General features: G+C 71.5%; 38 protein-coding genes (1 of these 38 cut by a window edge). 9 read left to right on the forward strand and 29 right to left on the reverse strand.

Features of this window, described 5'->3' with window-relative positions:
• From ACZYRU_RS26065 to ACZYRU_RS26075, 3 genes are all read left to right on the forward strand, one after another.
• Positions 1 to 524: the end of a ParB-like protein gene (locus ACZYRU_RS26065; RefSeq protein WP_488960020.1), read on the forward strand. The gene continues 544 nt to the left of window position 1, outside the view; 524 of the gene's 1,068 nt are visible here — the last part of the coding sequence; the start codon falls outside the window, past its left edge; the stop codon is at positions 522 to 524.
• 68 nt (positions 525 to 592) lie between these two features.
• A complete protein-coding gene (locus ACZYRU_RS26070; RefSeq protein WP_488960021.1) occupies positions 593 to 1,183 on the forward strand; it encodes a TetR/AcrR family transcriptional regulator in 591 nt (196 codons plus the stop codon).
• Between the two features lie 54 nt (positions 1,184 to 1,237).
• On the forward strand, positions 1,238 to 2,287 hold the full coding sequence (locus ACZYRU_RS26075; protein ID WP_488960022.1) for a zinc-binding dehydrogenase: 1,050 nt from the start codon (positions 1,238 to 1,240) through the stop codon (positions 2,285 to 2,287).
• Between the two features lie 93 nt (positions 2,288 to 2,380).
• Here the strand turns inward: ACZYRU_RS26075 and ACZYRU_RS26080 are convergent, their stop codons facing one another.
• Positions 2,381 to 4,336, reverse strand: a complete 1,956-nt coding sequence (locus ACZYRU_RS26080) for an LPXTG cell wall anchor domain-containing protein (RefSeq protein WP_488960023.1) — start codon at positions 4,334 to 4,336, stop codon at positions 2,381 to 2,383.
• A gap of 414 nt (positions 4,337 to 4,750) precedes the next feature.
• Positions 4,751 to 9,124: a hypothetical protein gene (locus tag ACZYRU_RS26085; protein WP_488960024.1), complete on the reverse strand. Its 4,374-nt coding sequence runs from the start codon at positions 9,122 to 9,124 to the stop codon at positions 4,751 to 4,753.
• A 453-nt stretch (positions 9,125 to 9,577) separates the two neighbouring features.
• Here ACZYRU_RS26085 and ACZYRU_RS26090 point away from each other — a divergent pair, with 453 nt between their 5' ends.
• The gene (locus ACZYRU_RS26090; protein WP_488960025.1) at positions 9,578 to 10,039 is read left to right on the forward strand and encodes a P-loop nucleotide/nucleoside kinase family protein; all 462 of its coding nucleotides are present in this window, start codon (positions 9,578 to 9,580) and stop codon (positions 10,037 to 10,039) included.
• 60 nt (positions 10,040 to 10,099) lie between these two features.
• On the opposite strand, the gene ACZYRU_RS26095 is transcribed toward ACZYRU_RS26090, so the two are convergent.
• From ACZYRU_RS26095 to ACZYRU_RS26135, 9 genes are all read right to left on the reverse strand, one after another.
• Positions 10,100 to 11,533 carry a hypothetical protein gene (locus tag ACZYRU_RS26095; protein WP_488960026.1) on the reverse strand — a complete coding sequence of 478 codons (1,434 nt, stop codon included), beginning with the start codon at positions 11,531 to 11,533 and terminating at the stop codon, positions 10,100 to 10,102.
• A 245-nt stretch (positions 11,534 to 11,778) separates the two neighbouring features.
• Positions 11,779 to 12,522, reverse strand: coding sequence for a 4'-phosphopantetheinyl transferase family protein (locus ACZYRU_RS26100; RefSeq protein ID WP_488960027.1), 744 nt, complete (start codon positions 12,520 to 12,522; stop codon positions 11,779 to 11,781).
• A 34-nt stretch (positions 12,523 to 12,556) separates the two neighbouring features.
• Positions 12,557 to 13,384: an ABC transporter ATP-binding protein gene (locus ACZYRU_RS26105; protein WP_488960028.1), complete on the reverse strand. Its 828-nt coding sequence runs from the start codon at positions 13,382 to 13,384 to the stop codon at positions 12,557 to 12,559.
• Complete coding sequence (locus ACZYRU_RS26110; RefSeq protein WP_488960029.1) at positions 13,377 to 14,375, reverse strand: ABC transporter ATP-binding protein; 999 nt, start codon at positions 14,373 to 14,375, stop codon at positions 13,377 to 13,379. The genes ACZYRU_RS26105 and ACZYRU_RS26110 overlap by 8 nt, the downstream gene beginning before the upstream one ends.
• Positions 14,372 to 15,241 carry an ABC transporter permease gene (locus ACZYRU_RS26115; protein WP_488960030.1) on the reverse strand — a complete coding sequence of 290 codons (870 nt, stop codon included), beginning with the start codon at positions 15,239 to 15,241 and terminating at the stop codon, positions 14,372 to 14,374. The genes ACZYRU_RS26110 and ACZYRU_RS26115 overlap by 4 nt, the downstream gene beginning before the upstream one ends.
• Complete coding sequence (locus tag ACZYRU_RS26120; RefSeq protein ID WP_488960031.1) at positions 15,238 to 16,188, reverse strand: ABC transporter permease; 951 nt, start codon at positions 16,186 to 16,188, stop codon at positions 15,238 to 15,240. Before ACZYRU_RS26120 ends, ACZYRU_RS26115 begins: the two co-directional genes overlap by 4 nt.
• Before the next feature lie 2 nt (positions 16,189 to 16,190).
• Complete coding sequence (locus tag ACZYRU_RS26125) at positions 16,191 to 17,813, reverse strand: ABC transporter substrate-binding protein (RefSeq protein WP_488960032.1); 1,623 nt, start codon at positions 17,811 to 17,813, stop codon at positions 16,191 to 16,193.
• 49 nt (positions 17,814 to 17,862) lie between these two features.
• The gene (locus ACZYRU_RS26130) at positions 17,863 to 19,251 is read right to left on the reverse strand and encodes an NAD(P)/FAD-dependent oxidoreductase (RefSeq protein WP_488960033.1); all 1,389 of its coding nucleotides are present in this window, start codon (positions 19,249 to 19,251) and stop codon (positions 17,863 to 17,865) included.
• Positions 19,248 to 20,888 carry an amidohydrolase gene (locus ACZYRU_RS26135; RefSeq protein ID WP_488960034.1) on the reverse strand — a complete coding sequence of 547 codons (1,641 nt, stop codon included), beginning with the start codon at positions 20,886 to 20,888 and terminating at the stop codon, positions 19,248 to 19,250. The genes ACZYRU_RS26130 and ACZYRU_RS26135 overlap by 4 nt, the downstream gene beginning before the upstream one ends.
• A gap of 144 nt (positions 20,889 to 21,032) precedes the next feature.
• Between ACZYRU_RS26135 and ACZYRU_RS26140 the strand changes: the two genes are divergently transcribed.
• Positions 21,033 to 21,692 carry a TetR/AcrR family transcriptional regulator gene (locus ACZYRU_RS26140; RefSeq protein ID WP_488960035.1) on the forward strand — a complete coding sequence of 220 codons (660 nt, stop codon included), beginning with the start codon at positions 21,033 to 21,035 and terminating at the stop codon, positions 21,690 to 21,692.
• Here ACZYRU_RS26140 and ACZYRU_RS26145 read toward each other — a convergent pair.
• From ACZYRU_RS26145 to ACZYRU_RS26160, 4 genes are read right to left on the reverse strand one after another with little or no spacing between them, the layout of a single operon-like run.
• A complete protein-coding gene (locus ACZYRU_RS26145) occupies positions 21,682 to 22,569 on the reverse strand; it encodes an amidohydrolase family protein (protein WP_488960036.1) in 888 nt (295 codons plus the stop codon). The two genes, ACZYRU_RS26140 and ACZYRU_RS26145, sit on opposite strands and share 11 nt — an antisense overlap.
• A gap of 11 nt (positions 22,570 to 22,580) precedes the next feature.
• Positions 22,581 to 23,513, reverse strand: coding sequence for a 3-hydroxyacyl-CoA dehydrogenase NAD-binding domain-containing protein (locus ACZYRU_RS26150; protein WP_488960037.1), 933 nt, complete (start codon positions 23,511 to 23,513; stop codon positions 22,581 to 22,583).
• Positions 23,510 to 25,471 carry an acetoacetate--CoA ligase gene (locus ACZYRU_RS26155; RefSeq protein WP_488960038.1) on the reverse strand — a complete coding sequence of 654 codons (1,962 nt, stop codon included), beginning with the start codon at positions 25,469 to 25,471 and terminating at the stop codon, positions 23,510 to 23,512. Before ACZYRU_RS26155 ends, ACZYRU_RS26150 begins: the two co-directional genes overlap by 4 nt.
• A complete protein-coding gene (locus ACZYRU_RS26160; protein ID WP_488960039.1) occupies positions 25,468 to 26,256 on the reverse strand; it encodes a crotonase/enoyl-CoA hydratase family protein in 789 nt (262 codons plus the stop codon). Before ACZYRU_RS26160 ends, ACZYRU_RS26155 begins: the two co-directional genes overlap by 4 nt.
• Positions 26,257 to 26,353: 97 nt before the next feature.
• Between ACZYRU_RS26160 and ACZYRU_RS26165 the strand changes: the two genes are divergently transcribed.
• Positions 26,354 to 26,794 (forward strand): MarR family winged helix-turn-helix transcriptional regulator, encoded by a 441-nt coding sequence (locus ACZYRU_RS26165; protein ID WP_488960040.1) that lies wholly within the window; start codon positions 26,354 to 26,356, stop codon positions 26,792 to 26,794.
• 12 nt (positions 26,795 to 26,806) lie between these two features.
• Here the strand turns inward: ACZYRU_RS26165 and ACZYRU_RS26170 are convergent, their stop codons facing one another.
• The 10 genes from ACZYRU_RS26170 to ACZYRU_RS26215 form a co-directional block, all read right to left on the reverse strand.
• Positions 26,807 to 27,196, reverse strand: a complete 390-nt coding sequence (locus tag ACZYRU_RS26170; protein WP_488960041.1) for a carboxymuconolactone decarboxylase family protein — start codon at positions 27,194 to 27,196, stop codon at positions 26,807 to 26,809.
• Entirely contained in the window at positions 27,193 to 28,008 is an 816-nt protein-coding gene (locus ACZYRU_RS26175; RefSeq protein ID WP_488960042.1) for an NAD(P)-dependent oxidoreductase, read from the reverse strand. Before ACZYRU_RS26175 ends, ACZYRU_RS26170 begins: the two co-directional genes overlap by 4 nt.
• A complete protein-coding gene (locus ACZYRU_RS26180; protein ID WP_488960043.1) occupies positions 28,008 to 28,760 on the reverse strand; it encodes an SDR family oxidoreductase in 753 nt (250 codons plus the stop codon). Before ACZYRU_RS26180 ends, ACZYRU_RS26175 begins: the two co-directional genes overlap by 1 nt.
• A gap of 104 nt (positions 28,761 to 28,864) precedes the next feature.
• Complete coding sequence (locus tag ACZYRU_RS26185; RefSeq protein ID WP_488960044.1) at positions 28,865 to 30,325, reverse strand: aldehyde dehydrogenase; 1,461 nt, start codon at positions 30,323 to 30,325, stop codon at positions 28,865 to 28,867.
• Positions 30,322 to 30,963 (reverse strand): nuclear transport factor 2-like protein, encoded by a 642-nt coding sequence (locus tag ACZYRU_RS26190; RefSeq protein ID WP_488960045.1) that lies wholly within the window; start codon positions 30,961 to 30,963, stop codon positions 30,322 to 30,324. The genes ACZYRU_RS26185 and ACZYRU_RS26190 overlap by 4 nt, the downstream gene beginning before the upstream one ends.
• Position 30,964: 1 nt before the next feature.
• Complete coding sequence (locus tag ACZYRU_RS26195) at positions 30,965 to 31,162, reverse strand: ferredoxin (protein ID WP_488960046.1); 198 nt, start codon at positions 31,160 to 31,162, stop codon at positions 30,965 to 30,967.
• The gene (locus ACZYRU_RS26200; RefSeq protein ID WP_488960047.1) at positions 31,159 to 32,532 is read right to left on the reverse strand and encodes a cytochrome P450; all 1,374 of its coding nucleotides are present in this window, start codon (positions 32,530 to 32,532) and stop codon (positions 31,159 to 31,161) included. Before ACZYRU_RS26200 ends, ACZYRU_RS26195 begins: the two co-directional genes overlap by 4 nt.
• The gene (locus ACZYRU_RS26205) at positions 32,529 to 33,311 is read right to left on the reverse strand and encodes an SDR family oxidoreductase (RefSeq protein WP_488960048.1); all 783 of its coding nucleotides are present in this window, start codon (positions 33,309 to 33,311) and stop codon (positions 32,529 to 32,531) included. Before ACZYRU_RS26205 ends, ACZYRU_RS26200 begins: the two co-directional genes overlap by 4 nt.
• Positions 33,311 to 34,531: a cytochrome P450 gene (locus tag ACZYRU_RS26210; RefSeq protein WP_488960049.1), complete on the reverse strand. Its 1,221-nt coding sequence runs from the start codon at positions 34,529 to 34,531 to the stop codon at positions 33,311 to 33,313. The genes ACZYRU_RS26205 and ACZYRU_RS26210 overlap by 1 nt, the downstream gene beginning before the upstream one ends.
• Entirely contained in the window at positions 34,528 to 35,106 is a 579-nt protein-coding gene (locus ACZYRU_RS26215) for a TetR/AcrR family transcriptional regulator (protein WP_488960050.1), read from the reverse strand. The genes ACZYRU_RS26210 and ACZYRU_RS26215 overlap by 4 nt, the downstream gene beginning before the upstream one ends.
• 68 nt (positions 35,107 to 35,174) lie before the next feature.
• Here ACZYRU_RS26215 and ACZYRU_RS26220 point away from each other — a divergent pair, with 68 nt between their 5' ends.
• Together ACZYRU_RS26220 and ACZYRU_RS26225 are read left to right on the forward strand one after the other, a co-directional pair.
• Entirely contained in the window at positions 35,175 to 36,020 is an 846-nt protein-coding gene (locus ACZYRU_RS26220) for an LLM class F420-dependent oxidoreductase (protein WP_488960051.1), read from the forward strand.
• Positions 36,017 to 37,264, forward strand: a complete 1,248-nt coding sequence (locus ACZYRU_RS26225) for a hypothetical protein (protein WP_488960052.1) — start codon at positions 36,017 to 36,019, stop codon at positions 37,262 to 37,264. The genes ACZYRU_RS26220 and ACZYRU_RS26225 overlap by 4 nt, the downstream gene beginning before the upstream one ends.
• 11 nt (positions 37,265 to 37,275) lie before the next feature.
• Here ACZYRU_RS26225 and ACZYRU_RS26230 read toward each other — a convergent pair whose 3' ends face one another.
• Together ACZYRU_RS26230 and ACZYRU_RS26235 are read right to left on the reverse strand one after the other, a co-directional pair.
• Entirely contained in the window at positions 37,276 to 37,857 is a 582-nt protein-coding gene (locus tag ACZYRU_RS26230) for a dienelactone hydrolase family protein (protein ID WP_488960053.1), read from the reverse strand.
• 76 nt (positions 37,858 to 37,933) lie between these two features.
• The gene (locus ACZYRU_RS26235) at positions 37,934 to 38,389 is read right to left on the reverse strand and encodes a nuclear transport factor 2 family protein (RefSeq protein WP_488960054.1); all 456 of its coding nucleotides are present in this window, start codon (positions 38,387 to 38,389) and stop codon (positions 37,934 to 37,936) included.
• A 109-nt stretch (positions 38,390 to 38,498) separates the two neighbouring features.
• Between ACZYRU_RS26235 and ACZYRU_RS26240 the strand changes: the two genes are divergently transcribed.
• A complete protein-coding gene (locus ACZYRU_RS26240; RefSeq protein WP_488960055.1) occupies positions 38,499 to 40,205 on the forward strand; it encodes a sigma-70 family RNA polymerase sigma factor in 1,707 nt (568 codons plus the stop codon).
• Positions 40,206 to 40,339: 134 nt separating this feature from the next.
• Here ACZYRU_RS26240 and ACZYRU_RS26245 read toward each other — a convergent pair whose 3' ends face one another.
• The gene (locus ACZYRU_RS26245) at positions 40,340 to 42,112 is read right to left on the reverse strand and encodes a Tad domain-containing protein (protein ID WP_488960056.1); all 1,773 of its coding nucleotides are present in this window, start codon (positions 42,110 to 42,112) and stop codon (positions 40,340 to 40,342) included.
• Between the two features lie 203 nt (positions 42,113 to 42,315).
• Positions 42,316 to 42,447: integrase core domain-containing protein (locus tag ACZYRU_RS26250; RefSeq protein WP_488960058.1), on the reverse strand; the 132-nt coding region annotated here is incomplete at its 5' end.

Here is a 42,447-nt window from a genome sequence, read left to right on the forward strand (position 1 = left end):
GGGTGCTGGCGAACTACAGCTCGCTGACCCGCCAGGCGTTCTGGGGCGAGATGACGTCCCACAAGTGGGTGTACCTGCTCGACCCGGCCGGCAACCCGGTCAAGGTCAACCAGCTCCCGGCCGGTGTCGGGCTGGAGAACTTCCAGGACGACCGGTACCGCAGCCTGCTCTACTTCGGCCGCGACATCGGCTACACCCAGAACGGGCTGCCGTTCCAGGAGTTCTACTGGGGCGGCTGGATCCGCGACAACGCGCCCGGTGGCCTCACGACGTGGGACAGCAGCACGCTCGCGGGCTACCTCGCGGCGGTGCGGACCTCGACCGAGGCGATGACCGCGCTCCCGAAGGGCGACGTCGTCTCCAGCGGGTTCACCGCCGCCCAGCTCGGCGCCCTCGACGCCTGGAACGCCGGCAAGGCCGCCACCAAGGGCGAGTTCGACAAGCTCAGCAAGCCGTACGCCGACGCCAAGCCCGGCAAGATCGCCTACGCACTGGCGTACCGGACGGCCCACGGCCTGGGCTGAGGACCGATCCCGGCCGTCGTCCGGCGGTCACGGCGTCCCGCGGGCGGCGTACGGGCACAATGACCACCGTGTCCACGACCTCCACCTCCCCCGGCCGGCCCCGCGATCCCCGGGTCGAGGGGGCCGTGCGGACGGCGGTGCTGGAGCTCCTGGCCGACGGCGGCTACGAGGCCGTCAGCTTCAAGGAGGTCGCGCTGCGCGCCGGCGTCGGGCAGCCGACGGTCTACCGGCGCTGGGGCACCAAGGCCGAGCTGGTGGAGTTCGCCATCTTCGCCGTCTCCGACTGGGCGCCGCCGGCACCCACCGGCGACCTCGAGGCCGACCTCGCCCGGCTCGCCGACGTGGTGCTCGAGGAGCTGTTGACCCCGCCCGTGCATGCTGCCCTGCCGGGCCTGATCCTCGCCCACTACGACGCCCCGGACGAGCACACCCGGTTGCGGGCGTGGGCGGAGGAGCCCGTCCTGGCGGCGTTCTCGGCGATCGTCGAGGGCGCCGGCCTGGACGGCGAGGTGCCGGGTGATGACCTACGCGCGGCCTTCCAGCACTTCCTCGCGGCGCTCACCTTCACCGCGATGACCCGGGACCGGCCCACGGCCCGCCAGATGGCGAGGAGTGCGGCGCGGATCACGGATCGGGCCCTCAAGGGTCTTGTTTCGTAGAGGTAATAACGTTTAGCGTTCGCGGCACCCCGAACACCTACTGGAGGTGCCCGCATGACCGTCCTCACCGCCGATTCCTGGGTCGCGACCGACCTGGGCGACCCGACCAAGGTGCTGCAGCGCCAGAGTGTCGAGGTCCGCGAGCCCGGCCCCGGCGAGGTCCGGGTCAAGGTCGCCGCCTTCTGCGTGAACTTCAACGACACCGACGTGGTCCGCGGCCGCTACGCGATCCTGTCGCTCACGCCGCCGTTCACGCCGGGCATGGAGTCGGTCGGCGTCGTGGAGAGTGCCGGGCTCGGCGCCGAGCACCTCGTCGGCCAGCGGGTGATGGGCATCCCCGTGCTGGCGCACGGCGGCTTCGCGCAGTACGCGATCCTCGACGCCGCCACCACCCAGGTGCTGCCGGCGTGGCTCTCGGACGCCGAGGCCGCCGCAGTGCACTACCCCTACCACCTGGGCTGGTTCGCGCTCGTGGACCGCGCCCGGATCCAGCCGGGCGAGACCCTGCTGGTCCACGCCGCCGCGGGCGGCAACGGCTCGGCCGCCGTCCAGCTCGGGAAGGCGCTCGGCGCCACCGTGATCGCGACGGCCGGCGGGCCGGAGAAGGTCGAGTTCGCCCGCAGCCTGGGCGCGGACGTCGTGATCGACTACCTCGACGGCGGGTTCGCCGACAAGGTCAACGAGGCCACCTTCGGCCACGGCGTCGACGTCGCCTACGACACCGTCGGCGGCACCGTCACGACCGAGACCTTCCGCTGCATGGGCATCCACGGCCGCCACCTGCTCGTCGGCTACAGCCAGGACATCGCCAACGACGGCGCCCCCGTCACCACGGCGCCCGCGGTCTACGGCAACTTCTCGCTGTACGGCGTCTGCCTGGTCTACGTGAACGACCCGCTCGGCCTGCGCCAGACCCTCGGCTTCAACTGGCCCGCGCGCTCGGAGGGCCAGCACGCCCATGCGAAGCTGCTGACGATGTTGCGCTCCGGCGCGATCCGCACGGTCGTCACCGAGGAGATCTCCTTCGACGACCTGCCCGCCGCCATGGAGCGCCAGGAGAACCGGCAGACCATGGGCCGCGTCGTCGTCCACGTCCCTCAGTGAGACCGGGTCGAGCCGGCCAGGAAATGCACGGAGCCCGTGCCGAGGAATCCTCGGCACGGGCTCCGTGCGTTCAGGCGATCAGTCCCTCAGGACTCAGACCGTCTTGCGTCGAGCCAGCACCAGGCCGGCACCGGCCAGCACCAGGCCCACGCCCAGCGGCATCAGCCAGCCTGCGGGACCACCCGTGTTCGGGAGGCCGGTCGCAGCCTGCTCACCGTCGACCGCGTCCTTCGGCGGGTTGCTGGTCTCCTCGACACCGCCGACCTGACACACCACACCCGCGTCGACCGGGGTGGCCGCCAGGTTGTAGGTGTAGGTCGAGTCGCCGCTCTCGAAGACCTTGCCGAGCTTGCCGATCAGCTTGATCACGCCGTTGACCACGGAGACCGAGTAGTCCGCGGTCTCGGCCGGGAGGACCCAGGTCGCGTTGCTGGTGACGCCGGCCGGGTTGCACGGGTCGTTCGGCGCGATCGCCGGGGCGATCAGGCACTTCTCGCCACTGTCGGCGCCGAGGTTGACGACGTACGTCTTCACGAAGACCTTGTCCTCGCCCTCACCGGTGGTGCTGAAGTAGTTGGTGCCGGTCGCGGTGAAGGTGATCTTGCCGGCCACCGAGGTGTCCGCGGTCCACGCACCGTCGGGGATGGCACCGAAGTGGATGTTGCTGGTGACACCCGTCGGGTTGCACGGGTCGAGCTGCGGCACGACCGGCGGGTCGACCTTCGTCCCGCAGTCCTCCGGCGTGAAGTCGTGCGACTGGTCACCCTTGTCGGCGAACGCGATCGCGATCGAGTCCTGGGAGTCCTCGAACGGGAACGGGAAGTCGGCGTCGGTGACCTGGTCCCAGGTCTTGCCGCTGCCCGACGGGTCGACGGCGTTCACGCTCACGATGATGATGTGGTGCTGGACGCCGCTCGGCTTGGTGACGTACTTGCAGACCACGACCTTCTTCGGGCACGCCTCCTGGTGCGCGGTGGGCACCGGCCAGGAGATCGACTCGACGCCACCGGGGAACACCGCCGGCGCGACCGGGGTGAAGGTGACGCTGCCGTCGCCGTTGCGCACCCAGGTGTAGTCGGGGCTGTTCGGCGGGTCGGCCCACTGCACGATGCCGGTGCCGCACTCGTCGACCGGCTGCGGGTCAGGCGGGACGACCGCCGCGGGCCCGTTGCAGTCCTGGTCGACGGGGTCGTCGTCGACGGGCGCCGGGATCGTGAACTCCGTCGTCGGCGGGATGGTCAGCGGGGCGAACCAGTAGCCCGGGCTGGCGGTGACGACCAGGCTGCCGTCGAGCTGACGGACCGCGGTGAAGCCGGTGCCGGCGAGGTCGGCCCACACGGCGTTGTCCGGACCGCACGGGTTGACGGCCTGCGGGACGGGCCGCTTGATCAGGCTCGGGCAGACGGAGTCCGGCACCTGGCCGGGGATCTCGTCGTCATCGAGGTACCGGATCGCGATCGAGTTCTGGGCGTCGGCGAACGCGAAGGACGGGAAGCCCATCGACGGGTCCCAGTCCTTGAGGGAGTTCACCGACGGAACGATCACGTGGTGCGAGTAGCCGCCGGGCGTGCTGACGTACTTGCACACCACGACCTTCTTCTCGTTGGCGGCGGCAGGCACGGCGGCCTTGTTCGCGTCGGCTTGGGCAGCAGCGGAGAAGACGGTGCCTGCGGACGGGCTCACCGCGGCCGGCGCCGGCGCGGGCGCGGCCTCGTCGCCCTGCGGGGCCTGGTCGGCGAGCTTCGTGCCCTCGTCCTTCTTGCCCGGGTCGCCCTTGCCCGCGTCGGAGGCCGACGGCTGGTCAGCGGGCGCCGGGTCGTTGCTCGGCGCCGGGTCCGGCTTCGGGTCCGGCTTCGGGTCCGGAGCGGGCTCGGGCTTCGGGTCGGCGCTCGGCGCCGGGTCGGGCGTCGGCGTGGACTGCGACGTGTCGGCCGACGCGGGCGCCGGGTCATCGACGTCGTCGGCGTAGGCGGGACCACTGAGGACAGTGCTCACCACCACGACCGCCGGCAGCAGGAGTGCGATCTTGTGGCGTCGCCGACGGGCCACCTGGGCCTTCGACGGTTCGCCACTGCGCCGGAACGGGCGCAAGGAACTGGTCATCTGCGGGTTACCCCCATTGCGTCGCAACGAGGGGGGTCGTCGCGACCATTGCAAAGGTGAGGACATGGGCGGTCCGAGGACGCACGGCAGCGGCCGGAGACCCGATGTCCACGCCCCACCGCGAAACCCAGGTCCGGCCCTCGTCGCTCCGGTCGTCCGCGCCTCCCGAGAAGGAAGGGGCAACCGGAACCCAGACCAGCACCCTATGCAGGACGAAAGTCCCGCTCGCGGGAATTCCGGGTAAAACCGCCCCGCGCGGGAGAGATTTAACCTTCCCGAGTGATCGGCGCCACAGGATCCTGCGGCTGACGTCCGGGTCCCGTCCCTGAAGGGGACGAGACCCGGACGCTGAGGGCGGGGTCAGCCGACCGGTCGGGCGATCACCACGAGGTTCTTCGTGTAGTGGAACCGTCCGCCCGCGACCACCTTGGCGGTGCAGGTCACCAACGCCAGGCGGTGCTCGCCCTTCGTGGTGAAGATGCCGCTGGGCAGCGGCTTGCTGCGGGCGTAGGCCTTCACGGAGACGATCTTGAACTTCATGACCCCGTGCGGGCCCTTGATCTTGACGATCTGCCCCTTGTGCGCCTTCTGCAGCCTGTACAACGCGCCCGGCTTGTCGTGCCGGTCGGAGACGTGACCGGCGATGACGGTCGTGCCGATCAGGTCACCGACCGCTGCCGACCGGTTGAGCCAGCCCACCAGACCCGGCGCCGGCACCTGCATCCGGCCACCCTTCTCGGTCGCCGTGGCGACCCGGGCCCTGATGCCGAGCGCCTTGATCCGCAGCGTGGTCACCGCGGCCCGGTCGGTCCCCCCGGGCACGGGGCCGGAGAAGCCGGTCCCGATGGCCAGGGGGGCGTAGTCGGCGCGGTGCACCAGGAACGCCTGCACGGTGCCGCACACCTTGTCCGTCGGTACGGCGTCCGAGGTGTCACGGAACGAGACCACCCAGGTGTAGTAGCCCGGCTCGGCGACGCTCACCGGGCTGGTCGAGGTCTGGCCGTTCCCGGCCTGGAAGGTCTGCGTCGCCACCACCCGGTCGCCACGCACCGCCGCCGTGGCCGACGGGCCGTAGAGCACCGCCGTCACCGTGGTCGTGGTGCCCGCCGGGAGGCCACTGAGCTCGACCACGTGCTGCACGGTCTTCGCCCCGGTGGAGCCGTCGGTCGAGACCGGCAGCGACACGCTCGCCGACTGACCGGTGGTGCAGGTGACCTTCGGGACCTCGATCGGCGCCTTCTCCGGGATGGTGTAGGTCACCGTGGCGGTCGACGAACCGGTCGCCCCCTCGGTGAACAGGGCAGTGTTGTCCTCGGTGACGGTGCCGTGGTCGGCGTACGTCATCGGGAAGGACGGGAAGACCGTCGTCTCGGAGATCTCCTTCGGGAAGCCCGCGGCCTCGGGGGCCTTGGGGTCGCCCACGGTCACCGTCTGCTGGTCGCTGCCCTCCTGGAGGCTGGCCTCCGGGAACTCGATGCCGCCCTTGACGACCTCGATGGTCGGGGTCTGCACCAGGTTGGGGTCGGCGTAGTCGAACGTCACGTGGTTGGTGTACGTCGTCCCGAGGTCCGGCTTCGCGTCGGCGAAGGTGCAGGCGTATCCGACCGACAACGTCCCGGCGGTCTCCCCCACGGCCTTCGGGATCGTGCCCTCGTCGGTGTCCAGCGTGCACTGGCTGCCGGCGACGGCCGGGGTGAGGCCCGTGTCGGTCAGCTCGGAGACGTCGACCGGGTACGGGTTGGTGTTGGTCAGCGTCACCGTGCCGGTCAGGCCGAAGGTCTCGTTCGAGATCTCCTTGGTCGCGGTGATGTGGTAGCTGACCGTCTGCGCACCGTCGACCGTGCCGAGGTCGAGGTCGTGGACCTGCTCGCCGCCGTTCTGCTCGACGGTCTTGTCGATGGTCCACGTCACGAGCTCGGAGTGGGTGGGCTCGGCCGTCTTGGTGGCACCCGGCGCGTCCGCAGGGCCGCAGAGGTGCACGTTGGTCGAGTCCGTGGCGCCCTCGTGGGTCAGCGCGTACTCACCCTCGGTGCCGTGGTGGGCGACCAGCTCGGCCGTGTTCGCGTGGTCCGCGCACGGGTTCGGCACCTGGTAGGTGTCGCTGTAGTCGAACGTGGTCGTCGTGCTGATCGTCTTCGGGAAGTCAGCGGAGTCCGGGGCGTTGGCGTCGACGATGGTGATCGTCTTCGGGTCGCTGCCGTCCTGCAGGGTGGCCTCATCGAACTCGACCGGCGCGGTCACCGACACCGGGTCGGTGTCGAAGTTCGGGTCGGCGTACGAGAACGTCACGGTGTTCGTGTACTGCTGACCGACGACCGGCTGGTCGCCGCCGAAGGTGCAGCTGTAGCCGACCGACAGCGTACCGGGGGTCTGCCCGGCCGCCTTCGGGATCGTGTCCGCGTGCGGGTCGAGCGCGCAGGAGCTGCCCGCGATGCCGAGGCCCTCGTCCGTCAGGTCCGAGATCGACAGGTCGTAGGGGTTGGTGTTGGTCAGCGTCACCGTGCCGGTCAACCCGAAGGTCTCGTTCGAGATCTCCTTGGTCGCGGTGACGTGGTAGTCGACGGTCTGCGCGTCGGTGACCGTGCCGAGGTCCAGGTCGTGAGTCGGGTCGTCCTCGGGATCGGCCGCGTCGTCGACCGTCTTCACGACGGTCCAGGTGACCGTCTCGGAGTGGCTCGGCTCGACGGTCTTGGCTCCGGTGGGAGCGATGGCCGGGCCGCACAGGTGCACGTTGGTGGAGTCGTCGACGCCGGCAGCGGTGATCGCCGCGGTGTTCGGGTGGTCGACGCAGCCGTTCGGCACGGGGTACTCGACCTGGTAGGCCGGGAACGTCGTCGTGTCCGAGATCGTCGCCGGGAAGCCCGCACCGTCGGGCGCGTTGTCGTCGGTGACGGTCACGGTCTGCGGGTCACTGCCCGGGAGCAGGCTCGCCGCGGGGAACACGATGTCACCGGAGGTGACGTCGATCGGCTGCTGGAGGTGGGGGTCGGTGATCGTCGCGTGGTTCTGGTACGTCGTACCGACCACCGGCTGGGCGGTCGGGAACGCGCAGGTGTATCCGACCGCGATCGTGCCCGGCTGGACCTGCGTGCCGCCCGGCACGGTCACGGTGGTGTCGTCGAGCGTGCAGTTGCTGCCGGCCACGGCCGGGGTCAGCCCCGTGTCGGCGAGCGTGACGTCGACCGCGCCGGGGTTCGGGTTCGACACGGTCAGCGAGCCGGTCAGCCCGAAGGCCTCCTCGGAGACCGTCTTGGTGGCGACGACGTGGTAGGTCTCGGTGTCGGGCTCCGTGATGTCCTCGTCGACGCTGTGCGTGCCGCCCGGGGTGCCGTCGTCGATCACCTTGCTGATGTCCCAGGTGACCTTCTCGACGTGGGTCGGGGTGGCCGTCTTGACGCCCGAGGGCGTGTGGTGACAGGTGACGACGACGGTGGCGTCGGCCGACTGGCCGGTCTCGGTGATCGTCGCGGTGTTCTTGTGCTCTCCGGCATCCGCGCCGCAGGTGAAGGACTCGGGGTAGGTCCACGAGTCCGAGCTGTCCGTGGTCCAGGCCTCGCCGTTGGTGTCGGTGACGTGGATCGTGTCGTTGACGAGCGTGGTCGGGGCGCCGAAGTGCACCGGGGCCATGCCGTCGTACGCGACGTCACCGAGGGCGGCCACGCCGCTGGAGATCGTGGCGGTCGCCGTGTTCGTCTGGTCCGCGCCACTGGTCAGCGCCGTGCTGTAGGTGCAGTCGAAGGACTCGTTGGGAGCCAGCGTCTTCGGGAAGGTGACGGCCCCGCAGTCGGGGGTCACGGCGCCGCTGGCCGAGAGCGTGTCGGTCACGCCGGTGACCACGGCCGTGAGGTTGGAGGTGTTCTCGACCGAGATCGTGCCCGCGACCTTCCAGTCGCTGTCGGTGCCCTCGTCCTTGGTGACCCCGACGGTCCAGTCGGTGCCGCCGGACTCGCCGTCGTTCAGGTCCAGGCTGGTCGGGTCGGCCGACTTGGTGATGTCCCAGCCGAAGGTGCGCGTGTACGACGTCGTCGCGGTCTTCGTGACGCTCACGAAGGGGTAGACCTTGGTGTCCCACTCCTCGAAGCCACCGTCGGAGGCGAAGGTCGGGTCGGCGTTGCCCCACTTGCTGTAGAGCACGAACTGGGTCGCGCAGGCGGGGTTCCCGTAGTTGCAGTTCGCCGGGATGGTGACGTTGCCCGTGGGCACCAGGTAACGCAGGTCGGCGCGGCCGGAGCCGCTGTTGACGTCGTTGATCTGGATGTCGCCGGAGAAGTCGTAGACCTTGGTCGCCACGTTGGCGGGCGTCGTGTTGAACGGGTAGCCGGTGATGTTCGGGTTGGCTGCGAAGTAGATCTCCAGGTCGGTCAGGTCGATCCTCGAGGTGCTGTTGGTCTCGTTGATGTCGGCCCACAGCTCCCAGTACCGCTGGCCGCCCACCTGGACCACCGGGATCTCGCTGATCTTGATCGCGTGCGTCCAGCTGCCCGCCTTGGTGTCGTACTCCTTGGCGCCGCTCGTGTTGTAGCCGGCCTCGGTGCCGTCCTGCCCGAGGCGCACGAACGGCTCGAACACGCCCGTGCCGGAGGAGCCGAGCGCCTGGTAGGCGCTGGAGTCGCCGACGTAGCGGACGTCCGCGCCCTCGGCGGTGGTCACCTGCTTGCTGCCGCTTCCGTCGGCGACCATGACGTCGTACGGCACGCCACCGATGTTGCCGTCGGCATGGGCTGGTGCCCCCACGGAGAGGACGGAGAGAGAGGCGCCCACGGTGACGGTGGCGACCAGGGCAGTGAGTGTGCGCCGGGATCGGCGCGAGGAACGAGACATGGACAGGACTCCCCGACGGCCGCAGCAACCGGGGACCGCGACCGCAAGACGGAACGGGTGGATCGGACACGAGGGACGCGCTCATTCCCCGTCCACGCCCCACCGTGGAACCGATGCCCGCGCACCCTCACCGGTCAGCTCTGCGTCCCGAGCAGCACGGGCGGCCGATGCTCGATCAACGCCGCGCCGGCGGCAAGGTCTCGCCGCGGCGGCCGGTCGGCCGGAGATTTAACTCTGCGGGCCGGCGGTGCCCTGAAATCCTCCGGACAGGTCTAGACCAGTACGTCGGACTTGCGGGACGGGACCTGCCTCCCGGCGGGCGCTCTGGTCGCGCCGCCCCCCGAAGCTCGACGTAGGGTCCCGTCCGTGAGTCGTGTGATCTTCATGTGCGGACCCTCGGGTGCCGGGAAGACGACGTACGCCCAGCGCCTGGAGAGCGAGGGGATGGTTCGCCTGTCGTTCGACGTGGAGATGTGGCGTCGCGGGATCGCGACGGTGCCCCTGCCCGCAGACGTACGCAACGACATCGAGACGGCCCTGCAGGCTCGGCTGCTGGAGCTTGTCGCGGCGGGCACCGACGTGGTCCTCGACTTCTCGTTCTGGTCGCGACGCATACGCGACGAATACCGCACGTTGCTCGGGCCGACGGGCGTCCTTCCCGAGACGATCTACCTTGCGACCGACCGCGAAACGGTCCTCACCCGCATGGGAGCCAGGCGCGGCAGCCATTCCGATGACTTCGTGCTCAGCGAAGACCTCGTCGCCCAGTACTTCGACCACTTCGAGGCACCGACGCCGGACGAAGGCCCGCTCACCATCGTTCAGTAGCCAGGTCGCCCCGTCGACGCCGCTCTCAGGCCACGCAGTGCTCGCGCATTGCGGGAGGAGTCAGGCAGCGAAGTCGCCGGCGAGGACGATCGCCTGCTGTGCGTGCAGGTGGAACTCCGCCCGGCTGACCGTGGTGGTGCCGGTGGTGGTCACCAGGCGGTAGAGGCCGTGCGGTGTGCCCCAGACCCAGCGGTCGGGTCCGAGCTGCAGGACGGTGTAGCCGGGCACGTGGGTCTTGGCCCGGTGGTGGTGCCTGGCCAGTGGGGTGTCGTTGTGGTCGCCGGTCTGGCCGGGTGGGCCGTGCCGGTCGTACGGCGTGGTGTGATCGTGGTCCGGTGCCCGACCCCGCTTGGCGAAGAGGCCGGTGGCATGGGGGAAGACGTCCCCGATCGTCCTGAGCTCGGTGCGGCGTTTCACGTCGGTGGGGTGCTCGTAGCCGTTGACGGACCTGCCGGCGTGGAGGTCGATCACCGGGGTGACCGTGACGTTGGCGTGGCGGCGAAGGAGGTCGCGGACCTGGTCGAGCAGCCGGGGACCAAGGTTCTCGACGCGGGCGAGCGGGCCGAGGGTGCCGTCGGCGTCCATGGAAAGGTGGATGATCAGGTCCGCGGTGTGGCTGCGGGGGTCTCGTGACGGTTGCTGCGCAACCTCCTCGACCTCCGAGTCGTCCGGGTCTTCGTCGATCGCGCGGTAGAACGCGAGGACGGCGGCGGGGTCGGCGAGCATCGCGAAGGCTTCGGCGCGCCAGTGGTCCATCCCGAGCGGTTCTGCGCCGTCGGCGGGCGGTGCTGCCTGGTCGGCGAGGGCGGTGGCGAGGTGCTCGACCATCCGGGCGTGCTCGAGCGCGTCTGCTTCGTCGATCCGCGCGAACACGACGCCGATGCCGGCGGTGTTGTCGGTGTCGTCGACCTGCGAGCCGGGTCGGGGCTGGGGGTACCAGACGCCCTTCGTGTCCCGGTTGCTGTCGATCCGCTCCTGGTGGGCAGCAGTGTCGGCCTCGATCACCTTGGCCTCGGCGATCGTCAGGATCCGCGCGGGCGCCTCGTCCAGTGCCGCGGCGACCGCGGTGTCGACGATCCGGACCTGGTGGCGGTCGAGCCTGCGGGACATCCGGGCGACCTTCCGCACCACCCAGACGTCGCACCGACCGGACTTCGCACCGGCCCAGACCTGCGGGAGCCGGTGGCGCAGGTCGAACGCGTCGGCCAGTGCGCTGCGGGTCGTCATGACCGACTCGTGGCGGGCGATCGCGATCTCGACCAGCGCGAGGTCGACCACCTCGGGAGTCCCGTCTCCACCGAGGGTGATCAGCCGCGGACCACCGAACCTCACCGGCACGGCACCGGGCTCGGCCTGCGGGTCACCCGAGTGCAGGTCGGCCCAGGCGAGCAGGAGCTCGAGCTTGTCGACCTCGACCTGGCGGGCCATGCGGACGCGGTCTTCGGCCGCGTGGAGCAACTGCTCCGGCGTGGCTTCCGAGAGGTCCGAGATCATGGGTCGATTCTATCGCACACATGTTCGAACGGCCAGTGGTGTGCGAGGACTTTCGCCTTGTTTCTAGCGGGCTTTCGAGGTTGTTGCGGTGGTCTCGTGACGGTCGCTGCGCGACCTCCTCGACCTCCGGGGAGGCGGGCCGACCGCCGAACCCAGCCACCTACGCGGCCTTCCTCGTCGCTGCGCCTTTCACGACTGTGCCGGCTACGCGACGGCAGCCCACGGACAGCTCACCAGCAGGGCCCTCAGGCCAACACGGCGACCGCGGCGCCGTAGCCCTCGGGCACGACCACGTCGCGGATGCGCCAGGCGCCGAGGCTGCGGCTGGGAGCGCCGTCGGTGCCGAGGTAGTCGAGGTGGGGGTCGCGGCCCAGGCCGATGCCGATCCCCTTGAGGTAGGCCTCGGTGCGGGCCCACGCGCGGGTGAAGCGCACGGTGGCGCGGCCGCCGTCGAGGGTGCCGTGGGCGGCGGCCTCGATCTCCTCGAGCTCGCGCGGGTGCAGCAGCCTGGCCAGCGCCACCGGGTCGTCGGGGTGGCGCTCGACGTCGACGCCGACGGCGACGTCGGCCACGGCGACGAGGATCTGGCCGGGGGTGTGGCTCAGCGAGAACTCGATCCCCGAGCCCTCGGCCCGCGGCCGGCCGTGCGGCTCACCGCAGCCCGGGCAGGCGTGCCGGCCCCAGACCACCTTCTCCGGCGGGGTGTCGGACACGGCGCCGACCACCAGGCGGGCCGCAGCGTGCGCGATCTCGTAGGCGCGGCGCAGCTCGGCGCGGACGTACGACGACGCCTGGCGCCGCTCCCCCTCGTCGAGCCAGTCGCGGGCGACGTGGAGCTCCTCGTCGCCCAGGGTCTCGGTCGGGACCCGCCAGACGGCGACGCCTTCCGCACCCCGGGTCACCGGGGTGTTGAGGAGGGATTCGAGGACGTCCGGGATCACCGGCTCGGTCCGCTGGTCCGGTACGGCCTTCGCCACGTCGCGCGTCATCAATCCCGAGGCTAACAAGAGGGTGTGAGCGCGCTCACGGCGCGGTCGCGTGCAGCGTCCGTCGTACGGCGGCCAGGTCCCAGCCCGGCGTCGGAACGCTGGCGCGCAGCCGGCGGGTGTAGTCGTGCTGCGGTGCGTCGAGGACGTCCTCGGTGCGACCGCGCTCGACCACGGCGCCGTGGTGCATCACGACGACGGTCTCGGTCAGCTGCCGGACCACGGCGAGGTCGTGGCTGATCAGCACGTAGGTGATCCCGAGCCGATCGCGCAGGTCGATGAGCAGGTTGAGCACCTGCGCCTGGATCGACACGTCCAGTGCAGCCACGGACTCGTCCAGGATCAGCACCTCCGGCTCGGCCGCCAGCGCTCGTGCGATGGCCACCCGCTGGCGCTGCCCACCCGAGAGGGCCCGGGGCAGCGCGCGCCCCTGCCGCTCGTCGAGCCCGACCATGCCGACCAGCTCGGCCACGCGCTCGGCGCGCTGGGTCGCCGACCAGTCGGGCCGGTGCAAGCGCAGCACCTCGTCGATCGCGCGATCGACGGGCTGGCGCGGGTCGAGGCTGGAGTACGGGTCCTGGAAGACGATCTGCACCTCGCGGCCCCGCAGCCGCCGCTCCGCTCCCCCGCGGGCCGGGATCGACCGGTCCCGGCCGCAGGCGCGGATGGTGCCGGCAGTGGGCCGCTCCTGGCCGGTGATCATCTTGGCGACGGTCGTCTTGCCGGAGCCGGACTCGCCGACGATGCCGAGCGACCCGCCCCGGCGTACGGCGAACGACACCTCCTCCACCGCGACGACGTCACCGAAGGTCTTGCGGAGGCCGAGGACCTCGAGCACGGGCTCGGTCTCGTTCAGCTCAGGCATGGTGGACTCCTCCGGTACTCAGGGTTCCGCGCAGCGCCTCGACCCGGACGCACCGCGCGGCACCGCCGTCGGCGGGCACGAGCGCCGGGGCGGCGGACATGCAGGCCTGCTCGACGTACGGGCAGCGACCGGCGAACGCGCAGGCGTCGGCCGGCGCCTCGAGTGCCGAGAGCGGTCGACCGGGGATCGCGACCAGGCGGGCGGTCCGGTCGAGCAGCGGCCGGGCGGCGCCGAGCGCGGCGGTGTAGGGGTGCAGCGGGTCGTCGTGCAGCAGGCGCGACTCGCGCACCTCGACGATCTCGCCGGCGTACATGACCGCGGTCCGGTCGCACACCGCGGCGGCCAGGTCGAGGTCGTGGGTGATGAACAGGATCGACAGCCCGAGGTCGCGGCGCAGCTCGTCGAGCAGGCCCATGATCTCGGCCTGCGTGGTCACGTCGAGCGCCGTGGTCGGCTCGTCGGCGAGCAGCAGCCGCGGCTCGGTGAGCAGCGTGCTGGCGATCATCACGCGCTGCAGCAGGCCGCCGGAGAGCTCGTGCGGGTACTGGTCGAGACGTCGCTCACCGTCGGGGATGCCGACCTTCGCGAGCATCGCGATCGCGCGTGCGGCCGCGTCCTTCTTCTTCACCGAGCGGTTCGTGCGCAGCACCTCGGTCATGAAGTCGCCGACCCGGCGGACCGGGTTGATGTGCACCCGCGGGTCCTGGAAGACGACGGCGACCTCGGCCCGGTAGGCCCGCAGCGCTGCACCGGAGAGCGACGCGACGTCCTTGCCGTCGAACCGGACGGAGCCGCGCTGGCGGGCGCCGGCGGGCAGCAGCCGGTCGATCGCCCGCACCGTCATCGACTTGCCCGAGCCGGACTCGCCGACCAGGCCGACCGCCTCACCCTGGGCGACGGTGAAGGAGACGTCGCGCAGCACCGAGCGGTGCTCCCCGGCGACGACCAGGTCGAGGCCGAGGCCGTCGACCTCCAGCAACGGGGCGTTCATCGGCCACCGTCCTTCCCGGCCCGCTCGAGGAGCCGCTCACCGAGCAGGTTCATGGCCACGACGACCGCGACGATGCAGGCGCCGGCGCACAGGGCGGGCAGCGGGTAGCCGAGCAGGATGCCCGACTGGTTCTCCGAGATCATCACGCCCCAGTCCGGGTTGGGCGGCTGCACCCCGATGCCGAGGTACGAGATCACCGCGAGGTCGAGGACGGCGTACCCGAACAGGATCGACGCCTGGGCGACGATGAACGGGAACACATTGGGCAGCACGTGGCGCAGGCAGATCGCTGCAGAGCCGAGACCCTGCACCTCGAGGGCAGTGATGTACGGCTGGCTGCGCTCCTTGAGCATCGCGCTGCGCAGGAGCCGCGCCACGAAGGGCGTGTACGCGACGGCCATCGCGAGCACGGCGGCCCACAGGCCCGCCCCGAACACCGCGGCGGTCAGCGCAGCGAGCAGCACGCCCGGGAACGCGAACAGGATGTCGAGACCGGCCGACACGGTGGTGTCGACCATGCCGCCGCGCCAGGCGGAGACCAGGCCGAGCAGCGATCCGACCGTCATGCAGAGCACGACGATGAGCAGCGGGCCGAGCATCGAGGACCGGGCGCCGGCAAGGATCCGGGACAGCACGTCGCGGCCCTGGACGTCGAGGCCGAGCAGGTGGTCGCCGCCCGGACCGATCCAGGCCTGGACCAGGTCGGCCTGGTTGGGGTCGTGCGGCGCGACCAGCGGACCGACGACGGCGATCAGCGTGGCGAGCCCGACCACCGCGGCCGACACCCAGCCCGTCACCCCGAGTCTGGTACGACGGCGCTTGCGGACCGGCTTCGTCCCCGCGACGGGGGCGGCGACGGCACTCATGCAGCCCTCGCGCCGAGCTTGACCCGCGGGTCGAGCACGGCGTACATCGTGTCGACCACGAGGTTGACCAGGACGAAGGCGACCACGAGCACGAGCGAGATGCCCTGCACGACGGCGATGTCCTTGCCCTGCGCCGACTTCACGAGGTACTGGCCCAGGCCGTTGAGACCGAAGGACGTCTCGACCACCGACGAGATCGCGATCAGGCTCGCGATGGTCACGCCGGTCACGGTGGTGATCGGGATGGCTGCGTTGCGCAGTACGTGCCGGGTGACGACGAGGTGTTGCGGGATGCCGCGACTGATCGCGGTCTGCACGTGCTCGCGCGCCACCTCCTCGCGGATCGCGGTCCGGGTCACCCGCGCCACGACCGCCACCGACGACAGCGCGAGTGCGATCGCCGGCAGCGTCAGGTGCTCGAGGTGGCCGAGGAAGCCGTCACCCGTGCCGATCGTCGGGAACCAGCCGAGGGAGACCGCGAACACCGCGATCAGCACGATCGCCGCGACGAAGGCCGGGACGGCTGCTGCCATCGAGGAGATGACCAGGACCGACGAGTCGATCCAGCCCGGCCGGAGACCGGCGAGCAGGCCCAGGCCGATGCCGAGGATCACGATGATCACGGCGGCGTACAGCACCAGACTCAGCGTGATCCAGGCCCGGTCGGCGATGAGCGACGAGACGTCCTCGTGCAGCGGGATCGACACGCCCAGGTCGCCGCGCAGGGCGCCGGTGAGCCAGTGCCAGTACTGCGCACCGAAGCCCTCGTCGAGGTGGTAGCGCTTCTCGAGCACCGCCTGCGCCTCCGGCGACAGCGTCTTGCCGCCGGAGAGCGCAGCGAGCGGGTTGCCCGGTGCGACGTAGGTCGCCGCGAAGATCGCGAAGCTGGCGACGAGGAGCGTCACCGCCAGCATCGCGACCCGGCGCAGCAGGTATCCGATCCGCATGGTCAGCGTGCTCCCAGGTGGTCGGCCCACGGTGCCGACATGTAGGCGAACGACGAGACTGCTCCGGTCAGCTCGTTGCTGGTCACGAGCACGGAGTTCGGCTGCGCGGTCGGGATCCACGGCATCTGCTCCATGGTCTTCTGCTGCGCCTCGATGACCAGCTTCGCGCGGGCCTCCGGGTCCTCGGTACCGCGGGCCTGCCCCATCAGCGAGGTGATCTCCGGGTCGTCGAAGCCGGAGTAGTTCTGCGCGCCGTCGGGCAGCACCACGGTCGCGGACAGCGCCGCCGGGTCGGCGTAGTCGCCGTACGTCACCGTCGGGAAGGCGTCGATGCCCTCGCGCGCCTTGGGGTCGATGAAGAAGTTGATGAACGCCTCGGCGGAGACCGACTTGAACTCCACCTTCAGGCCGATCTTCTCGCCCGCGGTCTTGAAGGCACCCGCGGTGTAGGAGATGTCCGGGATCGCCGACGACATGCCGATCGTGATCGTCCTGCCGGCCGCGCCGGCCTCGTCGATCAGCTTCTTGGCCTGGGTCAGGTCCTGTGCCAGGGCCGGGCTCTCGTCGTACGCCGCCTGGTAGGTGTCGCGAGCCGAGGCGAAGGTCCCCGGGTTCGCCAGCCAGCGGGCGTCGGTCGCTGCACCGTGGTAGACGTTGTCGACGATGCCCTCGCGGTCGAGCGCGAGGGACAGCGCCTGGCGCACCCTGACGTCGCTCAGCGTGCCCTTCAGGTTGCTGATGACCAGCGCAGCCGTGGCGTAGCCGGGGCCCTGCGTCACGGTGACGGCCTTGTTGTCCTCGAGCACCGGGAGCGTCGAGATGGCCGGCGGGTAGGTGCCGCCGATCTCGCCGGCGATGAGCGAGGAGGTCAGCGCGGCCTCGTCGACGACGCCCTTGAGGGTGATCTTCGCGACCCGCGCGTCGGCCTCGCCCCAGTAGTCGTCGTTGGGTACGGCGACCACGCCGCTCGCCGGCGACCAGGAGTCGAACTTGTAGGCGCCGCTGCACATCACGCCGCCCGACGGAGTGCCGTAGTCGGCGCCCTTCGCCTCGACGTACTTCTTCTGCACGATGACGCCGGGCATCGAGGCGAGCTCGCCGTCGAGCCAGTAGTCGGCCTCCTTGAGCGTGATCGTCACCTGCTGGTCCGTCGTCGCGGTGATCGTGTCGACCCGGCTGAAGGTGGCGGCGTAGAAGCCGCCGAGCTCCGGGTCGCGCTGGCGCTCGAGGCTGTAGACGACGTCGGCGGCGGTGACCGAGCTGCCGTCCCAGAAGGTCGCGTCGGGGTTGATGTCGAGCACCAGCGTGGTCGGGTCGGTGCGCGAGAGCGAGGCGAGCCCGTCGGTGATCGTGCCGTCCGGCTGGGTCCGCAGCAGCGACTCGCAGAACAGCGTCAGCGCGGTGTTGTCCGGGTAGTCGAAGACGTAGATCGGGTCGATCGTCTGCACGTCGCGGTAGACCGCCCAGGTGATCGCGTCCGCGTCCTTGGTGGCCGCGGTCGTCGTGGGCTTGAGGTCGCCCGCGGTCTTCGAGGTCTCGGGGCTGTCGGCCGATCGCCCGCAGCCGGCGGCCACGGTGCAGGTGAGGAGCAGCGCGGTGATGCGCGTGAGGTGGCGTCGGTTCACGTGGGATCTCCTGGGACGGTGCGGTGCGGCGGATGGGTGAGCGGGTGGTTCACGAGTCGAACCCGAGTCCGAGGCGGTCGAGCAGGCGGAGCCAGAGGTTGCGCTGCCCGGCCCGGGCGTCGGCCCGGGCGAGCGACCAGCGGGTGACCTGGATGCCGATCCACGCGATCGGCTCCGGCGGGAACGGCAGGGGGCGCGTGCGCACCATGGCGAGGCGGGTGCGCTCGGTGTCCTCGCCGGCCAGCAGGTCGAGCATCACGTCGGCACCGAACCGGGTGGCGCCGACCCCGAGGCCGGTGAAGCCGAGCGCGTAGGCCACGCGGCCGCCGTACGCGGTGCCGAAGAAGGCGCAGAACCGCGTGCACGTGTCGATGGCCCCGGCCCACTGGTGGCTGAAGCGGACGCCGGCCAGCTGGGGGAAGGTGTCGAAGAACTGTCGGGCGAGACCGGCGAAGGCGTCCGGGCGCTCCTCGTACGACGACCGCACCTTGCGTCCGTAGTGGTAGAACGCCCCGTAGCCACCCCACAGGATCCGGTTGTCCGCGGTCATCCGGTAGTAGTGGAACTGGTTGCCGCAGTCCGCGAGGCCCTGCCGGTTGCGCCAGCCGATCGAGGCGAGCTGCTCGTCGGTGAGCGGCTCGGTCATCAGCACGTGGTCGTAGACCGGGACGGTCGCCAGCCGGAGCCGGCGCAGCAGCGGCCGGTAGGCGTTCGTACCGAGCGCGACCTGGCGTGCGTGCACGGTGCCGTGGGCGGTGCGGACCTCGATCCGCCCACCAGCGCGGCGGATCCGCTCGACGGAGGTGCCCTCGACGATGCGGACGCCGAGCCGTTCGGCTGCGGCGGCCAGGCCCCAGGCGAGCCGAGCCGGGTCGACGGTCGCGCAGGTGTCCTTGCTCCACAGGCCGGCGAGGTAGGTCGGCGAGCCGACCTCCGCGCGCACGGCCCGCTCGTCGAGGAAGACCGTGCTCTCGCCGTCGGCTCCGGCCCGCAGCTCCTCGACCTGATGCGGCTCGGTGGCGACGGCGAGCAGCCCGGACCGGCGGAAGTCGCAGTCGATGCCGTAGCGCTGCAGGGTCGCCTCGATCTCGTCGAGGTTGGCCAGCCCGAGCTCCGCGAGCCGGTCGGCCTCGTCGGGCCAGCGGGCGCGCCCGTTCGCCTCACCGTGGGTGAGGCTGGCCTCGCAGAAGCCGCCGTTGCGGCCGCTCGCCGCACCACCGATCCGGTCGGCCTCGACGAGGACGACGTCGCGCTCGGGGTGGCGCTCCTTGGCGCGAAGCGCGGTCCACAGGCCGGAGTAGCCGCCGCCCACGACCGCGAGGTCGCAGTGCACGTCACCGTCGAGCCGCGGGCGCGGCTGCGGCCGGTCCGGGCTGTCGAGCCAGAACGGCTCCGGTCTCGTGTTGGCGAGGGCGTCGCCCGTGAGGGTGGTGGTCATCGCGCGAAGACCCGCGCTCCACCGACGAAGGTCTGCTCGACGTGGGTGTCCCAGATGTCGGCGGCCGGGCCGTCGAACGGGTCGCGGTCGAGCACCGCGAGGTCGGCGAGGTTGCCGACGGCGATGGTGCCGGTGTCGTCGAGGTGGTTCACGTACGCCGTACCCGAGGTGTACGCCGCCAGCGCGCTGCCGAGGTCGATCCGCTCGTCGGCGTAGAACACCGGTCCGTCGGTGTCCGGCTCGACGCGGTTGACCGCGACGTGGATGCCGAGGATCGGGTCGGCGCTGCTGACCGGCCAGTCGCTGCCGGCCGCGAGCACCGCGCCGGTGCGCAGCAGCGAGCCGAACGGGTACTGCCACGCCGACCGCTCGGGGCCGAGGAACGGGATGGTGAGCTCGTCCATCTGCGGCTCGTGGGCCGCCCAGAGCGCCTGGATGTTGGCGGTGGCGCCGAGCGCGCGGAACCGGGCGATGTCGTCGGGGTGCACGATCTGCAGGTGCGCCAGGTGGTGCCGGCCGTCGGTGAAGCCGTTCTTGTGCCGGGCCACCTCGATCGCGTCCAGCGCCTCGCGGACGGCGCGGTCGCCCAGGGCGTGGAAGTGCACCTGGAAGCCGTGCGCGTCGAGCGCCGTGACGTGCTCCTTGAGCGCCTCGGGGTCGACGAAGGACAAGCCGCGGTGGTCGCCGGTGTTGCTGCATCCGCACCCCGAGCCGTACGGGCTGATCATCGCGGCGGTGTGGTTCTCGGCGATGCCGTCCTGCATGATCTTGACGCTCGTGGCGCGGAAGCCGCCGCGGGTCATCGCCTCGCGGGCGGCGAGCAGGTCCTCGATCTGCTCGGCTCCGCGGTCCCGGCTCCACCACAGCGCACCGACGACGCGGGCGGTCAGCAGGTCGGCGTCGATCGCGTCGGCGTACGCCGTCGAGGTGTCGCTCATGACCGGGTTGAGGCCGATCAGGGCGTCCTGCCATGCGGTGATGCCGAGCGAGTGCAGCACCGCCTGGGCGCGGACCAGTCCGGCGAGCTTCTCCTCGCGGGTGGTCTCCGGCACGACGGCGGCGACGAGGTGCATCGCGCCCTCCTGCAGCATGCCCGTGGGGACGCCGTCCGCGTCGCGCTCGATCCGGCCGTCGACCGGGTCGGGGGTGCGGGCGTCGATGCCGGCGAGCTCGAGCGCGCGGCTGTTGGCCCAGCCGCCGTGGTGGTCGCGGTTGGCGAGGTAGACCGGGCGGTCCGGCACGATCGCGTCGAGGAAGGCCCGATCCGGCGCGCCGCCCGGGAAGCTCTCCATCGACCAGCCGCCGCCGGTGATCCAGGGCCGCTCGGGGTTCGCGGCGGCGTACGCGGCGATCCGGCGGCGGTACTCGTCGACGTCGACGGTCTCGGTGAGGTCGCACTGCCCGAGCTCGACGCCGCCGCCGACCGGGTGCACGTGGGCGTCCTGGAAGCCCGGGACGAGGAGGCGACCGCCGAGGTCGATCACCTCGGTGGCCGGGCCGACGAGCTCACGCAGCTCGTCGTGGCCGACCGCCACGATCCGCTCCCCCTTCACGGCGACCGCGGTCGCGCGACTGCGGGCGGTGTTGCCGAGGTGGACCGGGCCGCCGGTGAACAGGAGGTCTGCGTACGCGCTCAAGGGGATTCCTCGGGGTTGTCGGGGATGCGACCACGGTGTGGTCGGGGTCACGTCTGTCGGTACGCTAGAACCGTGCCAACAGTGTTGTCAACGGTGTTGCCAACACTGTTGGCGCAGGTAGGGTGGCCCCGACAAGGAGGACCGATGAGTGCCGATACCCGCCGCTCGAAGGAGCGGGTCACGCTGGACCGCGAGGCGATCCTCGCGACCGCGACCGAGCTCGTTGCGAGCGGCGCTCCCCTGACCTTCCGCAGCCTGGGCGCTGCACTGGGCGCCGACCCGACCGCGATCTACCGCCGCTTCCGCGACAAGGACGAGCTGATGGCGGCGCTGCTCGACGGCCTGATCGCGACGTCCCTCGCGGGCGTGGACCGCGACGCACCGTGGCGCGACCAGATGCGCGAGGGCGCCATCAACACCATCGACGTCTTCGCCGCCCACCCGCAGGTCGGCGCCGAGGCGACAGCCATCGCGACCGGCGGACCTGGCGAGCTCGACGTCATCGACTGGATCCTGAGCCAGCTGGTCCGCGCCGGTCTCGACCGACAGCAGGTGGTGCGCTGCTACGCGGCCTACTCCAGCTACGTGCTCGCCGCTGCCGCGACGCTTGCCGGGCAGCGGCTGATGGAGATCGCCGGCATCCCGCCGTCCAGCTGGGTGGGCGACCTGCGGGCCGTCGACCCCACGCGCCACCCGGCGCTCGCCGCCGTGCTCCCCGACCTGTTGGCGCTCACGCCCCGCGAGGTCTTCCTCGACGGCATCGAGGTGCTGCTCGACTCGTTCGAGGCACTCGTCAGCCACTGAGCCCGAGCAGGGACAGGGCGTTCTCCTTCAGGATCAGCGGCCGCGCCCGGTCGGGGAGGTCGAGGTCGGCGAACTCGGCGAGCCAGCGGTCCGGCGCGAGCACCGGGTAGTCGGAGCCGAAGAGCACCTTGCGGCGCAGGATCGTGCCGGCCTGGCGGACCAGCTGCGGCGGGAGGTACTTCGGCGCCCAGCCCGACAGGTCGATGAACACATTGGCCTTGTGGGTGGCGATCGCCATCGACGACTCGACCCACGGCACGCCGGGGTGGGCCAGCACGATCCGCAGGCCCGGGAAGTCGGCGGCCACGTCGTCGATCAGCATCGGGTCGGAGTAGCGCAGCTTGATCCCGCGCCCGCCGGGCAGTCCGGCGCCGATCCCGGTCTGGCCGGTGTGGAACAGCGCCACGACGCCGAGCTCCTCGAGCGTCGCCCAGAGCGGTGCGTACGCCGGGTCGTCGGGCCGGAACGCCTGCAGGCTCGGGTGGAACTTGAACCCGCGGACGCCGTACCGCTCCACGAGGTGGCACGCCCGCGTCACCGCCGCGTCGCCGGTGAGCGGGTCGACGGAGCCGAACGGGATGAGGACGTCGGCGTGCTCGGCGGCCTTCTCGGCGATCTCCTCGCTGGACAGGGCCGGGTGGCCGAGGGCCGTGGTCGCGTCGACGGTGAAGACGACGGCAGCCATGCTCCGCTCGCGGTAGTGGGCGGCCAGCCGCTCGATGGTCGGGGTGCGGTCCTGGTCGGCCTTGAAGTACGTCGCTGAGGCGTCGAGGAGCTCCTGGTCGAGGGAGAAGTGGCCGTGGTCGTCGGCCTCGACGTGGGCATGCATGTCGAGCGCGACGATCGCGTCGGGGTCGATGCGGGGCGCGTAGGTCATGGTGTTCCTCCTCAGGGGAGCGCGGGCGTTGCGCGCTTGCGGGTGAGCAGGTCGACGAGGAGCTCGTCGCGGGCGGCGGCCATCGCCTGCTGGTCGATGCCGGCGAGTTCGTCGTCGACCCCACGGACCAGGAGGTCGGCGAGCTCGTCGGTGAGCTGCGGGGCGCCGAGGTCGTCCATCCAGGCCTGGGCGGGCGGTCCGAGGTGGCGCAGGGTGTGCGCCATCCCGCCGGGGCCGCCGGACAGGTGCTGGCCGACGAGCGGTCCGAGCAGCGCCCAGCGCAGGCCGGGGCCGTTGCTGATCGCGGTGTCGATGTCGGCCACGGTGGCGACGCCGCGCTCGACGAGCGAGTAGGCCTCGCGCCACAACGCCGCCTGAAGGCGGTTGGTGACGTGGCCCGGCACCTCGCGGCGTACGACGATCGGGCGCTTGCCGAGGTCGGCGTAGAACGCGACGGCTCGGGTGACGACAGCGTCGGCGGAGGCCGCACCGGGCACGACCTCGACGAGCGGGACGAGCGCGGCCGGGTGGAACGGGTGGCCCACCAGCACCCGCTCGGGGTGGTGGGCGCACATCGCCTGCAGGGTGGAGGGCATCAGGCCCGAGGAGCTGCTGGCGATCACGGCGTCGGCGGGTGCGTGTGCGTCGATCGCCTGCAGCAGGGCGGCCTTGAGGCCGATGTCCTCCGGGCCGGACTCCTGCACGAGGCCGACGTCCCGGACCGCGTCGGCGAGGTCGTCGTGGAAGGAGAGCCGGGAGCGGTCGGCGTCGGGCGCGAGGCCGAGCCGGGCGAGGGCGGGCCAGGCGTCGGCGACCGCGTTCCTCAACCTCGCTTCAGCTCCGGGCGCGGGGTCGTGGGCGCGGACGTCGTGGCCACGGGCGAGGAAGAGCGCGGCCCAGCTGGCACCGATGGTTCCGGTGCCGACGACGGCGACCGGTCTCACGGCTGCGCCTCGTCGCGGTAGGCCGCGAAGGCGTCGAGCGCGCCGGGGTCGAGCAGTGCACCGGCGGAGGCGACCGTGTCGGGGTCGCCGCCACGCAGGATCCGCTTGACCGGGACCTCGAGCTTCTTGCCCGTACGGCTGTAGGGAACGGCCGGCACGGCGACGATCTCGTCGGGCACGTGCCGTGGCGACAGGGCCGTGCGCAGCGTGGCGGCCAGGTGGCGGCGGAGGTCGTCGTCGACCTCGACCCCGGCGGCCGGGACGACGAACAGCAGCAGCCGACCGAGCCCGCCGTCGGGATCCTCCAGGTGCACGACGACGCTGTCGGTGATCTCGGGGACGTCCTGCAGGGCGCGGTAGAACTCGGCGGTGCCGAGCCGGACGCCGCCGCGGTTGAGCGTCGCGTCGGAGCGGCCGGTGATCACGCAGGAGCCGACCTCCGAGAAGCGGCACCAGTCGCCGAACTGGAAGACGCCAGGGAACCGTTCGAAGTACGCCGCCCGGAACCGCTCGCCGTCGTCGTCACCCCAGAAGCCGACGGGCATCGACGGCATCGGAGAGGTGATCACCAGCTCACCGACGTCTCCGACCACGGGACGGCCCCGGTCGTCGTACGCATGGAGGTCGACGCCCAGGCTCGGGTAGGTCATCTCCCCCACCCAGACCGGCTGCAGCGGCGAGGCCTGGACCAGGCCGGTGCACACGTCGGTGCCGCCGCTGCCGACGTTGAGCAGAACCCGGTCGCCGAGCTGCTCGGCCACCCAGCGGAATCCCTCGGCGGGAAGGGGGCTCCCGGCCGCGCCGACCTGGCGCAATCGCGACAGGTCGAACTCCTCGGCCGGTCGTACGCCCTCCTTGCGGCACGCCATCAGGTAGCCGGGGCTCGCGCCCATCAGGGTCGCGCCGGTCTCGGCGGCCAGACGCCACTGCTCGCGCAGGTCGGGGTGCAGCGGGTTGCCGTCGATCATCACCACGGACGAGCGCACGAGCAGCGCGGAGACCAGGGTGTTCCACATCATCCAGGCGGTGGTGGTGAACCAGAGCAGCCGGTCGTCGGGGCCGAGGTCCCAGTGGAACGCGTGGTTCTTGAGGTGCTCGAGCAGGATCCCGCCGTGGCGGTGCACGATCGCCTTCGGCTTCCCGGTGGTGCCCGACGAGAAGAGGATGCACAGCGGGTGGTCGAAGGGGACCGGCTCGAAGGCCAGCTGGGCGTCGGTGTCGGCGGTCAGATCGGCCCAGCCGGTGGCGTCCGGCAGGGTCTCCGGACCGTAGGGCACGTGGACGACGTGCTGGACGGTGGGCAGCGCGGCCCGGATCTCGGCGACCTCGCTGCGCCGGTCGACCGGCTTGTCGCCGTAGGTGTAGCCGGCGACGGCGAGCAGCACCGTCGGCTCGATCTGCGCGAACCGGTCGGCCACCGCGAGCGCGCCGAACTCGGGCGCGCAGCTCGCCCAGACCGCACCCAGGCTCGCGGTGGCGAGGAACGCGACCAGGGTCTCCGGGATGTTGGGGAGGTACGCCGCCACCCGGTCGCCGGGGCCGACGCCGAGGCGCTGCAGTCCGGCGCGCACGCGTCGTACCTCGTCGGCGAGCTGGGCGAAGGTCAGCTCCTGCCGCCCCCGGGTCTGCGAGACGGAGACGACCGCGATCCGATCAGCGTCCTCGGGCAGGCCGAGGCAGTGCTCGGCGTAGCTGAGCCGGGCGCCGACGAACCACTGCGTGTCCGGCATCGTGCGCTCGACGAGCACGGCGTCGTACGGCGCGTGGGCGCGGACACCGAAGTAGTCCCAGACGGCGGCCCAGAACTGCTCGAGCTCGGTGACCGACCAGGCGTGCAGCTCCTCCCAGGTCGTCAGGGTGACGCCGCGCTCGGCCGCGAGCCAATGCAGGAATCCCTGCACCCGCGCGCGTTCCACGGCCTCGGGCGTGGGGCTGGTCAGCAGCTCGGGCGTGCTCATCGCGCGTCTCCCACCTTGGCCGCGCGACCGGCGAGGAAGTCGGCCATCCGCTCCTTGGCCTCGGTGCTGCTCTGCGCGACCGCCGCCATCAGCGACTCCATGAGCAGCCCGGCCTCGGGGGCGGAGGCGGCGATCTGCGGGAGCGCGTGCAGCACGGCGTAGTTGGTGACGGCGGAGTTGCCCGCGACCCGCTCGGCGAGCTCGAGCGCCTTCGCCAGGCCGGTGCCGGCGGGGACCCGGTAGTGGACCAGGCCGAGCTGCTCGGCCTCGGCGGAGGTCAGCACGCGGCCGGTGAGCATCAGGTCGGCCATCCGGTGCGCGCCGATCAGGCGCGGCACCCGGACCGAGGCGCCACCACCGACGAAGAGGCCGCGCTGGCCCTCGGGCAGGGCGAAGAAGGCCGACTCCTCGGCGACCCGCAGGTGCGTGGCGGCGGCGAGCTCGAGTCCGCCACCGACGACCGCGCCCTTGAGCACGGAGATGACCGGCACCCCGCCGGACTCGACCCGCCCGAACGCCCGGTGCCACATCCGCGAGTGGTGCAGGCCGGCCACGGCGTCGCGCTCGGCGAGCTCGGAGAGGTCGAGGCCCGCGGAGAAGTGGTCCCCCTCGGCATCGAGCACGACGACCTTCACGCCTGTCGGCGGCTCCTCGAAGAACCGGCCGAGCGCCTCGATCGTCGCGTCGTCGAGGGCATTGCGCTTCGCGGGACGGGCGAGGGTGAGCACGGCGATCTCCCCGCCACCTCCCGCACGGCGCAGCTCCAGCGATACGGGCAGTTCCACGACGTCCTCCGGTGCTCTCGACTAATCAACAGGAATCCTGTTGAATCGAGATAGTGGTAGATCATCAGGATTCCTGTCAATAGATCGGGAGCGCGCCATGCCTCGGAGCCAACGAAAGACCCCGCCGTCCCTGCTGTACGCCGTCAAGCAGGTCGAGCTCGCCGTCCGCGCCCACCTCGACGACCAGCTCAAGCCGGCCGGCGTGACCGCGCTCCAGTTCACCGCTCTCACCGTGCTCGAGCGCCGCGACGACCTCACGGCAGCGGCCCTCGCCCGGAACTCGTTCGTCACCACGCAGTCGATGGCCGACCTGGTCGCCGCCCTGCAGCGGCGCGGGCTGGTCGACCGGTTCCGCGACCCCGACGACGGCCGCCGGATCCTGATCCACCTGACCGACGCCGGCCGCGCGCTCATCGACGAGCAGCGGCCCGCTGTCGAGGCGCTGGAGAAGCGGATGCTCGACGGGCTGGGGGCTTCCGAGGTGGACGTCGTGCGCGACGCCTTGAACCGGATGCGACAGAACCTGGAGGACGACTGAGACCCGCAGCCCCTAGAAGCCGGCCTTCTTGCGGGTCGCCTTCGCGATCGTCTCCTCGACGATCGAGTTCAGCCGAGCGCCCTGCGGCCAGCCCGCGTAGTGGCTGAGGAAGACGACGATCTCGCGCAGCGCGTCGTCGTCGAGCTCGCCGGCGGCGTGAGCGGCCGGGACCTGGATGCCGAGGACGTCGGCGGCCCCCTGGCCGGCGAGCATGCCGATCAGCAGCAGGCGGCGGTCACGGTCGCTCAGCCCGGGGCGCTCCCAGATGTCGGCGAAGAGGTGGTCGGCGGTGTAGCGGAAGAAGTCGCCGGTGCCGTCGGTCATGTCGAAGCCGTAGACCTGCTCCATCTTGCGCAGGCCCTTGGCCCGCAGCTCCGGCAGGTCGTCGAACTTGTCGCTCATCGCACTCCTAGTCCCTTCCCCAGTCGTGGCAGCGCTTCCCGCGCCAGTGGTACGTCGACGCCGAGCTCGTCCGCGAGGGCGATCGCGAAGCCCAGGTCCTTCTCCCCCAGCGCGGCGACGTGGCTGAACACGCCGTGCCAGAAGTCGTCCTCGGCGATCGGCGCCGTGGTGCTGCGGTACATGATCGCGCCGGGGCCGCCGGTGATCGCATCGGTGTGGCGGACGACCTCGCCGAGCGCGGCCAGGTCGAGGCCGGCGGCCTCGGCGAGGCGCTGTGCCTCGGTCACGGCGGTGAAGGCGACGAAGTGGATCAGGTTGCGGGCCAGCTTCATCCGGGTGCCGGCCCCGATCGGGCCGGCGTGGACGACCTTGCTGCCCATCACCTCCAGGGCCGGGCGGGCCACCGCGAAGGCGTCCTCCGACCCACCGACCAAGATCGCGAGGCTGCCCTCGGCCGCTCCCATCGGCCCGCCGCTGACCGGTGCGTCGAGCACCCGGCGTCCGTCGGCGGCCAGCGCGGTCGGGGTCTCCGGCGCGACCGTCGAGTGGATGACCAGCACCGTCCCCGGGGGTACGTCGGCAGCGACTGCCCGGACCTGGTCGTCGTCACGCACCATCACGCACACGACGTCCACGTCGAGGTCGGCCACGGAACCGACGGCGCGAGCCCCCGCGGCGACCAGCTCAGCCACCGGGCCGGGCACGACGTCGTACACCTGGAGGTCGACGCCCTCGGCTGCCGCCAGCCGCAGCGCCATCGGCTTGCCGATGTTGCCGAGGCCGACGAACCCGACCCGCACGCGATCGCCCATCAGAGGCGGAAGGTCTGGCCGCCGTCGACCGCCAGGATCTGGCCGGTGACCCACGACGCGTCGTCGGAGAGCAGGAACAGCAGGGCGCCGACCATGTCGTCGACCGAGCCCATCCGCTTGATCGCGAGGCTGTTGCGGACGATGTCCTTCGCGACGTCGCCCGCCTGGGTGCGGGTGGCCTCGGTGTCGGTGGGGCCGGGCGCGATCGCGTTGACCCGGATCCGCTGGCCGCCGAGCTCGTGGGCGAGCTGCTGGGTGAGGCTGTTGATCCCCGCCTTGGCGAGGCCGTAGAAGCCGGAGTAGAGGTACGCCGCCGTCGAGCTCTGGTTGACGATCGCACCGCCACCGCGCTTGGCGATCTCGGGGTGGACGGCGCGGGTCATCACGAGCGCACCGTCGAGGTTCACCGCCATGAACTTCTTGTAGTAGTCCCAGTCGACGCTGATCAGCAGGTTGAACTCCATCGCCCCGTAGATCGCGGCGTTGTTGACCAGGTGGTCGATGCCGCCGAGCTCGGCGACGGTCCTGGCGACCAGTGCCTCGGCGGACTCTGCCGACGACACGTCGCAGGGCACGAAGATCGCGCGACCACCCTCCTCGTTGATCGACGCGGCGACCTTGGCGCCGGACTCCTCATTGAGGTCGGCCACGACGACCGCGGCGCCCTCCTTCGCGAGTGCTCGCGCGTAGGCCTCACCGATGCCCTGGGCGGCGCCGGTGACGACGACGACCTTGTTCTCGAAACGGTTCATTCCGATGTTCCTCTCACGTACTCGGTTTCGACTCGCCATCGCGACCTCGTCCCTCGGTCGCGGGCTCGCTCAACCCGCTGTCTGGTCTTCCCGCGTTCGCAGGCTCACGCGGGGAAGGCCAGCGTCTTGGTCTCCAGGTACTCCTCGAACCCGGCGACGCCCATCTCCCGGCCGATGCCGGACTGCTTGTAGCCACCGAACGGCGCGTCCGGGCTGAACCACACGCCACCGTTGACGGCGAGCGTGCCGGTGCGGATCCGCGCCGCCACGGCCTTGGCCCGCTCGAGCGAGCCCGAGTCGACCGAGCCCGAGAGCCCGTACGCCGAGTCGTTGGCGATCCGCACCGCGTCGTCGTCGCCGTCGTGGGGGATGACCACGAGCACCGGGCCGAAGATCTCCTCCTGCGCCAGGCGCGAGGAGTTGTCGAGGCCGGCGACGACGGTGGGCTGCACCCAGAAGCCGTCCTGGTCGATGATCGATCCGCCCGTGGCGAAGGTCCCGCCCTCGGCCAACGCCACGTCGAAGTACGCGGCGACTCGGTCGCGCTGCACGGCGGAGATCACCGGGCCGCAGATCGCTCCGGGGTCGGCCGGGTCCTTGGCCCCGATCGACTCCATGGTCTGGGCAGCCACGGCGACGGCCTCGTCGTACCGGTCGCGGGGGACGATCAGCCGGGTCGTGATCGCGCAGCCCTGGCCCGCGTGGATGCACGCGGCGAACGCCGTCCCTCCCGCCACGGCGGCGACGTCGGCGTCGTCGAGGGCGATCGCGGCGGACTTGCCGCCGAGCTCGAGGAAGACCTTCTTCAGCGTGGGGGCGGCCGCCGCCATGATCGCCCGGCCGACACCGGTCGAGCCGGTGAAGGAGACCATGTCGATGCGCGGGTCGGTCGCCAGCACCGAGGCCACCTCGTTGTCGTGGGGGGTGACGACGTTGAAGACGCCCGGCGGGATGTCCGTGTGCTCGGCGACCAGGCGGCCCAGCTCGGCCGCCACCCACGGGGTGTCCGGCGCCGGCTTGAGCACGACCGTGCAGCCCGCGGCGAGCGCGGGGCCGACCTTGGCGAGGTTGATCTGGGTCGGCACGTTCCACGGCGTGATCGCGGCGACGACACCGACCGGCTCGCGGCGCACGGTGCGCCGCGACGGGATGCCCATCGGCGCCGCGACGCCGAGGTCGGTCTCGAACGCGTAGGTCTCGAGCAGGTCGGTGACCCACTTCAGCCCGTCGACGGGTACGTCGAAGCCGGCGGCGCCCATCATGAAGCCGGGCATCCCGACCTCGGCCGTGGTCAGCGCCCGGAACGCGTCGGCGTTGTCGAGCAGCGCGGCGTGCAGCTGGCGCAGGCAGCGGATCCGCAGCTCGCGGTCGGTCGACCAGTCGCTGCCGTCGAAGGCGCGGCGGGCGGCGGAGATCGCGGCCTCCACGTCGGCGGCCGTGCCGTCAGGAGCCACCCCGATCTCGGAACCGGAAGCGGGGTTGAGGATCGGGTAGGTCTCCCCGGACGAGGCGGCGACCAGCTTGCCGTCGATCAGCTGCTGGGCAGCGGGAGGCAGGGCGCTCACGAGGACACCGCCGGAGCGGCCTGGGTGACGTACTGCCCGGCCTCGACCGGCGGCGGCCACAGCGTCGAGGGCATGTCGGCGTAGTGGTAGTGCCCGGGCACGCCGTGGCCGGTGACCTCGAGCCGCTTCATCAGCGTGTCGGGTGCCTTGCCGGACTTGAGGATCTCCACGAACGTGTGGCCGGTCGAGGGGAGGTCGAACCAGTCGCGCTGCCAGTCGATCTTGACCTTCCCTGCGTCGGCACCCTCGGTGACCCGCTTGAGCCCGAACCACGATCCACCGATGCCGAGGATCTCGAACTCCTTGCCGGTGGCGTCGTCGACGATCCCGGCGCGCTGCTTCCAGAAGCCCAGCACCATGGACTTCTGCTCGTCGATCATCGTGCAGACGTAGTCGTAGTGCCAGCCGTCCAGGCCGTCCATCTCGATGCCGATCGCCCAGTCCCGGATCTGGTCGCGACCGACCGCCATGAAGTGCTCGTCGGGGTGGTACATCCAGCCGTAGGTGGCGTCCTCGGCGTACCACTCGGCCATCGGGCGCCAGTCCCCCGCGGCCTCGACGTCGCGGTTGATCTGCAGCCAGGTCGCCCAGAACTCCTCGATCTCGGCCCTGCTCAGGGGTGCGGTCAGGTCACTCATGTCAGTCCTCTTCGATCGAAAGGGCGAAAGCGGGGCAGTACCTCACGGCGGTGGCGACGTCGGCGCGCAGCGCCTCGTCGGGACTGTCGTCGAGGAGTACGACGACGTCGGCGGCCTCGTCGAAGCCGAAGACGGTCGGGGCCTCGCCCTGGCAGAGCTGGTGTCCCTGGCAGATGCCCGTGTCGGCGACGACCCTCATGACGCCTCCCGGACCCGGCGGCGGTACGTCACGCGGGCCGGCTGGGCGAGCTGGATGACCATCTTCGTGACGTCGTCCTGGTAGGAGTCCAGCGGCTGCACCGCCTCGAACTCGAAGTCGCGCAGGATCACCGAGAAGATCGCCTTCATCTGCATCATGGCGAACGCATTGCCGACGCAGCGGTGCTTGCCGGCGCCGAAGGGGATCCAGGTCCAGCGGTTCTGCAGGTCCTCCTGGCGCGGGTCGACGTACCGACCGGGGTCGAAGGAGTCCGCCTTCGGGAAGTCCTCCTCGATCCGGTTGGACACCCGCGGCGATGCAGCGAGCACCGTGCCGGCCGGGATCGTGTGGCCGAGCAGGTCGAAGTCCTCCTGGACGAGGCGCATCAGGATGACCAGCGGCGGGTGCAGCCGCAGCGTCTCCTTGAGCGCCGACTCCAGCACCGGGATCGAGCGCAGCGCCTGGAAGGAGACCTCGGACCCGTCGGCGTAGAGCGCATCGAGCTCGTGGACGACCGACGCCATCACTGCCGGGTGGCGGAGCAGCTCGATCATCGCCCAGGACGCGGTGCCCGAGGAGGTGTGGTGACCGGCGAACATCATCGAGATGAAGATGCCGGTGACCATCTCGGCGTCGTACCCGACGGCGATGAGGACGTCGAGCAGATCCCTGTCCTCCTTGGGGATCTCGCCCTGGGCGCCGCGCGCGGCGATGATCGCCTGCACCTTCGCGACCAGCTCCTCGCGGGCCTCGTCGCGGATCCGGAAGCTGTCGATGTCGGCGTACGGGTCGACGTACGCGATGGCGTCGGTACCGTGCTCGAGGCGGTGGTAGACCTCCGCGAACGAGCCGTCGAGCTGGTCGCGGAACGGCTTGCCGATCAGGCAGGACGAGGTCGTGTAGATGGTCAGCTCGGCGAAGAAGTCGAGCAGGTCGATCTCGCCCTCGTCGCCCCAGTCCGCGACCATGCGGCGGATCTCGGCCTCGATGGTCTGCGCGTGACCGCGCATCATGTCGCCGCGCAGGGCCTGGTTCTTCAGCATCTGCTGACGTTCCTCGGGCGAGGCGTCGAAGACCACGCCCTTGCCGAAGATCGGCGTCATGAAGGGGTACGCCGCCGCCTGGTCGAGCACGGTCTCCGGCGCCCGGAAGAAGGCCTCGTTGGCCTCGGCGCCGGTGACGAGCACGACCTGCTTGTCCGCGAGCCGGAACCGGCCGACGTCGCCGCACTCCGCGCGGACCCGGTGGAAGAGGGCGATCGGGTCGACCCGCATCTCCGGCAGGTGGCCGGTGCCCTTGATGATCGCCGGTACGTCGGCGCCCTGGTCGTCGAGGATCGTCGAGACCTCGGGGATGTCGGTGAGCGTCACGACTCCTCCTTCGCGATGGGAGCTTCGGGGTTCACGTCGACGGGACTGATGTGCACGCCGCGGGGCGCGCTCACGACCGTCGCGATGGCGTCCGCGATGGCAGTGGCCTTGAGGAAGTGCGAGTGCCGGGCGTGGCCCCACCTGACCCACTCGGTGAGGACCTTCGCGCCCGCGTCGGCGTCCCAGTCCGAACCCATCTCCGACCAGGTCGGTCCGGGTCGCACGACCGAAGCGCGCACGCCGGAGCCCTCGAGCTCCATCTGCAGCGCCTCGACCAGACCTTCCAGACCGGACTTCGTGGCGCTGTAGCCGCGCATGAAGGGCCGTGCCCGCAGGGCGGTGTCGGAGGAGACGAACACCAGGTCGCCGCGCTGCCGCTCCACCATCCCCGCGCCGAAAGCGCGGACCAGGCGGTGCGCGCCGAGCACGTTCACGTCGAACTCGGCCGCGAGCTGCTCGGTCGTCGCGTCGACGATCGCACCGGGGGCGAGCAGGCCGGCGTTGCTGACCACGACCTCGATGTCGCCGAGTGCCGCGGTCGCGGCGGCCGCGAACGTCTCCACCGACTCAGTCGACGCGACGTCCAGCGCGTGCACGAAGGCCTCGCCGCCGGCTTCCCGGATCCCCGAGGCCAGCTCCTCGAGGCGGTCGACCCGACGGGCGCCGAGCGCGACCGGGAAGCCCGCTGCAGCCAAGCCTCTCGCCGTCTCGGCACCGATCCCGGAGGACGCGCCGGCGACCACTGCGGGGCGGCGGTCGGGGTGGACGGGCCTGGGCATCACGCGCCCCTTTCCTCGAACGTGACCGGCAACGAGGCGAAGCCCCGCACGCTGGTGGAGTGCACCCGGACCGCGCGGTCGGCGTGCACCTCGAAGTCGGCGACCCGTCGCACCAGCGCCTCCAGCACGACCCGCGCTTCGAGGCGAGCAAGGTTGGCGCCGAGGCAGAAGTGCCGGCCGGTGCCGAAGCTGAGGATCTGCGAGAGCTCGGACTTCTCGCGGCCGACGTCGAAGACGGTCGGGTCCGTGAACACACGCTCGTCGCGGTTCGCGCTGCCCAGCAGCACCAGTGCCTTCGAGCCGCCCGGGATCAGGACCCCGCCCACCTCGACGTCCTCGACGACGTAGCGCGCCAGCATCTGGCTGGACGTGTCGTGGCGCAGGGTCTCCTCGATCCACGCCGGTACCAGGGCGCCGTCCGCCAGCACCTGCGCCTTCTGCGCCGGGTTCGCGGAGAGGTGGAAGAGCGCGTTGCCGAGCAGCTTGGTGGTGGTCTCGTTGCCCGCCACGACCATCAGGAACAGGAACGCCATGATCTCGCCGTCGCTGAGCCGGTCACCGTCGAGCTCGGCCGCGACGAGGGCGGAGGTGAGGTCCTCGGTCGGCGTACGACGGCGCTGGGCGACCATCTCGCCGTAGTAGCCGAAGAGCGCGAAGGACGCCTCCATGCCGGCCTGCGGTACGTCGCGCACGCCGTCCTCGCGGTGCACGACGAGGTCCGCGAGGCGGCGTACCTCGTCGCGGTCGGCCTCCGGCACGCCCATCATCTCGGAGATGACGTCCATCGGGAGCTTGCCGGCGAAGTCGGCGATCCAGTCGGCCTCGCCGTGCTCGGCGTCGGCAGCGAGGGTGCGCGCGAGGTAGCGCTCGGTCAGCGCCTGCACCTCGGGCGTCAGCTCCCGGACCCGGCGCGGGGTGAACGCGGCCGAGACCAGCTTGCGGATGCGCGACTGCTCCGCGCCGTCGAGGCCGAGGAAGCTCATCACCCGGTGCGCCTCGGGGTTCCACGCCGACGCGTCGAGCGAGACGCCCATCCGGTTGGAGAAGGCCTCGTCGTTGCGCAGCACGTCGAAGACGTCCTGGTGCCGCGAGACCACCCAGATGTCGTCGGCCGGCGCGTGGAAGACCGGCGCCTCGTCGCGCAGGCGCTGGTACGTCGGGTACGGGTCCTCGTGGAAGGCGTAGTCGTAGGGGTCGAAGACCAGCGTGCTCACGGTCATGAGTTGCCTCGCATGATCACGTCGACGGCGGCGACGAGCCGCTCGGCGATCTCGTCGTAGGTCATCAGGCCCATCCCCGCCTGGAGCAGCGCGCCGGAGAAGGTCAGCACCAGGACCTCGAGCACGGCCGGGTCGGCCTGGTCGCCCAGCGCTGCCTCGAAACGGGACAGGAACTCCGCGCCGATCCGCAGCCGCAGTCGCGCGACGTCGGGGTCGGAGCCGAGCAGCGCGGGCGTCACCGCTGCGGCCAGCTCGGGCTCCTCGACGATCCGTGCGGTGAGCGCCCGCATCGTCGCCTGGAGCCGCTGGATCGCCGTACCTGCGGCGGTCTGGGTGATCTCGGCCGAGGTGAGGTGACGCCAGAAGAGCTCGGCGAAGAGGTGGTTCTTGGAGGCGAGGTAGGTGTACGCCGTCGCCGGCGAGACCCCTGCGCGCTGCGCGACCGTGCGGACCGTCAGAGCCTCGTGGCCGACCGCCCGCAGCTCCTCGAGCCCGGCGGCGAGCAGCTTCTCCACCGTCTCGGCCTGCCGGGGGTTCAACCCTTGGCGCGGCATCTCGAACACCTGACTGGACACGTGTCCAACATAGGAGACGGTCCCGGCAGCCGCAAGACATTTCCTAGAACTGGTTCTAGTTTGTGGGGATGCGCAACGGGATCGTCCTCTTCACCTCCGACCGCGGCATCACGCCGGCCCGACTGGCCCAGGCGGCCGAGGAGCGGGGCTTCGACACCATCTACGTGCCGGAGCACACGCACATCCCGGTGCGCCGGGACGCGCTCCACCCGACCGGCGGCGAGGAGCTGCCCGACGACCGCTACCTGCGCACCCTCGACCCGTGGGTCTCGCTCGCGACCTGCGCGGCCGTCACGACCCGGATCGGCCTGTCCACGGCCGTCTCGCTGCCCGTCGAGTCCGACCCGATCACCCTCGCCAAGACGCTCGCCACCCTCGACCACCTCTCCGGCGGCCGGGTCACGATCGGCGCCGGCTTCGGCTGGAACACCGACGAGCTCACCGACCACCACGTCCCGGCGGCGAAGCGCCGCACCGTGCTGGCGGAGTACCTCGGCGCGATGCGGGCGCTGTGGACCGAGGAGGAGGCGTCGTACGACGGCGAGTTCGTCTCGTTCGGCCCGAGCTGGGCCTACCCGAAGCCCCCGCAGGGCCGGATCCCCGTCATCATCGGCGCCGGCGCGGGCCCGAAGACGATGAAGTGGATCGCCACCCACGCCGACGGCTGGATGACCACGCCGACCTCGACCGACGTCGCGGCCAGCGCCGAGCTGCTGCGCAAGGAGTGGGCCGAGGCCGGTCGCGAGGGCGAGCCCGATGTGCGCGTGCTGGTCGCGAAGCGGCCCACCGAGGAGGACTTCGCCGACTGGATGGCCGCCGGTGCGTCCGAGCTGATCTGGGGCGTGCCGGACTCCGACGAGTCCGCGGTGCTGACGTACCTCGACAAGATGGCTGCCCGCCTGGGGCTGTCGTGAACCCCTCGCACAGCCGGTACGCCGAGCTGTCGCGCGCCGAGCTCGCGGTCCTGGTCCCCGAGCTGCTGCTCATGGGCCAGCTGATCGACCGCTCCGGCATGGCCTGGTGCATCGCGGCCTTCGGGCGCGAGGAGATGCTGCAGGTCGCGATCGAGGAATGGGCGGCCGCGTCGCCGATCTACACGCGGCGCATGCAGCAGGCACTGGGATACGCACCCGCCGTACCCGGGCAGGGTGACGTGGTCACCATCTTCAAGGGGCTGCAGCTCGACATCGGCGCTCCCCCGCAGTTCATGGACTTCCGCTACACCGTGCACGACCCGTGGCACGGCGAGTTCCGGCTCGACCACTGCGGTGCGCTGGTCGACGTGGAGCCGATGGGACCCGACTACGTGAAGGGGATGTGCCACGACATCGAGGACCCGACCTTCGACGCCACCGCCATCGCCACCAACCCGCACGCCCAGGTCCGGCCGATCCACCGGCCGCCGCGGGTGCCGGCCGACCGGAGCCCGCACTGCGCCTGGACGGTGACGATCGATCCCGCCTTCCCCGAGCCGTCCCCGGTTCCTGCGCTGGCCGTCAACGACCGCTCCCGGGCCGCGCTGCTCGAGCTCGCGCCGATCGATCCGTCCGACGAGGGGCTCGCCGACTACGCAGGCCCGCTGCTGTCCGACGTCGACTTCGCCGCGTTCTCGCACTCCGCGCTGGTCCGGATCGCCGACGAGGTGTGCCTGCAGATGCACCTGCTGGACCGGGCGTTCGCACTCGCGGTCGCCGAGCGGGTGGAGACCGAGGCGGAGCTGACCAAGCTGCGCCGCAAGCAGCTGGTCGGCATCGCCGGCATCGGCGCCGAGCGGATCGCCCGCGCCCTCGACCTCCCCCGCGACCCGGCCGGCGCGCTCCGCGCGATCTGGCTGCACCCGCTGCTCAACCCGGCGGCATACGTCTCGGCGTCAGCGTCGCCCGGCGAGATCGCCGTCGTCCCCGGACCCGCCGACGAGGACGCTGCCTGGATCTCGCTGTGCGGGCCCGGGTGGCCCGATGCGCTGCGGGCCATCGCCGGCGCGGTGTCCCCCGGCCTCGACGCCCGGGTGCTCGAGGCCCCGGGCGGCGGTTGGCGGGTCTCGGTGGTCGAGGGCGAGGACCGGCCGGAGGCCGAGGAGGTCGCGGTGACCCGGTTCAGCACGGGTGCGTCGTTCGTGTTCGAGCCGCGGAGGTCGATCCCGATCACGCCGGTGTGACCGGGCCCCGATCACCCCAGCCGGGCGAGGAACTCCGTCGACCGCTCGATCACGACCGCAGCCGCCGCGGCGTCGTACGTCGGCAGGGAGCTGTCCGTGAACAGGTGCCCCTCGGCGGGGTACAGGAACAGCTCAGCCAGGTCCGGCCCGGCCGCCTCCACCAGCCCCTGCGCCGCCGGCAGGTCCTCGGCGAAGAACTCGTCGCCCTCGGCACCGTGCACCTGGACCGGTACGCCGGCCGGCCAGGGGCCGAAGGCCCACTCGCCGGTGACCGGGATGCAGGACTCGTAGAGCAGGGCACCGCGCGCGCCCGGCCGGGTCTGGGCCAGGCGCTGGGCCGCGGCCTCGCCGACGGAGAAGCCGGCGTAGACCAGCTCACCGGGCAGGGCCTCGACGGCCCGGTCGGCGCGCGCGTCGAGCTCGTCGCCGAGCTCGCGGATCAGCGCCAGGCCGGCGTCGAGGCTGTCGGGGAGGGTGCCGTCGAACAGGTCGGGGGTGTGCACGACGTGTCCGGCGGACCGCAGCGAGTCGGCGAATTGGCGGACCCCGTCGGTGAGTCCGCGGGCGTGGTGGAACAGGACGACCTGGGCCATGTCGCCTCCTGGCGATCGGCGGTGGGGGACCTGAAGGAGGCTAGCCGCGACCTCGGACAACGACCGGGGACGTGCCTCAGACCAACCCGGTGGCGTCGAAGATCCAGGACGTGTCGGCCTGCTGCAGCTTCTCCATCCAGTCGGCGGGCGCGCCGGACGCGACCGTCCCGAAGTCCCAGTAGTCCTTCCACAGGCAGACCCGGCCGTCGCGGACCCGGTGCACCGTGACGAACGGGAGCTCGACGACCTCGCCGGTGGCGAAGGTCCAGGTCTCGGAGTGCTCGTACATCACGGTGTCGCCGTCGGCGACCAGGAGCCCGTCGTGGTTCTGGTAGCCGGCGAGGTCGCGCAGCCCGACCTGGAGCCGCTTCACGATGTCGACCGGTCCGCGGGCCGCGAGCGCAGCGCCCACGGGCATGTCGACGTAGATGCAGTCCTCGCTCACCCAGTCGGCGAGCCCGTCCCAGTCGCGGGCGGAGAGAGTGCGCCAGAGGCCGAGCACGGCCTCGTCGGGAGTGCGGGTGCGGTCCATGCGCGGATACTAGAACGCGTTCTACCCACCTGTCTGCAGGAAATCCGTCGAAAACCTGCAAGGTTGCAATCCGTAGGCACTCACACCCCTGTGTCCCTACGATCTCGCCATGACTGTCTCGGGCCCGCCCGCGGACGACGCGACCCTGGTCGCGGGCGTCCTCGCCGGCGACCGGCAGGCCTTCGCCGGTGTCTACGAGCGGTACGCCGACCGGCTGCACGACTTCGCGTACTCGATGCTCCGCAACCGCGAGGAGGCGGCGGACTGCGTGGCGGACTCGTTCGTGCTGATGGCAGAGAAGGTCGGCCAGCTGCGCGATCCGTCACGGCTGCGGCCATGGCTGTACTCCGTGGTGCGCAACGAGTGCCTGCGCACGCTGCGCGGCCGGGCCCGGGAGGCCCACGACGACGAGTGGCTCGAAGCCATGCCTGACCTCGGCAGCGGGCCGGAGCAACAGGTCACGGACGCCGCCGTCCAGGACGAGCTGCGGGAGCTGGTCTGGGCGGCGATCGAAGGTCTCAACGACCGCGACCGCGCACTCCTCGACCTGCACCTGCGCCAGGGCCTCGACGGCAGCGAGCTCGCGGCCGCGATGGACGTGACCCCGCAGAACTCCTACGTGATGCTCAGCCGCGCCCGCGACCAGGTCGAGCGCTCGCTCGGGGCGCTGCTCATCGCGCGCCGCGGCAGCGAGCTGTGCGACGAGCTGTCCGGCATCCTCGGCGACTGGGACGGCCGCTTCTCGCCGCTGATCCGCAAGCGGGTCGCCCGCCACATCGACGGCTGCGAGACCTGCGAGACCCGCCGCAAGCTGATGGTCAGCCCGCTGGCCCTGCTCGCCGGCGTCCCCGCCTTCGCAGCCCCCGCCGCCCTGCGCGACCGCGTCCTCGAGGACGAGCGGCTGGTCGCCCACTACGTCGACGACCCCGTGCTCCCTCCCGCAGCGACCGCCCCCGGAAGCGGTACGACGAAGCGCGTGCTGCTCGTCGTCGGCCTGGTCGTGCTCCTGCTCGGCCTCGGTGGTGCCGCTGGTCTCGCCTGGTGGCCGGACAACGAGGAGTCGGCGGTCGCGACCGACCCGGCGACGAGCAGCTCGCTCCCGACCACGCAGGCCACCGAGCCGACGGCGACGGCAACGACGAGCCCGACGACCGCCGTACCCGCGGATCCGGCGACCCCGGACACGACCGACGCGACCCCCACCGAGCCGACCAGCGCCACCACCGACGCCACCGTGGCCGCCCCGGGCGACCTGCGCGTGTCGACCCGCACCCTGCGCCTGGGCACGAAGCAGAAGGGCTTTGTGCAGCTGCGCAACGCCGGCGGCACCGCGCTCGACTACACCGTGACGTCGCGCGTTGCCTGGCTGTCGGTGTCGCGGGCGAAGGGCGCGCTCGACCCCGGCGCGGGCTCCGGCCTGACGATCGCCGCCGACCGCGCGACCCTCGGCGAGGGCAGCAGCACCGGCACCGTCGCAGTCGCCTGGTCCGGGGGCACCGTCCTGGTCTCGGTCCAGGTCAGCGTCGACAACCCACCGGTCGTCGGCGCGCTCCAGGTCGGCGGTCCGACCGACTGCTCGGGCCGCACCATCACGACGACCGCCACCGACGCGACCCTCCAGGCGGTCCGGGTCGCCTGGAGCGGCCCCAGCGGCAACGGCCAGAAGGCGATGACCGCGTCCGGCGGCGGCTGGACCGCGAGCATCGGCCCGTTCCCGATCGGCGGCACCGTCACCGCGACGGTCACCGCCGTCGACCGGGCCGGGCACACCACGACCCGCTCGGCGAGCTTCAACGTCGATCCCTGCCCCGGCTGACCGACCGCTGTAACACGCCGTCCACCCGACTACCTGACGCTGGTCAGCATCGGCCACGGCGTGTCGTCGGCGTGTCGTGCTGAGAACCGGCGACCAGTCGCGTGGACAACGTGTTACACGCCAACAGGATCGGGTCAGCCGGCGAGCCTGGGCGTCCCGCAGTCGACCGGCGACACGGCGGTGACCGTGCCACCGGCGACGTCGGCGCCGAGCGCGGTGAGCAGCGGCCCGAGGAGCCACTTGTCGAGGCCGTTCTTGAGCGGGTTGACGATGCCCTGGAGCACCAGGTCGACGACCCACTGCAGCAGGCTCGGGATGCCCAGGAAGGCGAGCAGGTCCGAGAGCGGGCCGAGGCCGCCGAGCAGCTTGAGGCTGTTGACCGACAGGAACAGGTCGGGGACGCCGAGGCCGCCCTGCCGGATCGGCACGCTGACGTCGTAGTTCTCGTCGACGATGTCGAGCTGCGTGCTGCGCACGGGCCGGTTCGGGTTGGCGCCGCTGCTGAGGGCGACGGTGCCGCTGACGACCTCGATGCCGTTCCAGCCGGGGATGCCGAGGCTGAGCAGGGAGACGCTCATCTTGGGCGAGGTCGGGTCGTCGGCGCGCTGGCCGAGGCGTACGTCGACGCCGAGCAGCCCGCTGTCGACGAGCATCTTGATCCGCTTGCCGGTGGGCAGGCACTCGACGGCGGTGACGGTCGCGCTGGCGTCGGCGAGGGTGAGCCGGATCGTGATCGGGACACGGACGGCGACCACACCGAGATCGAGCGCGAGGGCGTCGCCGGCGAGGGTGATCTCGACCTGCGAGCTCTCCGCCCGCGGGCACGTCGCGACCGGCTTCTGCCCGACCTTCACGCTGGCCTTGAGGTCGACCAGGCTGGTGCCGCCGGGGCCGATCGGCAGCGGCAGCTTCACGGCCAGCGGCAGCTTGATCACGTTGGTGCCGTTGGCGATCGCCAGGGACCCGGCGACGAGGTCGAACAGGTTGAGGTCGAGGTTCGCCGCGGCGTCGTCCGCAGTGGCGAGCCGGACCAGGTCCGACAGCTTGATCCCGACGGCCGGCAGGTTCGCCTGGACCCCGTTGTAGACGTTGCGCAGCAGGTCGACCTCGGCCAGCCGGCCGCTCTGCCGCTCCAGCACCTTCACCGCCGCGAGCATCAGCTCGGACAGGCCGACGTTCACGCCGGCCGCCTGGGTGAAGGACGCGGCCGAGATGTCGGCGCTGACGAGCGGGTCGAGCTCGTCGATCAGGTCGAGCAGGTTGAGGTTCACCCCGGCCAGGCCGGCGTGCGGGTCGAGCACCTTGAGCGCGAGGTCGGACCCGAGCAGCTTCCCGAGCAGCGGCTTGAGCAGCCAGGACTGCCCGGTGTCGAGCTGAGCGGCGTACGAGCTCACCCGCAGGCAGGCGTTGGGCCGCGCCGCGGCGACGGCGGTGCGGACCGAACCACCCTCGTTGACGCCGGTGATCCCGCCGAACGCGAAGCCCACGGAGGAACGGGCGGTCACCCGCACGCCGCCCGGGATCTCGGTCGACGCGGCGGTGCGCCAGCTGCCGTCGACCAGGACGACCAGCTCCCACTCCACGTCCTGCGGCGACACCTCGCCGCCGACGAGGTGGCTGTTGCGGTGCAGGCTGGCGGCCTCGGCGGCGTCGATCGCAGTGCGGTCGGCGGCGGCGTACTCCCCCGCCTTCTTGCCGGTCAGCTCCCGCGACAGGTCGAGCGCGACCACGTCGACGACGGCCTGCAGGTCACGGCGCAGCACCCGCTGCATGCCGAGGTCGACCGCGAGCGCCGCGACGACCAGGGCGACCGCGAGGAACGCCGCGACGATCACGGCGGTCGCGCCGCGCTCGGAGCCGTCCGACGACGGGCATGACGGGGTACGACGCATGCTGGCGCGCGCCATCGACGGGCCTCCTCCCACAGGCCCGCGCGGTCGTCGTACCCCCTCCGCCGCCGCACGGACATCTCCCCGGGCACTCACGCGCCCGGGGAGAGGGTAGCGAAGCGGTCGCTTGGCCCACTACTACCGGCTCAACCGCGGTCCTCGACCCGATCGGGGCGCACGGTCAGGAGCAAGGCCCTCGCGACTGCGCGAAGGAGCGTCGACTAGCTGTGATGTCCGGGGAGGTTGGTCAGCCGGGTGACCGGTGGGCGGCCTCCAATGGCGGAGTGGGCGCGGTGGTGATTGTAGAAGTGGAGCCAGGCGGGCAGCGCGGCGTTGCGTTGCTCGGTTGACTC

This window comes from Nocardioides sp. F233 (assembly GCF_057813895.1).

Coding starts and splice junctions, on each gene's coding strand:
- ACZYRU_RS26155 (WP_488960038.1), bottom strand. CDS start 25,471: ATGAGCACGCCCGAGCTGCTGACCAGCCCCACGCCCGAGGCCGTGGAA.
- ACZYRU_RS26095 (WP_488960026.1), bottom strand. CDS start 11,533: ATGATCTCGGACCTCTCGGAAGCCACGCCGGAGCAGTTGCTCCACGCG.
- ACZYRU_RS26175 (WP_488960042.1), bottom strand. CDS start 28,008: ATGGGCGATCGCGTGCGGGTCGGGTTCGTCGGCCTCGGCAACATCGGC.
- ACZYRU_RS26220 (WP_488960051.1), top strand. CDS start 35,175: ATGCGCAACGGGATCGTCCTCTTCACCTCCGACCGCGGCATCACGCCG.
- ACZYRU_RS26235 (WP_488960054.1), bottom strand. CDS start 38,389: ATGGACCGCACCCGCACTCCCGACGAGGCCGTGCTCGGCCTCTGGCGC.
- ACZYRU_RS26145 (WP_488960036.1), bottom strand. CDS start 22,569: ATGACCTACGCGCCCCGCATCGACCCCGACGCGATCGTCGCGCTCGAC.
- ACZYRU_RS26130 (WP_488960033.1), bottom strand. CDS start 19,251: ATGACCACCACCCTCACGGGCGACGCCCTCGCCAACACGAGACCGGAG.
- ACZYRU_RS26195 (WP_488960046.1), bottom strand. CDS start 31,162: ATGAGGGTCGTCGCCGACACGGGCATCTGCCAGGGACACCAGCTCTGC.
- ACZYRU_RS26190 (WP_488960045.1), bottom strand. CDS start 30,963: ATGAGTGACCTGACCGCACCCCTGAGCAGGGCCGAGATCGAGGAGTTC.
- ACZYRU_RS26240 (WP_488960055.1), top strand. CDS start 38,499: ATGACTGTCTCGGGCCCGCCCGCGGACGACGCGACCCTGGTCGCGGGC.
- ACZYRU_RS26105 (WP_488960028.1), bottom strand. CDS start 13,384: ATGCCTGAGCTGAACGAGACCGAGCCCGTGCTCGAGGTCCTCGGCCTC.
- ACZYRU_RS26170 (WP_488960041.1), bottom strand. CDS start 27,196: ATGAGCGACAAGTTCGACGACCTGCCGGAGCTGCGGGCCAAGGGCCTG.
- ACZYRU_RS26230 (WP_488960053.1), bottom strand. CDS start 37,857: ATGGCCCAGGTCGTCCTGTTCCACCACGCCCGCGGACTCACCGACGGG.
- ACZYRU_RS26210 (WP_488960049.1), bottom strand. CDS start 34,531: ATGACCGTGAGCACGCTGGTCTTCGACCCCTACGACTACGCCTTCCAC.
- ACZYRU_RS26120 (WP_488960031.1), bottom strand. CDS start 16,188: ATGCGGATCGGATACCTGCTGCGCCGGGTCGCGATGCTGGCGGTGACG.
- ACZYRU_RS26140 (WP_488960035.1), top strand. CDS start 21,033: ATGAGTGCCGATACCCGCCGCTCGAAGGAGCGGGTCACGCTGGACCGC.
- ACZYRU_RS26100 (WP_488960027.1), bottom strand. CDS start 12,522: ATGACGCGCGACGTGGCGAAGGCCGTACCGGACCAGCGGACCGAGCCG.
- ACZYRU_RS26205 (WP_488960048.1), bottom strand. CDS start 33,311: ATGCCCAGGCCCGTCCACCCCGACCGCCGCCCCGCAGTGGTCGCCGGC.
- ACZYRU_RS26110 (WP_488960029.1), bottom strand. CDS start 14,375: ATGAACGCCCCGTTGCTGGAGGTCGACGGCCTCGGCCTCGACCTGGTC.
- ACZYRU_RS26075 (WP_488960022.1), top strand. CDS start 1,238: ATGACCGTCCTCACCGCCGATTCCTGGGTCGCGACCGACCTGGGCGAC.
- ACZYRU_RS26115 (WP_488960030.1), bottom strand. CDS start 15,241: ATGAGTGCCGTCGCCGCCCCCGTCGCGGGGACGAAGCCGGTCCGCAAG.
- ACZYRU_RS26165 (WP_488960040.1), top strand. CDS start 26,354: ATGCCTCGGAGCCAACGAAAGACCCCGCCGTCCCTGCTGTACGCCGTC.
- ACZYRU_RS26245 (WP_488960056.1), bottom strand. CDS start 42,112: ATGGCGCGCGCCAGCATGCGTCGTACCCCGTCATGCCCGTCGTCGGAC.
- ACZYRU_RS26180 (WP_488960043.1), bottom strand. CDS start 28,760: ATGAACCGTTTCGAGAACAAGGTCGTCGTCGTCACCGGCGCCGCCCAG.